Source organism: Sphingopyxis sp. GW821-FHT02C12 (assembly GCF_059421785.1).
Genome location: NZ_JBWKVQ010000001.1, coordinates 1477839 through 1533073, shown reverse-complemented (window position 1 = coordinate 1533073; position 55235 = coordinate 1477839). Strand labels below are relative to the sequence as shown.

The window sequence follows — 55235 nt, the reverse complement described above, 5'->3', positions numbered from 1 at the left end:
GCTGATGGAGGGCGCGATCAACAATGGCGTCAACGGCATCGAGGCCGATTGCGGCGGCGTGTGCGCCTGCGCCACCTGCCACATCTATGTGGACGCCGACTGGATAGAGGCGGCGGGGCCCCGCACCGACATCGAGGAAGCGATGCTCGACCTCGCGAACGAGGTTCGCGAGAACAGCCGCTTGTCATGCCAGGTCAAGGTGACCGACGGCATGGATGGCCTGATCCTGTCGATCCCCGAAGAGCAGCGCTAGCCGGCTGTGGAGAGGGTTGGCCACCCGCCCAAGCCCTCCCTCCGCCTCCCTCGCCCGCACGGCCTTCGCGACCGCAGGTTTCGCGCGAAATACATATCGTTATAATTTCTCAATAATCCCAGTTTTCGTGGATTTATTGCAGAATTTCCCGAGATTCCGCTCTTGACAATCGATCCAACCATCTATTTGTATAACACGTCCTCCATTTAGGAGGCGATGCACGCAAGATGCACTGGGAGAGGGAGGATCAATTCATGACGAATCCGTCAAATCTGTCTGGCGCCATGGACAGGGCGTCGAAATGGAAGCTTGGCTGGGGCGCTTCGCTGCTCGCCATCGCAACGCTCTGTCCCGTCGCCGCGCAGGCGCAGGATAGCGAGCCGAAGCCCGCGCCCGCCCAGCGCAGTGCCGCAGGCGACGACGAGATCATCGTCACCGCGCGCCGGACGCAGGAACGGCTAATCGACGTCCCCGTCGCGGCCGCCACGCTGTCGAGCGAGGCGCTGCAGCGCTATGCGACCAGCGACCTTTCCGAAATCGCCAATCAGGTGGTCGGCGTCCAGCTGACCCGCACCCCCTCGTCGTCGAGCGGCGGCAGCTTTTCGATCCGCGGCGTCGGCAACCTCGCCAACGACCTTGGCAACGAACAGCCGGTGGCGATGAACTTCGACGGCGTCCAGCTGACGCGCGGCCGCGTCGTCACCATGGCGCAGTTCGACCTCGAACGGATCGAAGTGCTGAAGGGGCCGCAAGCGCTGTTCTTCGGCCGCAACAGCCCGGCGGGGGTCGTGTCGATTCTCAGTGCGACGCCCAAGCTGGGCGGCGAGATCGAGGGTTATGCAACCGCGCAATATCAGTTCAAGACCAATACGCCGTCGATCGAAGGCGCGCTCACGCTGCCCGTCGGCGACAATTTCGCGGTGCGCGTCGCAGGGCGCGTCAGCCGGATGCAGGACGGCTATCTGCGCTATGTCGGCGAACCGATCGCCGATCCGTTCCCCGCCGAAGCGGGCCTGATCCTGCCGGGGTCGGGATATGAATGGGGCCCCGGCACCAAGTCGAGCGCGGTGCGCGGAACAGCGCTGTGGAAGCCCTCCGATAATTTCACCGTCACGCTGCGGTCGCTCTATTCGACCGAACGCAACCGTGGCGGATCGGGCACGCGCGAGGTCGTCCACTGCGGCGGCACGGCGCCGACCTCCTATGGCATCCGCGATCCGTTCGGAGACTGCGTCGCCAACAATGTGACGTCGAACGGACTGCCGCCACTGCAGGTGACGCGCAACCTCTACAACGGCCCCGAGGACGGAAAGCCGTTCAGCAAGACGCGCGTGTCGCTGTCGTCGCTGACGCTCGACCTCGCGGTCGGCGCGATCGACCTCACCTCGGTGACCGGCTATTATGACTATAAGAACAGCGCGTTCGACAATTTCGATTATACGGTCTTTGGCCAGGCGACGAACACGCAGCGCGACAAGGGCTGGCAGTTCTCGCAGGAATTCCGTGCGGTCTCCAACTATGACGGACCGATCAATTTTTCGGCGGGTCTCTTTTACCAGAACGAACGGCGGCAATATGTCGCAGGCACCAAGATCGCGGCGCTGGGCCCGTTCACCGGCCCCGGCGAGTTCAACGGCATCTACGACACGCTGATCTCGACCGGCCAGAGCCGCGGCAAGACCTATTCGGCCTTTGCCCAGCTCCGCTGGTCGATCCTCGACAACCTCGAGCTTGCGGGCGGCGCCCGCTGGACGCGCGAAGAAAAGTCGACGAATATCGGCAACATCTTCAACCGCCTGCCGTCCTTCTCGCCCGTCGGCTTCCGCTACAAGCCCGAGTTCGAGGGCGAGAATGTGTCGCCCGAAGCGACGCTGACCTGGAAGGTGACCCCCGACGTCACCATCTATGGCGCCTACAAGACCGGCTATCTGTCAGGCGGCGCATCGAACCCGTCGACCGTCGCCAATTATTCGACGCTCCCCGACCCGAACCGTCCGTTCCTGTTCGACGAGGAAACCGTCGAGGGCGGCGAAGTCGGGATCAAGGCGTCGCTGCTGGGCGGAAAGCTGACCGGCGACCTCACGGCCTATCGCTACAATTATGACGGGCTGCAGGTGCAGACCTTCGATGCGACAACGACGTCCTTCTTCACCCAGAATGCCGGCGGGTCGCGCAACCAGGGAATCGAGGGCCAGATCCGCTTCCGCGCGTCGCAGGACCTGACGCTGCGTCTCGCGGCCTCCTATGCCGACCTCAAGTTCACCGATTTCGACGGCGCGCAATGCTACGCCGGACAGACGGTGCTTCCGGTCGCGGCGCCCGGAACGACGAAGACCCCCGGCGCCTGCTATTCGACCGGGGTCGGCACCGGCAAGGCGCGCTACATGACGGGCCTGCGCTATGGCCCCGCGCCGTTCCAGGCGATCGTCGGGGTCAGCTATGAAACCCCGATCAGCAGCGACTGGGCGGTCGGTTTTACCGTAGACGGCTATATCTACAACAAGACCCCCGCTTGGCAGATTCCCTATTCGCCGGGTCAGGAATCGCACGAGATCGTCAATGCGTCGCTGCGCCTCAGCCGGCTCGACGACAGCTGGCAGTTCGCACTGATCGCGACCAACCTGTTCGACAGCAATTGGCATCCGCCGGCGACGACCGACAAGCCGCTCGGCACCGCCGGCGACATCATGGCGGACTCGCCGGTCCCGCGGCTCGTGACGCTGCAAGCGACCTTCCGCTTCTGACAGAAACCCCGGGCAACTCTCTAGGGCAAACTCGGCGCCTCCTTCGGGAGGCGCCTTTTTCTTTGCCCGGCGCGGCGGCGAGGCGCCGGTCGGCGCGGCCCGCGTATCGGCACACGCCCACCCCGCCCCCGGGCAAGGCTCCGGCCATTGTCGAAAGCTTAAGTGACTATTGCCCGAGCGACGGCGACACAGCCTGCGCCGGCACGCCCTTCTTCAGCATCAGCCGCGTTTCGCCGGTCGCCCCGCTGGCGAGCAGATCGAGCACCTCGATCGCCACGTCCTGCGGCGTGAGGCTGTCGGGCGTGTGCAGTTGCGGCGGGAACAGATCGCTCGTAAAGCCGCCGGGGCAGATGGCGTTGATGCGCACGGGCCCTGACGGATGCGCCGCGCCCAGGCTGCGCACCAGCCCGACCAACGCATGTTTGGTCAGCGAATAGATCGGGTCGAAGGGGATCGGCGCCAGACCGCCCATCGAACTGGTGATCGTGATCGCCCCGCCGCCGTGCCGCGCCATGCCGGGCAGCAGCGCCTGCAACCCGAACACCACGCCGTCGATATTGACGCGGCGCAGCGCCTCGTAGCGCCCGAGCGCGAAATCCTCGATCGGCGGCACCGACAGCGCCACGTCGAGCGGGCGGGTCATGATGCCGGCGTTCAGATGCGCAAAGCCGATCGGCCCCAGCTCGGCGGTCACCGCCGCGACCGCCGCCGTCCATTCGTCGGCGGAACCCACATCGACGTGCCAGAAGCGTCCACCCGTCGCGCGCGCGACGGCTAGGCCGTCGGCTTCGTTGACGTCGAAGATCGCGACGCGCGCACCGGCCTCGGCCGCGAGGGTCGCCGTCGCCGCGCCCAGCCCGGTCGCACCGCCGGAAACCAGCACGACCTGCCCCTCAAAAGCCGCCATTGCCGTTCCTCCCGTCCGCGATGACTCTCAGGCAGCCGCGATCAGCCCCAACCGCTGCGCCAGCCCGCGCGCCGCAGCGTCGGGGAAAAGTTCGTCGACCCCGCCCTTCGCCAACGCGTCGAGCACCGCCCCGGTCAGCACGCTTGGCGGATTGAGCTGCGTCTTGTCGGTGGTTTCGAGATGCATCCCGGTGTCGTAGCCGCCGGCATAGACCGCCATGACCGCGACCCCCTCTCCGGCGAAATCGACGCGCAGCCCTTGCGTCATCGAACGCGCCGCCGCCTTCGACGCATTATAGCTACCGACAAGCGGCATATAGGTGAGCGCGGCGATCGACAGGATGTTGACGATCGTGCCCTTCGACCGGATCAGCGCGGGTGCGAACGCGCGCGCCATCGCGAGCGGGCCGAAATAATTGACCTCCATCTCGTGCCGCGCCTGGTCGAGGTCGGGCGCGCTCAGGAAGCCGGCATAATGGAGAACGCCCGCATTGTTCACCAACACGGTGACGTCGCCGGCCTCGCGCGCCGCCTGCTCGACCTGCTCGGGCCGGGTCGTATCGACGACCACGGGGTGGACGCGCGGGTCGATCGCGGCGACGGCCGCCGCCGCTTCCGCGTTCCGAACGCCGGCGTAAAGTTTCGGCACGCCCGCATCGAGAAATGCATCGACAAAGGCGCGTCCGATACCGCGCGACGAGCCGGTGACCAGTGGCCGGCATTGCTCGAAATTCATGCGTCTCTCCCGACATGCTCGGCTGCCGCGGACAGCGCGGCGACCGCGTGCCCCGCCAGCCCGGCCCGCATATTTGCGACGCCTTCCGACAAAAGTAGTGTATGATATATTTTTTTCGGGCATGCAAGCCGTCCGCTGCGCAAAGCGGAAGCGGCCAGGCGCCGACCGGCGGCGCGCTTACCCGCGGATTGTACGTTCAATCTGCGATTTTTCCTGCATTTTTCCGAAAGCTGCTTCCGCGCCGCGGGTCGGGAAAGCGCCATGCGCCGCCTTGACAAGAATGAAGCGCGTGATAGTTTTGACGGGCGCAAAGACGCGATGTGCGAAGGCGGAAACCTTCGGCAAAGGGAGAGCGAGCATAATGAGCGAGGCGAGAACCTGTCCGGTCGACGGCGTCGTCGAAGTCGACATGAATTCGGAGGCGTTCGCCGAGAATTTCAAGGACATCTATACCCAGATGCACGCGAGCGGATGCCCCTATGCGCATTCCTCGGCCGGCGATTTCTACGCGATCGGCAAGCATCAGGACATCGTCAAAGCCTGCACCAACACCAAGCTGTGGAGCAGCAAGCTCGGCCCCGCGCTGCAATATCAGTCGCCCGAGACCCCCGGGGTCCTCGTCAGCGTCGACCCGCCCGAACATACGTTCGAGGCGCGGCTGGTCGGCAAGGCCTTTTCGAAGGTCTATTTCGAATCCTTTATCCCCGGCATCAAGGCGTTCCTCAACGAGCGCATCGACAGCTTCATCGCCAACGGCCGCTGCGACATTCACAAGGAAATTTCGGAGCCACTGCCGCTTTGGGTGATTTTCGCCATGTTCGGCAAGGCGATCGACGATGAGGGGATCGACGCCTATCGCGAGGGCTTCGTCGGCTCGATCGGCCAGATGCTGGCGCCCAATCCGGTGCGCCCGCCGTCGCGCAACGCCTTTGCCGACAGCTTCCTGTCGGACCATCTGGCCGATGTGAAGCGCAAGCTGGCGTCGGGCGAAGCGCAGGCGGACGACAATCTGCTCACCCGCTTCATCACCACCGAAATCGAAGGCCGCCGGCTCACCGACGACAAGATTCTCGCCTTCTGCAACTTCCTGCTCGCCGCGGGCAGCGGCACGACGACGATCCTGCTGTCGGGCCTGCTCTATCAGCTGCTGAGCTCGCCTGAGCAGTTCGCGAAGCTGAAGGCGAATCCCGATCTCGTCCCGCTCGCGATCGAAGAGTCGCTGCGCGTCGAATCACCGCTCCACGGGCTGTTCCGTACCAATAATGAGGAAGTCACCGTCGGACCGCTGACCATCCAGCCCGACACCAAGGTGATGATGATGTGGGCGGCCGCCAACCTCGACCCGACAGTGTTCCCCAACCCCGAAAAATTCGACCTCGACCGCGATCTCGCCGACGTCCGCAAGCATCTCGCCTTCGGCTATGGCATCCACATCTGCCGCGGCGCGCCGCTGTCGCGGATCGAGGCGCGGCTGTTCCTCGAAACCATCCTCGAACGGCTGCCAAATTTGCGCTTCGACGGCCCGATGAAGAAGGATCACCGCATCCCGATCTTCAACGGCATCGGCGAGCTGCCGGTCGCCTGGGACGTCTGACGCCGCACAAGGCAATCGGCGCTGCGCCCCCTGGCGCGGGCCATCCAATATCGATCGGGATGATATGATGAACGAAAAGGCGCGGATGGTTGTTCTGGCCCGGCGGCCGGGAGCGGATATTTCGGTCGACGATTTCGCGGTCGAGGAACGCCCACTGCCCGAACCGGGCGAAGGCCAGGTACAGGTTCGCAATCGCTATATCAGTGTCGACCCCTATATGCGCCTCGCGCTCAGCGACCGGAACGGCGTCAGCGCCGCCAAGCCGGTCGGCGACGCGATGACCGGCGGCGCCGTCGGCATCGTCGAGGCCTCACGCGCTCCCGCGCTGCCCGTCGGGACGATGGTGACCAGCCAGTTCGGCTGGCGCGACCGCTTCGTCGCCGATGCCGCTGCGGTCCAGCCGGTCGCGGCGGACGTCGGGCGCCCGAGTTGGTATCTCGGCCTGTTGGGGCTGACAGGGCTCACCGCCTATGCGGGGATCGAATATATATTGGAGCCCAAGGCCGGCGAGACCGTCTTCGTTTCTGGCGCCGCGGGCGCGGTCGGCTCGGTCGCGGCGCAGCTTGCCAAACGGCGCGGCTGCCGCGTAATCGCCACCGCCGGCACCGACGAAAAGGTTGCCTGGCTCAAGGACGTGCTGCACCTTGATGCGGTGGCCAATTATGCCACCACCGACCTTACGGCGTTTCTGGCGAAGCAATGTCCCGCCGGAATCGACCATTATTTCGACAATGTCGGCGGCCCGACGCTCGATGCTGCGATCACCGCGATGAAGCCCAAGGGGCGCATCGTCGTGTGCGGCGCCATCTCGCAATATAACACCCCCAATTATTGCGCGGGTCCAGGCGAGTTCTTCAAAATCTCCGAAAAGGGGATCACGATCGTCGGGCTCAACGTCGGCATGTGGTTCGACCGCGGCAAGGAGGCCTTTGGCGATCTCGCGCGGCACCTCGCGGCGGGCGAGCTGGTGTGGGAGGAAACGGTGGTCGACGGACTCGACAATGCCCCGCACGCCTTCGTGTCGCTCTTCGCGGGCCAGAACAAAGGGAAGATGATCGTCGCCATCGACCCGGCATCCTGATCGAACGGAGCGGAAAAGCCATGGCCCTCACGCATATTATGACGCCGATCCGCATCGGCACGGTCGAGATCAAGAACCGCGTCTTTCGCTCCGCGCACACCACCGCCATCGGCGGCGGCACGCTGAGCGACGACCTGGTCGCCTATCACGAGGCGCGCGCGCGCGGCGGGGTCGGCTTGAGCGTGATCGAGGCGATGTCGGTGCATCCTTCGTCGCTCGCGGCGCTCAACATGATCGACCCGTCGCTCGCCGAAAAATATCCGCGCATGATGGACCGGCTGCGCCCGAACGGCATGCGCGTGTTCCAGCAGTTGTTCCACGCCGGCCAGCATGGCCGCACGCTCGACGGATCGCCGCCTTGGGCGCCGTGCGACCAGCCGGGCGTGACCAGCGGCGTTGCCCCCGTGCCGATGACCAAGACGATGATCGACTCTATGGTCGGCGCCTATGCGGCGGCATCGGCGAAGCTCGAACAATGGGGCTGCGAGGGGGTCGAATTCCATTGCGGCCACGGTTTCCTGCCGCAGCAATTCCTGTCGACCTATGCCAATGACCGCACCGACGATTATGGCGGATCGCTCGAAAATCGCGCGCGCTTCACGATGGAGGCGCTCGCCGCGATCCGCGCCAGCGTCGGCGCCGGTTTCGTTGTCGGCATCCGCCTGTCGCCCGACATGCTGGAGGGCGGGGTCGGCGTCGAGGATAATCTGGCGCTCGCGCAAATGGCCGAGACTGCGGGCCTCGTCGATTATGTCAGCATCTCGTCGGGCACCTTCCAGACGATGGACAAGACGATCGGCGGGATGCACGAACCCATGGGGTTCGAGATGCCCGTCACCACCCCGATCACCTCGCAGCTCAATGTGCCGACGATGGTCGTCGGGCGATACCGCACGCTCGAGGAGGCCGATCAGGCGATCCGCGCCGGCGACGGCGACATGGTCGCGATGGTCCGCGCGACGATCGCCGACCCGGATCTCGTCGAAAAGACGCTCGCCGGCCATCCCGAGCAGGTCCGCCCGTGCATTGGGTGCAACCAGGGCTGCATCGGCCAGTTGCAGGCGCCCCCGAACCGCATGGGCTGTGTCGTCAATCCGGCGGTGGGCTATGAGCTCAAGATGGGCGACGACCGGCTAGCGCCGGCCGACCAGCCGGCGAAGATCCTGATCATCGGCGGCGGCCCCGCCGGGATGGAGGCCGCCCGCGTTGCGGCGCTGCGCGGACATCAGGTCGTGCTCGCCGAAGCCGAGTCCGACCTCGGCGGTAGCGCCAAGCTCGCCGCCATCGCCCGGACTCGTGCCGGCATCCGCGACATCCTCGTCTGGCTGCAGGACGAGGTCTATCGCCTTGGCGTCGACGTCCGCACCAGCAGCTATCTCGATATCGACGACATTCTCGCCGAGGCGCCCGACAAGGTCATCCTCGCCACGGGTTCGATGCCGCGCATGGACGGCATCCAGCTGTCCAATCCGGGCGAGCCGATTACGGGCTTCGCGCAGCCGCATGTGCTGTCGTCGAACGACCTGTTCCTGTCGCCCAACCGCGCCCCCGGAAAGTCGGCGGTCGTGATCGACGACAGCGGCCATTATGAAGCGATCGCCTGCGCCGAATATCTCGCCGAACGCGGCGCCGAGGTCACCTTTATCACGCGGCATATTTCCTTCGCCCCGCTGGTCGAAAGCGCCTTGATGACCGAGCCCGCGCTGCGCCGGCTGCACGAAGGCAAGTTCACGCTCCACACGCGGATGCGCGCGCTGTCGATCGGCCCCGATCATGTCGTGATCGCGCCGACCTTCCTGCCCGCGAACAGCAACGCGACGCTCAGCGTGCCGGCCGACACGGTCGTCTTCGTCTCGCGCAACCGGCCGAGCCGCGATCTTGCCGAGGCGCTGCAGGAGAGCGGCGTCGCGGTATCGCTGGTGGGTGATGCCAACGCGCCGCGCTTTCTGCTCGCCGCCATCCGCGAAGGCAATCTCGCGGGCGCCGCAGCCTGAATCAACGCCCGCCGGGCATCGCATCCATTTTGTTGCAAATGTATTGCGCGTTATATAAATGATTCGTCCGCACAGGTAATCAGGCCCGGCGCAACGAGAATGGGTGGGGATATGGACAACGCGCAGGGGCTTTCCCCGATCGCCGCAGGATTGTGGGACGACGGCCCGCCACCGCGCCTGATCGGCGGCCGGAAGGCCAATGGCGAAATCGTCTTTCCCTTGCCCGACGAGCCGCTGGAGCCGCTCGAACGCGTCGCGCTTGCGACCAGCGGAACCCTCTGGTCGTGGACCAGCCAGGAGTTTCAGCCCAAGTCGCCCTTTGCCGGTCCCGAGCCGTTCGAGCCCTTTCTGCTCGGCTATATAGAGTTGGCGAATGAAGTGATCGTCGAGAGCCGCATCGTCGAAACGTCGATCGACCGGCTGGAGCTCGGGATGCCGATGCAGCTCGTGATCGTCCCCTTCGACGACCATCGCAGCACCTTTGCCTTTCGTCCGGAGCAGCGCGCATGAGCGAGAACGTCCATATCATCGGCGCGGGCATCCATGCCTTTGGCCGGACCGAGGGGCGGTCGGGGCGCGCGCAGGGCGTCTTTGCGCTGCGTCAGGCGCTTGCCGACGCGGGGATCGAATGGGCCGACATCGGCTTCGCCAGCGGCGGCTCGATCGCCGCCGGGTCGGCCGACATCATGGTCAACGACCTCGGGCTGACCAGCCTGCCCTTCATCAACGTCGCCAACGGCTGCGCGACCGGAGGCAGCGCGCTGACCGCGGCGCATAATGCTATCGCGTCGGGAATGTGCGACGTCGCGGTTGCGGTCGGCTTCGACAAGCATGAACGCGGCGCCTTCAACGCCAAGCCGTCGAACTACGGCCTTCCCGCATGGTATGGCGAGACCGGCATGATGCTGACGACGCAGTTCTTCGCGCTCAAGATCCAGCGCTACATGAAGCTGCACGGCATCAGCCGTGAGACGCTCGGCCGGGTCGCCGAAAAGGCGTTCCGCAACGGCGCGCTGTGCGACCATGCCTGGCGGCGTTCGCCGGTCGACATCGAGACGATCCTCAATGCGCCGATGGTCAACGATCCGCTGACCAAATATATGTTCTGCTCGCCCGCCGAGGGCGGGGTCGCGCTCGTCCTCGCCAGCGAAAAGAAGCTGCGCGAGCTCGGAAGCGACGGCGTGCGGATCGACAGCATCGCCTTTCGCACCCGCCCCGAAGGTTCGTTCGAGGTCTTCGCGCCGTCGATCCGCACGCCGCCCGGCGGTAAGCCCACCGTGCTCGCCAGCCAGGCCGCGTTCGAACAGGCGGGCATCGGTCCCGGTGACGTCGATGTCGCGCAGTTGCAGGACACCGAAAGCGGCGCCGAGATCATGCACATGGCCGAGAACGGCTTCTGCGCCGACGGCGAGCAGGAGGAGTGGTTCGCCAACGGCTGGAGCGAGATCGGCGGCAAGCTGCCGATCAACACCGACGGCGGCTGCCTTGCCTGCGGCGAGCCGGTCGGCGCGTCGGGGCTCCGCCAGGTCTATGAAAATGTCCAGCAACTGCGTGGCCGCGCGGGCGCACGCCAGGTGCCGCGCGATCCCAAGGTCGGATACAGCCATGTCTATGGCGCGCCGGGCCTGTCGGCGGTCGCGATCGTCACGCGCTAACGCCCAAACCGCCTTTGCGCGCTGAAGGAGCCAGAATTGCAGCAACAGGACCAGAGGGCCACCGCGCCCGGGACGCCGAACCTGCGCTACAGCTATTATGTCGTGCTGCTGCTGATGCTGACCTATATCCTGTCCTTCCTCGACCGGGTGCTCATCAGTCTGCTTGCCGAACCGATCCGCGCGGAATTCGATCTTGGCGATACCGAAATCGGCCTGCTCGTCGGCTTCGGCTTCGTGCTCTTCTATACCGTGCTGGGCCTGCCCTTTGGCGCAGCCGCCGACCGCTTCAACCGGCGCAACCTGATCGTCCTCGGCCTTATCGGCTGGAGCTTGGCCACCGCTGGGAGCGGACTGATCGGCGGCTTCGGGGGCCTGCTGGTCATGCGCGCGCTCGTCGGGGTCGGCGAGGCGACGCTGTCGCCCGCCGCGCTCTCGACGATCGCCGACCGCTTCCCGCCCGAGCGGCTCGCCTTCGCTATCGCGCTCTATTCGTCGGGGGTCGTGCTCGGCGGCGGGCTGGCGATGGGTTTCGGCGGCATGCTCGCCGATTGGGCCGCAGAGACGAGCGTCTCGCTCGGCGCGCTGGGAACGGTCAGCGACTGGCGGCTCGCGATGCTCGCCGTCGGGCTGCTTGGCCTGCCGCTCGCGCTGCTACTGCTCACGACGATGCGCGAAGCGCCGCGGACGGCGGCGCGGGCCGAGGTTCCGGGCTTCGGCGTGCTGCTCGCGACGATCCGGACGAACGCCCGGGCCTTTGCGACGGTCTTCCTCGGCTTCGGCTCGATCGTCATCGCCGGCTATATCCCGATGCTGTGGGGACCGGCGCTGCTCGCGCGCGAACATGGCATGGCGGCGCCCGACATCGGCCTCTCGCTCGGGGTGATCGTCGGGCTATGCGGCTTTGTCGGCGTCCTCAGCGGCGGCCTCCTCTCCGACCGGATGACGCGGCGCGGGATCGTGCATGCCCCGATCCTGCTCGTACTCGCGACCCTGCCGCCGCAGGCGCTGGCGTTCGGGGCGGCCTATATGCTGCCCCACACGCCGACGGTGCTCGTCCTGCTCGGGATCGGCGCCTTCCTCTCCTCGATGCTCGGCGGACTCCAGGCGACGACGGTGCAGCTGCTGGCGCCGGCGACGATGCGCGGGCGGGCCATGGCGCTGTATCTGCTCGTCGTGACAGTGCTGGGGATGGGGTTCGGGCCACTCGTCATCGGGCTACTTAGCGACCATGTCTTCGCGTCGCTATCGGCGTCACTGGCCACGGTATCCACGGCGGCGCTCGCCGCCGCCTCGGCCATTCTGCTGGCAGGACGGAACGCCGTTCGCGACGCATTGCTGACGACGAACAATATAGACCGATAGCGACGTCCGAATGCCAGGCGGGATCAAAACCGCGTACCGTTCAGCCCTATTCTATAGCATGCATTTCCCAGAGATCCGCGCGGAAGTTCGGCACCTGTGCGCCGCGGCTCCCTGGAAACAATAGACGAACGACGGCTTTGCAGATTAGCTGTGGAACTGCCGAACGCCCGACATCGAGGCGCAAAGCAGACCCTCTGGTACAAGGGTGCGCCGAATCATTTTGCAGCCAACGCAGCGGTCCAAGTCGATTTTGCGATCCACCTGTTTGGCGCATGTATCGCAGATGTGGAAGGAGACGCACGGAGGAAGGAGCTTCTCCAGCATTTCAATAGTTTATTGAAGCTCTGGATGCCCCGCGAGGATTCGAACCTCGATAGGCGGTATCAGAAACCGCAGTCTTACCATTAGACGACAGGGCAGCAGAGGCGGGCGCATTATGATTCCGCATGCCCGCTGTCAAGGCCGTTGCGGCCTGTCGATCGCTGCCCCTTGCTCTGTCGCAAATCGCCGCTAGCATCGCCGCATAACAAGACAAGGGGGCCGCTGACCCATGCGGACACCCCGAAGGAGTGGGCTGAATGCGTCATGTCGCGATCGTCGGTTCGGGTCCGGCCGGCTATTACACCGCCGAAACCTTGCAGAAAGCCGAGGACATCGCCGTCGACGTCATCGACCGCCTGCCCGTCCCCTATGGCCTGATCCGCACCGGGGTCGCGCCCGACCACCAGTCGATCAAGGCAGTGTCGCGCCGTTACGAAGGCGTCGCGCTCGCCGACAATGTCCGCTTCGTCGGCCATGTCTCGGTCGGCACCGACGTGACGATCGACGAGCTGGTCGGGCTTTACGACGCGGTCGTGCTCGCGACCGGGGCACCGAACGACCGGCCGCTCGACATTCCGGGTGCCGATTTGCCCGGGGTGATCGGCAGCGCGGCCTTCGTCGGCTGGTACAATGGCCACCCCGATTTCGCAGGCCTCGACCCGCAGCTGACCGCCGCCGGGGTCGCGGTGATCGGCAACGGCAATGTCGCATTGGACGTCGCGCGCATCCTCGCCAAGACGCCGGGTGAATTCGCCGGCAGCGACATCGTCGCGCACGCGCGCGAGACGCTGGCGGGCAGCGCGGTGCGCCATATCCATATTCTCGGCCGCCGCGGGCCGCACCAGATCGCGATGACGCCCAAGGAACTCGGCGAACTCGGGCATCTCGAACGCGCCAGCCCGCGCGTCGACCCCGCCGACCTGCCGCCCGAGGGCGACGATGCGCTGCTCGAACCCGGGATGCGCAAGTCGGTGACGCATTTGCGCAGTTTCAGCGCCAACCCCGTCGCCAAGCCGGTGACGATCGATTTCGATTTCTTCGCGATGCCGGTGGCGATCGAGGGGGACGGCAAGGTCCAGCGTGTCGTCATCGAACGCACCAAACTCGACGCCGAACTGCGCTCGGTCGCGACCGGCGAAACCTACACGATCGAAGCAGGGCTGGTGGTGAGCTGCATCGGGTACCAGACCCCGCCGATCCCGGGCGTGCCCTATGAGCATGGTCGCGGACGCTTCGCCAACACCGACGGGCGGATCCTGCCGGGCCTTTATTGCGTCGGCTGGGCGCGGCGCGGGCCGTCGGGGACGATCGGCACCAACAAGCCCGACGGTATCCGCATCGCCGAAATGGTGATCGAGGATGTCGGACGCGGCGGCGGCAAGGCGGGACGCGCGGGACTCGACGCCTTGCTCGCGAGCCGCGATGTCGTGCCGGTGACCTTTCGCGACTGGCGCAAGATCGAAGCCGCCGAAGTCGCCGCCGCGCTAGACGGCAACCCGCGCGAAAAATTCACCAGCGTCGAAGCGATGCTGGCGGCGATCGGACGGTAGGGTCGGCTTCTCTTTCCGCTCGTGTCGAGCGAAGTCGAGACACGCGACCGCATAAGCCGCCAAACGTATCTCGACTTCGCTCGATACGAACGGGGGTGGGGAACCTAGGGCGCTTCCGCCAGCAGCGGGTCGAGCGCCGCCTTGAACTCGCGGTCGGTGTAAGCACCCTTCTTCGCGTGGCGGACGATGCCCTTGCGGTCGATGATATAGGTCGAGGGCACAGCATTATCGATCGACCCATAATTGCCGGTCATTCGGTTCGACAGCGGATAGGAGAGCACGTCGCTGACCTTCTTCAGCTGCGCCTTGGGAACGCTGTCCTCGGTCGTCACCCCGAACATCTCGAGCCCGCGCGCCTGATTGGCTTTGAAATAGCGGTGCATCATCGGCATTTCGGCCTTGCACGGCGCGCACCAGGTCGCCCAATAGTTGATCACGACGACCTTGCCCTTCATCTCGGCCAGCGTCACCTTGCGCTTGTCGAAGGTGGTGAGGGTGAAGGCCGGGGCGGCAAAGCCCGGGGTCGGCGTCTTGCCCGGCGAGGCGCCGAGCAGCAGCAGGGCAGCGAGCGGCGCGAACAGCAGGCGGGCAGGAATGATCTTCATGGCACGACTAGACGAAAAAACATGAGTCCAGGCAAGCCCGAAAGCCCGGTCCGCACCGCGCTGCGCTGGCTGCTCGCGCTCGCTTATGCCTATGCGGGCTATCGCCACCTCGCGACCCCCGCGCCTTTTCTGGCGATCACCCCGTCCTGGGTGCCCTTTCCCGCCGACGTCGTCGCCGCGACCGGCGTCGCCGAACTCGCCGGTGCGGCGGGGCTGATGATCCCGCAGGTGCGCAAGGCGGCGGGCTGGGGCCTCGCTCTCTATGCGCTGTGCGTCTGGCCCGCGAATTTCCACCACGCGTTCGCCCATGTCGCGATCGGCGGCGAGACGCTGAGCTGGTGGTACCATGGCCCGCGTCTCGCGCTGCAGCCGGTGATCATCTGGTGGGCGCTGTGGGCGGGCGGGGTGACCGACTGGCCGTTCGCCAAGAAATGACAGTCGCCCGGGGCCGCTGTCGGTTTACGCAGCGGTGCAAGACCAAGCCGATAGCGGCCCCCGCCTGCGCGGGGGCGACGGGGCGTTATTTCGCGACGGGCGTCTCGATCGGCGGCTGGCCCTTCTGGCTTGCGGCATAGGCCTCGACCGCCTTCAGCACGCGCAGCATGTTGCCGCTCGAAATCTTCTCGAGCTCGGCCTGCGTATAGCCGCGCCGCGCGAGTTCGGCGAACAGGCGCGGATAGCCGGTGACATCCTCCAGCCCGACCGGGGTCGCGTCCATCCCGTCATAATCGCCGCCGATGCCGATATGATCGACGCCGATCGTCTTCTTCAGATGGTCGATATGGTCGGCCGCGATGCCGATCGGCGTCTGCGGCGGCGGGTTCGCCGCGTCCCACGCCTTGAGCGCCGCGGCGGCGCCATCGGGGTTGCCGACATATTGCGCATCGAGCCGCGCCTTTTGGGCGGTGCGCGACAGGCCATGTTCGCGTAATTTGGGATCGAGGAAGGCCGCATAGAGCACGACCATCACGACGCCGCCGTTCGCCTTCACCGCGGGCAGCACCGAGTCGGGGACGTTGCGGGGGTGGTCGTTGACCGCGCGCACCCCCGAATGGCTGAACATCACCGGCGCCTTCGACACCTCGAGCGCGTCCTTCATCGTCGCTTCGCTGACATGGCTGAGGTCGACGATCATGCCGATGCGGTTCATTTCGCGCACGACCTGCTTGCCGAAATCGGTGAGTCCGTCGTGCTGCGGCGCGTCGGTCGCGCTGTCGGCCCAGGGCGTGGTCTTGCCGTGGGTCAGCGTCATATAGCGCACGCCCATGCCGTAAAGCTGGCGCAGCACCGCGAGCGACGAGCCGATCGACTGGCCGCCCTCCGCCCCGAGCATGCCCGCGACCTTGCCCGCCTTCATCTGGCTTTCGAGTTCGGCCGAGGTCTGGGCGAAGCCGAGGTCGTTCGGGTAGCGCGCGATCAGCCGTTTCGCGACATCGATCTGCTCGATCGTCTGCTGCACCGCCTGCTGCTCGTTCGTATTCGACGGCACATAGACCGACCAGAATTGCGCCCCGACATGCCCCTTGCGCAGCCGCTGGATGTCGGTGTGCATCACACTTCCGTCGGGCTTGGGCCTGGTGGTGTCGTTGAAGTCGAAATCGTTGATGACGTTGCCGACGCTGCCCCGCAGCTCCCACGGCACGTCATTATGCCCGTCGAAGACCGGCGCCTTCTTGAGCGCCGCCTCGGCGATCGCCTCGGGGGTCTTCTGGGCCAGGGCGGGGGTGGAGATCAGGGCGAAGGCGGCGAGGCCGGCGAGCAGGTGCGACTTGTTCATGGCGCGACCCTAATGGGTTGATGGCGCGGTGCAAGCCCGAGACGGCTCGTATAACGGGAAGGCATATGCTATGCAGTTTCGCGGTCAGGGAAACGTCGCTTGACGTTTACGTAAGCCCCGCGCAGCATCGCGCCATGACAGCTTTCGACGACTGGCGCGCACGTTCGCCCTATTATGACGAAACCCATGAGGCGCTGGCGCAGAGCGTGCGGCGGTTCGTCGAGCGCGAGATCGCACCGCATATCGACCGCTGGGAGGCCGAGGGCGAATTGCCGCGCGAGCTGCACAAAAAGGCCGCCGAGGCGGGCATATTGGGGCTGCGCTATCCCGAGCAATATGGTGGCCATTCGGAAGGCTTCGACAATTTTCACGGGCTGGTGCTGACCGAGGAGCTCGCCGCGGTCGGCGCGGGCGGGCTCGGCGCGTCGCTGATGACGCATGGTATCGGCCTGCCGCCGATCCTCGCGCTCGGCTCGGAGGAATTGAAGCAACGCGTCGCGCCGCCGGTGCTCGCGGGCGACAAGATCATCGCGCTCGGTATCACCGAGGCGGGCGGCGGCAGCGACGTCGCGAACCTCAAGACCACGGCCGTGCGCGACGGCGATCACTATGTGGTCAACGGCGGCAAGATGTTCATCACCAGCGGCATGCGCGCCGACTGGCTGACCTGCGCGGTGCGTACCGGCGGCCCGGGTGCTGTGGGCATCTCGCTGCTGCTGATCGAGATGGATGCGCCCGGCGTCGAGCGCACAAGGCTCGACAAGATGGGCTGGCGCTGCAGCGACACCGCCGCGATTCACTTCAGCGACGTCCGCGTCCCCGCCGAAAATCTGATCGGGCCCGAGAATGGCGGCTTCATCGGCATCATGCGCAATTTCAACAGCGAGCGGCTCGGCATGGCCATGGGCTGCTGCGCCTATGCGCGCGTCGCTCTCGCCGAAGCGGCCGAGTGGGCACAGCAACGCGAAACCTTCGGCAAGCCGCTCGTCGGCCACCAGTCGATCCGCATCAAGCTCGCCGACATGGAGCGCCAGATCGAGGCGACGCAGGCGTGGGTCGACCTCGCCGCCTGGCAGGTCAAGAACGGCAAGGACCGACCCGCCGACTTCGCGATGCTCAAGGTGCAGGCGACGCGGATGCTGGAGTCCGTCGCGCGCGAGGCGGCGCAGGTGCTTGGCGGCGCGAGTTACATCACCGGCAGTAAAGTCGAGCGCATCTACCGCGAGGTCCGCGTCAACGCGATCGGCGGCGGCAGCGAGGAGATCATGCTCGACCTGGCGGGGCGGCAATTGTTCGGCGGCAGGCGTTAGGCGCCATGGACGACAAGAAAATGTCGAAGTCGCTTTCCTATTGGCTGCGACACCGGCCCGACGCGGGCGGGATCGCCATCGACCCGGCGGGCTGGGCCGAGGTCGACGCGGTAATCGAGGCGCTGGCGCGCGCGGAGTTGCCGCACGCCGCAGAAGACCTGCAACGCGTCGTCGCCGAGAGCGACAAGAGCCGCTTCGAAATCTCGCCCGACGGCCAGTTGATCCGCGCACGGCAGGGGCATTCGATCCCGATCGACCTCGGCTGGCCGGTGACCGCGCCGCCCGAATTTCTGTTCCACGGCACGGTCGAGAAATATCTGCCCGCGATCATGGCCGAGGGCTTGCAGCCGATGGCGCGGCACCATGTCCATCTGTCGCCCGACGAACGCACGGCCTTGATCGTCGGCGCGCGGCGCGGGAAGCCGATCCTGTTAAGGATTTCGGCCGCCGCACTCGCCGCCGCGGGCGCCGAGTTTCGCGTTTCGAGCAACGGCGTCTGGCTGGTCGATCATGTCCCGCCGGCGTTCATCGAACGCGCAGACTGAGCGAGCCCTTCAAAGCATGTCGGCGCAGCGTTGGAACCATAGCTTGGCCTCGCGCTTCACCGTCGCTTCGATGTCGGTGAAGGATGCGCCTTCGTCGAAGTCGAAATTGAACATCACCCGCGCCATGACGCCATAGCCCTTGGCCTGCTCCCGCGCGACGAACGCGACCTCGCCGTTGAGCGGGTGTCCCACTTCCGGCTTGCCCACCGACAAGGTCGACAGTTTCAGTTCGGTCGTCATCATGCGTCCCTTCTGTGCGCTACACCGCCGCCGGCAGGCGGGGCGTCGGGTTTGACCATCGCCAGCCACGCCAGCAGCGGCGCGGTGACGGCATCGACCGCGGGTGCGTGCGCCGTGCCATGCGCCAGCGACGCCAGGGCGGCGATCAGCGCTTCCCAATGAACGACGCGGCAGCGCCACAGGTCGAGCAGCGCCTCCGGCACCGGATTGCCCTGATCGAGATAGGCCGCCTGCAAATTGCCGAGCTCGGCGCGCGCTTCGGCGGCGGCATCGCGCGACAAGGTCATGATCGTGCCGAACAGCGCGAGCGGATCGACCATATCAGAGGTTGCCACGATCGCCCCCCGGCTTGCGCCCCTTGATCGCGCCGAGGATGCCGTCGCGGATCGCGTCCACCGCATTGCGGTGCGTGACAAGCGCATAGCGATCGGCAGCATCAGCGGCACGATGCTTGGCATCGAAGCTGTCGAGCGCATCCTGCGACACTTCGTCGGGGTTTTTGCGTTGCCATTCGGCGCCGATGACGATCGAGGCCATCACCTCGTCGAACAGCGCGGCGACCGCCCCGCGCGCGTCGGGCACGCAGCGGAAGCCCGATATATATTCGACCTGCCAGGTGTCGCCGGGGTTGCCGCCGCCGAAAACGACGAGTTGGATCTGGCCGACGAAGCGCCCGTCGATCGACGCAAAGCCGGCGTCGCAGGCATCGATGTAGCCCGGAAAGACCCCGGCATCGGCGGCGCCCTTGCGCGTGTCGTCGAGCAGTTTCTGATGCGGCACGACATGGGTCAGCACGAGGTCGCCGAAGCGCCGCGTCGCGAGATGCTGCGCCATCTGCGGCGCCGTCGCGAGCGGCGCCGGGAGCAGCCATTGCGCGGTCGGCCCGTCGCCGAACTTGGTGCGCCGCCCCGGCTGGAGCATCCCGTGCCACGGTGCGGGAACGAGATAGCGCTGCGGCAGGTCGGGATGCCCGCAAAAGATCAACGCATCGTCGGGCCCGGTGGCGTCGAGGATGACATAGCGGTTCGCGGGCGGTTCGACCTGGATCGCCCCCGTCGCCTGCCACCCCTCGGGCACGAGGAAGCTCAGTTCGCCGTCCTTGGTGCGGAACGGCTGGGGTCCGGCGGACGGCGGCGGCGGGCCGCGCGGAGTGAACAGGGGGTTGGCCATCGCCTTGCCGCCTAGTCGCGGTTCATGTCGACGCTGATCGCGCTGTTGCCGGCAAAGAAGGAATGCCCGTGCCGCGCATGCGTGCTGTTGCCCCCGATATATTGGCCATAAGCCCAATAATGGCCGTCCTTCTGCAGATTGAAGTTCGCGCTCGTGACTCCCGGCGCCTCCTGATTTCCGCCCGGACCCTCGACGAAAATCTTGTAGTTTCCGGATCCATGAACATAGTTCGACAGATAGACATTGACGCTGATTAATTCGGTCATGATCTCGACTCCGCATAGAGGATCAGGCATCTATTGGCCGGAACCGGGCGATGAATACCCCCCGGATTCGAGAGTTGCCGGACGATGCGCGACGATGGAAAACCGTCCATTGCGCGATTGAGCGGCACTATTCGCGGAGAACGCGATGATTACGGCCGAGATACTGGACATCGTCGACCCATGGCAGGACAGATCTCCGGCCGAGGCCAGCGACATCTTTTTCGCCGCCGCCGCGCCGCTCGGCGTGACCTATCTGCAGACCCGCGTCTATCGCCGGCCGACGACCCGCCTCACCGCGAAGAGCCACTGGGCCGCAGGCGGCGTCGTCCGCCGCATCGCGCCCGAAAATTGGCCCGGCAGCCCCGCCTTCAACTATGTCTGTTTCGACTGCAATCCGTTGCTGCGACCGATCATGGAGGGACGGACGCGCTACGCCTTTGGCGATTTCGCGCCGCATGGCGATCCGCGCTTCGGCGCCTATTGGGACGCCCTCGCCGAGGCGGATGTGAGCGAGGCGCTGTGCGCGACATCCTATGGGCCGCAGGGCGCGATCGCGTCGGCGCATATCGGCTTTTCCGATCGCGACGCCGACCCCGCCCGGCGCTCGGTGCAACTCGCTGGGCTGCTCCTCACCGAATATCTCCTGGAAGCGACCGTCCTCGCCGACGATCCCGACCCCGTGCTCACCGAACGCGAGCGCGACTGCCTCGCCTTCGTTGCCGAGGGCAAGACCGACTGGGAGATTTCGGTGATCCTGGGACTCGCCGAATCGACCGTGCGCTTCCATGTCGACAATGCGCGCCGCAAGCTCGACGCGGTCAATCGGGCGCAAGCGGCGGCAAAGCTGGTCCTGATGCGGCTGGTCTAGGCAGCGACACCCCCGTCGGTGGTCGTGGCTAGTCGCCCGCCGCTTCGCCCTTCTGCTGCTCGGCCAGCGCGCGCGATTCGGCCTTCAGCGGACGCGAAACAGGGCAAACTTCCTGAACATAGCCGTTGAGCACATTGGTCAGCGCATCGGGCACGAGCCGATAGAAGACGAACTGGCCGCGCTTCTCGCTGACGATCAGCCCGGCGTTTTCGAGCACCGAGAGGTGCTGCGACACGGCGGGCTTGCTCATGTCGAAGCGCGCCGCGATGTCACCCGCGCTGAGTTCGGCATGCGCGAGATAGGCGAGAATCCGCCGCCGCGGCGTCGACGCCAATGCCTGAAAAACCCGTTCCATTGCCTCAAAATGGGCAAGCCGATCGCCCTTGACAAGCAATAATTTATTTAAGTAATTACTTATATTCTTTGCATGAGAGGAGTCGGGCGATGCGCAGCGAACAGGACCCCCATGCGGTGAACTTCCTGATCGACGAGTCCGGCCCCGACCCGCGTGCCGGCACCGTCCGCGCCGACCTGCCGAGCATCGTCTGGAACGGCGGCATGGCGCTGGTCGCGCTCGCCGCCGGTCCCTTCTTCCTCACCCCTTCGGCGATCCTGCTCTTCTTCGCCACCACCGGCGCCGCGCTGCTGCTGGGGCACAGCGTCGGGTACCACCGGATGATGATCCACGGCAGCTTCGCCGCGCCGCGCTGGCTGACCCGCACCCTCGTCTGGTTCGGCGCCTTCGTCGGCATGGCAGGCCCCTATGGCATCGTCCGCGCCCACGACACGCGCGACTGGGCGCAGCGGCAGGCCGATTGCCACCCCTTCCTGCGCCATGGCACAAACATCGTCCGCGATGCCTGGTGGCAGATTTACTGCCGCCTCGACCTCGACGACCCGCCGCGCTTCGATTTCGGCGAACTCGACCGAGACCCTTTTTACGGCTGGCTGGAAAAGACGTGGCGCTGGCAGCACTTGCCTGTCGCGCTGCTATTCTTCGCGATCGGCGGCTGGGGCTGGGTAATCTGGGGCGTCGCCGCGCGGGTCGCGGTCGCCAATCACGGCCATTGGCTCGTCGGCCATCTCGCGCACAACCGCGGGCCGCAGCACTGGACCGTCGACGCGCATGGCGTGCAGGCGTTTGATGTGCCCTGGGCGGCGATCCCGACGATGGGCGAGGCGTGGCACAATAATCATCACGCCTATCCAGGATCGGCGCGGATCGGGCTGCATCCCGGGCAGAGCGACTGGGGTTACGCCTTCATCCGCCTGGGCGAGCGGCTCGGGCTGATGTGGGACGTCCAGACCCCCGCGACGCTTGGCGCGCGCTGTGGGCTGAGCGTCGTGGCGCCCGGCGCAGCGCCTGCCGCCACGCTCGCGGGGGCCGGCGGGCGATGAAAAACCTGCTGCACCGCCTGCTCGCCGAACTGCCCGATGCCATTCATTATGCGCTGGCCGCCGCAGCGCTGATCCTGTCGCAACACGGCCTCGTCGCGCTTGCCTTTTACGGCCACGCCGCCCCGCTGGCGTTCGACCGGATGTTCTGGCTCTTTCCGATCCGCCAGCTCGCCATGCTGCCCGGGATTTCGCCGCTCGTCGCGATCGGCGGCTTCGCCTTCTGCCTCGCGATATCGACGGCGCTCGTTTTCCTGTCGCTGCGCCGCGCCGACCGGCTCGGGCGCGGAGGAGGGCTGGCGCTGCTGACGATGGTGCCGACGATCCAGATCTTCGCGGCATTCGTCCTGACCCTGTTATGGCGCCGCCGCGCGGGAGCGCCCGCGCCCGAGCGTGTCGGCAACCCCGCCACGCCGCATCAGCTGGCGCGCGGAACCGTCGCGGGAATGGCGCTGATCGTCCTCGCGGTCGCGGTGTCCGGGGCGACCATGGGCGCCTATGGCTGGGGCCTGTTCGTGCTCACGCCCTTTCTGGTCGGGGTCATCACCGGCTATATCGTCAACCGCGGCACGTTGCGCAGCCGCGGCGAAACCCTCGTCGCGGTGGCGCTGGCGGGGCTGCTCGGCACGCTCGCCTTGCTGATGCTCGCGCTCGAAGGCCTGCTCTGCATCCTGCTGATCGCGCCGCTCGCGGCGGGACTCGCGATCGTCGGCGGCCTCATCGGACGCGGCGTCGCGAAGCCGCTTGGACCGCAGGCTCCGCTTTACAGCGTCGCGGCCCTGCCCTTGGTCTTCCTGGTCGACGCCGCGATGCCGCCCGAGCTGCCGATCGTCACCCGCACCAGCATCACCATCGCCGCGCCGCCCGGGGCGGTGTGGGCCAGCCTGACCGCCGACCGCCCGGTCGCCGAAAGTCCCGGGCTCGTCGGCCTCGCGGGCCTCGCCTATCCCGTCGCGAGCCGCATCGCCGGCGAAGGCGAAGGCGCGCACCGAATCGGCACCTTTTCCACCGGCACCGCCGACGAGCGCGTCACCGTCTGGAAACCCGGCCGCACGCTGGCATTCCGCGTCGTCCGCCAGCCCCCCGCAATGGAGGAAATGAGCCCGTACAGGAAACTCCACACCCCGCATCTGTTCGGCTATTTCGACACCGGCGAGACGCGCTTCGACCTAGTGCCGCTTCCCGGCGGTCGCACCCGGCTGACCGCGCGCGCCGACCATGTCCTGCGCATCGACCCCGGCCTCTATTGGGAACCGATCGCGCGCTGGGCGATCAAGCAGAATGTGACGCGGGTCCTCACCGATGTACGACGCGACTCCGAGGCTCGACAGGAGGCACGCGCAGCGGCACACTCGCCACATGGACAATCCAACGCACAGCTGGCCGACTGAGGCCGACACCATCCTTCCCGACCTCGTCGACCTGCGCCGCGCGATCCACCGCGAACCCGAGCTCGGCCTGCAGAATCCCAAGACGCTGGCGAAGATCAAGGATGCGCTCGCCGGGCTGCCGCTCGAATTTCGCGAGGGGCCGTCGACGACCGGGCTGGTCGCGATCCTGCGCGGTCCCGCGAACGGCCGCACCGTGTTGCTGCGCGGCGACATGGATGCGTTGCCGCTGGTCGAGGACACCGGACTCGACTTCACCTCCGAAACCAGCGGCGCGATGCATGCCTGCGGGCACGACACCCATGTCGCGATGCTCGTCGGTGCGGCGAAACTGCTGTGCGCCGCGCGCGACCGCCTGTCCGGCACCGTGATGTTCATGTTCCAGCCGGGCGAGGAAGGGCATCATGGCGCGCGTTTCATGCTCGACGACGGGCTGATCGATCCGCTGCCCGACGCGGCCTTCGCGCTGCACATCATGCCCAATGCGCCGCACGGCGTGTTCGCGGGGCGTGCCGGAGCGCTGCTTGCCTCGTCCGACGTGCTGTCGATCATCGTCAAGGGCGCCGGCGGCCATGCCTCGATGCCGCACGACGCGATCGACCCCATTCCTGTGGCCTGCTCGATCGTCACCGCGATCCAGACGATGGTCACCCGCCGCGTGTCGGTTTTCGACCCCGCCGTGGTGACGATCGCCAAGATCAGCGCGGGCACGACCAACAATATCATTCCCGAAACCGCCGAGCTGCTCGGCACGATCCGCACGCTCTCTCCTCACCGCCGCGCCGCGGTCGCCGCCGAGTTGAAGCGCCTCGCCCCCGCGATCGCCGAGGCGCATGGCTGCAGCGCCGAAGTGGAGATCGTCGAGGGTTTCCCCGTCACCGTCTGCGACAGCCGCGCCGCCGCCTTCGGCCAGCGCGTCGTCGAGGAGACATTCGGCGAGGCGGCGTGGATGACGATGGACCATCCGGTAATGGGCGCCGAGGATTTCGCCTATGTGCTCGAAAAGGTGCCCGGCGCGATGTTCTGGCTTGGCGCGAGCGAGCAGGGCAGCGACTGGCGGAGCTGCTGCGGCCTGCACTCGAACCGCATGGTCCTCGACGAAAAGGTCATGGCACGCGGCGCGGCGCTGCACGCGGCGCTGGCGGAGCGGTTTCTGGAAGGAGGGTTCGAGGCATGATCAACATCATCGGCGCCATCATCACCGGCCTGCTGATCGGCGCTCTGGCGCGGTTCTTTTACCCCGGCGCGGTCGAGATGGGATGGATCGCGACGATCCTGCTCGGCATCGGCGGCTCCTTGCTCGCGGGACTCGTCACCTCACGCGGCCAGCGCGAATTCCATGGCGCGGGGTGTTTCGCTTCGGTGGTCGGGGCGATCGTGCTGATTTTTGTTGGGCGGTTGCTGGGGATCGGCGGCTGACGCCTATTCGATCATCGCCTCGACCGTCTCGTGAGGATACCGGATGAACTCGTTGTAAAGGCGGTAATGCGCGGTCTCTTCCAGCGTCGTCGGCTGGACGGAGAAGCGATCGATCTGCCACAAATCGGCATCGGGCAGCGCCATCAGGATCGGCGAATGCGTCGCCATGATGACCTGGGCATTGCCGGCGCGCTGAATTCGGCGAAGTAACTTCAGGAAATCGAACTGCCGGGATGGCGAAAGCGCCGATTCGGGTTCGTCGAATATATAGATGCCTCGGCGATCAGCGCGTTCGTCGAAGAAATTCAGAAAGCCTTCGCCGTGCGACCAGGACAGATAATCGGGCGGGGCCGCGCCGACATCATGCGCCGCCTCGTCGACGTAGCGGGCCAGCGAAAAGAAGGTTTCGGCGCGGAAAAAGAAACCCTGGCTCACCTTGGGCAGCCAGCCGCCGCGAAGAGCGTCCGCCAAGGCGCCGCCGTCGCCGCCCGAGATGCTCGAGGCGCCCACGGCCCTATGGCCATAGCCCCCAACGCCCTCGCTGAAGCCCGCCAGAACCGCGATCGCTTCGAGCAAGGTGGATTTGCCGGACCCATTCTCGCCGACCAGGATGGTCACCGGCCGCTCGAACGTCATTTCGAAAGCCGGGTCGGCGAACAGCGGAATGTTGAAAGGATAATGATCCGGGTCGATCTGCGACGCATCCGGGTCCGCTTGAGCGTCGCGCCGCGACACGCGCCGCAGATAGGGCGGCGGCAGTCTTGAAGGGGACGCCGCCCTAGCCATCGCTCACGGCACCAACACCGTATCCACCGCCTGCGGCAGCATGTCCGGATAATCGAGCGTATAATGCAACCCGCGGCTTTCCTTGCGGTGGAGCGCGCTCTTCACGATCAGTTCGGCGCATTGGAGCAGGTTGCGCAGTTCGATCAGGTCGGTGGTGACGCGGAAATGGCCGTAATAATCCTCGACCTCGTGGGTCATCATGTTGATGCGGTGCTGCGCACGTTCCAGCCTTTTGGTGGTGCGCACGATGCCGACATAGTTCCACATGAAGCGGCGGATTTCCGTCCAGTTCTGCTTGATGATCACCTCTTCGTCCGAATCGGTGACGCGGCTTTCATCCCATGGCCGGATCGGCGGCGGGGTGTCGAGCTGGTCCCAGCGCGCGACGATGTCCTTCGCCGCCGCCTCGCCGAAGACGAAACATTCGAGCAGACTGTTCGACGCGAGGCGGTTGGCGCCGTGCAGCCCGCTTTCGGTGCATTCGCCCGCCGCATACAGCCCCGGCAGGTCGGTGCGCCCGTCGAGGTCGATCAGCACCCCGCCGCAGGTATAATGTTGCGCGGGCACCACCGGGATCGGCCCCTTCGTCATGTCGATGCCGAGCGTCAGCAGCTTTTCATAGATGTTCGGGAAATGCCCCGCGACGAAATCGGGGTCGAGGTGGCTGATGTCGAGATGGACATAGTCGAGCCCCGATCGCTTGATCTGGTCGTCATTGGCGCGCGCCACGACGTCGCGCGGCGCGAGTTCGGCGCGCGCGTCATAATCGGGCATGTAGCGGTGGCCGGTGACCGGGTGCTTGAGGATGCCGCCCTCGCCGCGCACCGCCTCGGTGATCAGGAAATTCTTGACCTCGAGATTGTAGAGGCAGGTCGGGTGGAACTGCATCATTTCCATGTTCGAGACGCGCGCGCCCGCGCGCCAGGCCATCGCGATGCCGTCGCCGGTCGCGCCTCGGGGGGCGGTCGAGAATTGGTAGACACGCCCCGCGCCGCCGCTGGCAAGGATCGTCGCGCGGCCGACATGCGCATGGACCTCACCGCTCTTTTCATCGAGCGCATAAACGCCCCAGACGCGGCCCGATCCTGAGTAACGTTCCTCGTGGCGGCCGGTAATCAGGTCGATGCACGCCTGTCCGGGCAGCAGCGTGATGTTCGGATGCGCCTCGGCGGTCTTGAGCAAGGCAGCCTGCACCGCCCAGCCGGTCGCGTCGTCGACATGGACGATGCGGCGGTGCGAATGGCCACCCTCGCGCGTCAGGTGCAGCGCGTCGCTGTCCTTGTTGAAGGGCACCCCCATCTCGACGAGCCGCTCGATGGCGTGCGGCGCATTCTCTACGACGAACTCGACCGTCTCGCGCCGGTTGAGCCCGGCGCCCGCGACCATCGTGTCCTCGATATGATTTTCGAAGGTGTCGCCCGCATCGAGCACCGCGGCGATCCCGCCCTGCGCCCAAGCGGTCGAGCCGCCGGTGAGTTCGCCCTTGGCGAGCACGAGCACGCGGCAATGATCGGCGAGCGCGATCGCCGCGGTGAGCCCCGCGGCGCCGGAGCCGACGATGATGACGTCGTGGGGGGGGGTGTCGGTCATCCCCATGGTCCTTTTTTCTTGAGAGGACGAACAACAATCCCGCCAAAACGCGCTTCGTCAGCGCGACAGGCAATGCCGTCGATATAGCAGGTCTGCGACATATAGGGCGAGCCATCCGCATAAGTTGCGGTGAGGCTCTCGATCAGATTGGGATAGCCCGGAGACGCATTTTGATATTTGACCGGCCGACCGGCGTCATCGGCAATACGCTCATAGCAATCGCCGCAGACATAATCCGGGTAGCGGGGATTTTCCTTCACGGAAGCCCCGCAGATCGGACAAGCCTGCAGGCCGTCCTCACCCATTCGCCGCGCGGGTCAGGTTGAGGAACACGTCCTCCAGATCGGCTTCGCGGGTCGAGACGTCGACGATTCCGTGGCCCATCGCGTTGACTGCGGCGAGCACCTCGCCGGCGTTCATGCGATCCTTGTTGTAGCTGATCGCCAGCCCGCGTGTCCCCTCGCGCTCGATCTTGTCGAACGCCGGGTGCGTCGGCAGCACCGTGATATCCTGGTCGAGCGTCACGACGACGATCTTCTCGCGCGCCATGTCGACCAGTTCGCGGGTCGGCTTGTTGGCGATCAGCCGTCCGTGGTTAATGATCGCGATGCGGTCGCACAGCTCTTCGGCTTCTTCAAGATAGTGCGTCGTCAGCACCACGGTGACGCCGCGATCGTTCAAGGACTTCACATAGGACCAGAGCTGTTGCCGCAGTTCGATATCGACCCCGGCGGTCGGTTCGTCGAGGACGATAATCGGCGGCGAATGGACCATCGCCTTGGCGACGAGCAGGCGGCGCTTCATGCCGCCCGACAGCGTCCGCGCATAGGCGTCGCGCTTGTCGCTCAGGTGGACCGCGTCGAGCAGTTCGTCCGAAATGCGCTTCGCCTTGGGCACACCATAGAGCCCGGCCTGATTCTCCAGCGTCTCGAACGGCGTGAAAAACGGGTCGAAAACGATTTCCTGCGGCACGATGCCGATCGAATATTTGGCGTTTCTGGGATCGGCGTCGATGTCGAAGCCCCAGATGCTGGCCGACCCGGCGGTCTTGTTGACCAGCCCGGCGAGGATGTTGATGAGCGTCGACTTGCCCGCGCCGTTCGGCCCGAGCAGCCCGAAAATCTGCCCGCGCGGCACGTCGAAACTGACATTGTCGAGCGCCTGCTTGCCGCCGGCATAGAGTTTGGAGACGGCGTCGATGCGGATGGCGGCTTCGGTCATGGCCGCTTCCATAGCCGCGCCGCGCGGCTCGCGAAAGCCCGTGTTCCGGCAAGGAAATCTTTACCATGGCGGGTAAGCATATTTTGTCACATCGCCCTTATGAGGGGTGATGTGAGGACCAGACACATCATCTGCCCGCCGCTTCGCCGGCGCGGCCTAGCCGCCCTGACGCTCGCTTTTGTGCCGTTCGCCGCTCCGTCGGCGCACGCGCAGAACAACGCGCAGGGCGAAGCCGAAGCCATCGTGCTGCGGCCCCTTTCCTTCTTCAAGGTTAACGACCTCGATTTCGGCGACATCATCGCGTCGAACGCGGCGGGGACGGTGCGCATCCTGCCCGACGGCTCCCGGACGCGGACCGGTGGCGCGACGCTGGCCGGGAATGACGGCGAACCCGCGCGTTTCGCCGGGCTCGGCTCGTACAACCGCGAGGTCAATATCTCGCTCGGCGCGAACCAGATATTCATCACCGGCCCCGGGCAGCAGATGCGCGTGCGCAATTTCGAGATCGGCAGCACGCCCACCGCGATCCTGTCGACCACCCCGACGCGCTTTCGCATCGCCTCGACGCTCGGCAACTATAATTTCCCGGTCGGCGCGACGCTCGACGTCAACGCCAATCAGGCGCCGGGCGATTACAGCGGGACCTTCACCATCACCTTGAACTATCTCTGATCGCCGTATGTGGGGCGACGGCACCGGGGGACCACTGGCGCGTTTCGGGGGGAGCGCGCTTGCCGGTGCCGTCATGGCGGCGCTCTGGACGATGCCGGCGGCCGCGCAGCAGACGCAGGGCCAGGCGAGCGCGCTGGTGCTCGAACCCATGTCGCTGACCAATATCGAACAGCTCGACTTCGGATCGATCATTCCGTCGGCGACGATCGGCACTGTCACCGTCGCCCCGTCCGGCGCGGTCACGACCTCGGGCGGGGTGATCGCGGCGTCGGGCGATGCGCGCCCGGCGCGCTTCGCGGGTCAGGGCAGCGCCAATCGCGTCGTCATCAAGACCGGATCGAACCAGATCGCCCTGACCGGCCCGGGCGAGGCTATGCGCGTCGACGATTTCGAGATCGGCGCGCTCACCGGCCTGTCGCAGATCGGCAACGGCAACAATTTTCGCATCACCGGCACCAATGGCATCGTCGGCTTTGCGGTCGGCGGCCGGCTGCGCGTCAACGCCAACCAGGCCGAGGGCGACTATAGCGGCAGCTTTTCAGTCACCTTCAACTATCAATAGCCCGCGCAGACCCGATTGCGGCGCTGGCGCGCGCTTGCTATGGGCGCCGTCGATGACCCAGAACACGCCCGAAACCATCCGCACGCCCAAGACCCGCGTCGCCTGCGACGGCACCGGCGACGGCCTCGCCAACGCCGCGCTCGGCCATCCGCGCGTCTGGCTCGAGATCGACACCGATGAGGGCTTTGCCGACTGCGGCTATTGCGACCGGCGCTTCGTGCTGATCGGCGGGATCGCCGATAAAGGGTAAGCGTCGGCGGGATCGCCGATAAGGGTTGACCCTTGGCGGCGGCGCAAGGCGTAAACGCCGCCTTTACCAAGCCAAAGCATCATCGGTTCACACCCCGCTGGCATAGTCTGTGCCAGACAGGAGCAGAATCGTGGGGATTCCAGGGACCAGCCATCGTCGGGCCGCCGCGCGCGTCCCGGCCATCGCCGCAGCGCTGATCGCGCTGGCGGCGCCTGCGCACGCCGCCGACATGCCCGGGACGACGACCGCGACGGTCGTCCGGCCGAACAGCCTCGTCAAGACCGACGATCTCGATTTCGGGACGATCATCAGCGGCGCCACAGGCGGCACCGTCAGCGTCAACGCCCTCACCGGCGCGCGCACGACCAGCGGCGGCGCCACCGCGGTCGGCAACGACGCGCAGCGCGCGCAGTTCCAGGGCACCGGCGGCATATTGCTGATCACCGTGTCGGGCAGCACGTCGGTGACGCTGACACGGGCCGGCGGCGGCGCGACGCCTATGACCGCCACTTTGGTCCGCGCCGCGAGCACCAGCGGCGGCGGCATCGCGCTGCTCGGCGCGACCCTGCTGCCGAGCGGGGTGCAGACCTATTATATCGGCGGCACGCTCACCGTCCCGGCGAACCAGCCCGAGGGCGATTACAGCGGGACGTTTACGCTGACGGTCAATTATCTCTGAGCCTCCCGTCATTGCGAGCGCAGCGAAGCAATCTCCAGCCATCGATATCGCGCAAGGCGGATAGCTGGAGATTGCTTCGCTGCGCTCGCAATGACCATGAGCATTTGCGGACCGTCGGACGCGCGCCTATATCGGCCTCATGACAAGCCCCACCGATCCCCGCCGCTTCCTCTATCGCGCCGATGCGCTCGATCCCGATCTTGCGCAGAAGCTCGCGAAGGAAGCGCTCGCCAAGGCCGATGACGGTGAGCTTTACCTGCAATATCGCGCGACCGAGAGCTTCGGCTTCGACGACGGGCGGCTCAAGACGGCGGATTATTCGACCGATGCGGGCTTCGGGCTGCGCGCGGTATCGGGCGAGATGACGGGGTTCGCGCACGCGAGCGACATCAGCGCCCCGGCGATCCGCCGCGCCGCCGAGACGCTCGCGCTGCTCGACCCCGCGAACCAGCCGCACGCCGCCGCCCCCGCGCGGACCAACCGCCATCTTTATGGCGAGGCCAATCCGCTCGACCTGATCCCCTTCGCCAAGAAGGTCGCGCTGTGCCAGCAGATCGACGCCGCCGCCCGCGCGCGCGATCCGCGCATCGCGCAGGTCTCGGTCGCGCTCGCCGGCAGCTGGTCGGTGGTCGAGATCGTCCGCGCCGACGGCTTCCTCGCGACCGACATCCGCCCGCTCGTCCGCCTCAACGTGTCGATCGTGGTCGAGGAGAATGGTCGGCGCGAGAGCGGCTATTTCGGTCTCGGCGGTCGTTACATGTACGACCATCTGTTCGAGGAAGCGCAGTGGAACCGCGCGATCGACGAGGCGCTGGCGCAGGCGCTCGTCAATCTCGAGGCGGTCGACGCCCCGGCGGGCGAGATGACCGTGCTGCTCGGTCCCGGCTGGCCCGGCGTGCTGCTCCATGAAGCGATCGGCCACGGGCTCGAGGGCGATTTCAACCGCAAGGGCACCAGCGCCTTTTCGGGACGCATCGGTGAGCGCGTCGCGGCGGCAGGCGTCACCGTCGTCGACGACGGCAGCCTCGCCGAACGGCGCGGTTCGCTGAGCATCGACGACGAGGGCACCCCGACCAGCGAGACGGTGCTGATCGAGGATGGCATGCTCAAGGGCTATATGCAGGACCGGCTCAACGCGCGGCTGATGGGCATGGCGCCGACCGGCAACGGGCGCCGCGAAAGCTTTGCCCATGCGCCGATGCCGCGGATGACCAACACCTTCATGAAAGGCGGAAACGACGATCCCGCCGAACTGCTGAGCCGCGTCAAGAACGGCATTTTTGCCAAAAGCATGGGCGGCGGGCAGGTCGACATCGTGTCGGGCAAATTCGTGTTCAGCTGCACCGAGGCGTATAAGATCGAAAATGGCAAGCTCGGCGCCCCGATCAAGGGCGCGACGCTGATCGGCGACGGGCCGAGCGTGCTCACGAAGGTCACCGGAATCGGCAACGACATGGCGCTCGACGAGGGCATCGGTGTGTGCGGCAAGGGCGGCCAGAGCGTCCCCGCGGGCGTCGGCCAGCCGACCCTGCTGGTGAGCGGGCTGACGGTGGGCGGGACGGCTTAACGCCCCTCTCTCCGTCATTGCGAGCGAAGCGAAGCAATCCAGAGTAGGCGTACACCGCTCTGGATTGCTTCGCTTCGCTCGCAATGACGGGATTCTGTGACGCGCATCACTTGGCCTTCGCCAATCTCGCGCCTATACGCCTCTCAAACATAAAGCAGAAATTGGGTCGCATGAGCTTTTCCCCGGGGGCAGAACCTCCGGTCGCAGGGAGGAATTATGCGCAAGACTTTCCAATTCACCTCGCTCGCGGTCATCGCCGCGATGCTGACCGCGCCCGTCGCGGCGCAGCAGAAGACCACCGGTCCCAAGGAACGCTATGAGATGGACGCCGCGACGATGTCGGGCTTTGCCGCGATGGGCGGCGGCAAGGGCGGCATGGGCGGCGCGATGAGCATGATGTTCGGCGGCGGCCCCGACAGCGCGTTGGCGCGCCAGCTGGTCCTGCGCCTCGGCTCGAACGAGTTGCCGACCGCGCCGCCGCCGAAGGGCGATCATTTTTTTCTGCCGCAGGCCAAGCTCGGCAAATCGGTGCCGCTGATCGCGCCCGAGCGCAAGGACGGCACCTACCCGACCGAATTCGAACGGCCGAAGGGGCGCCTGCTGCTCTATTGGGGCTGCGGCGCCAAGGCGGGGCCGGGGCAGCCGGTGATCATCGATTTCGCCAAGGTCGCGGCGGGACAGGTGCCGCCGAACCTCTTCTCGACCGCCGTGCCGATCGTCCGCGAAGTGTCGCCGTCGAACAGCAAATCCTATATGGAATGGCCGAACGGCAAATCGACCAAGATGCCGTCCAAGGACAGCAGCCTGCTCGGCGCGCACCGCGTCGCGAGCAATGTCGGCAACGACATCAATTTCACCCTCGCGCAGGATTATATGCCCGCGCTGCAGGCCTCGACCGCCGACCAGGCCGACGGGTCGGTGACGATCCGCTGGAACCCGGTGCAGAACGCCACCGGTTATGCCGCCTGGACGATCGGCGGCATGGGTAACGGAAGCGGCAAGAACGACGTGGGCGATATCGTCTGGTGGACGAGCAGCGCGACCAAGGAATTCGGCGGCGGGCTGTGGGACTGGCTGCCGCCCTCGGTGGTCGCCAACCTGATCACCAAGAAGATCGTGATGCCGCCATCGCAGACGACGTGCCAGATCCCCGCCGAGGTCAAGAAATCGTCGGGCGAGTTCATGATGGGCAACCTCAACGCCTTCGGCCCCGAGGCGAACTTCTCCTATCCGCCCAAGCCCGCGACGGGGGTGTGGAACATCGACTGGACCGCGAAGGTGCGCTTCCGCTCGTACACGATGCTGATGGTCGGCGCCGATTTCGGCGGCATGAGCGGCGGCGGCGCGTCGAGCGGGAGCAGCAGCGGCGAGGCCGCACCGCCCGCCAAGAAAAAGAAATGCAAGGGCCCGCTGGGCATTCCGCTGCCCGACGGCGCCTGCTGAGCGCACGCGCGTGACCTGGCCGGTCCCTCCCGCAGGCGCGAGGGACCGGCCAGGTCACCATGCCTGAGTCAGTTGTCGTTCAGACGAGATGCCCTATATCGGCGGCAGAGGGTGTGTGTTGAATGACAGGAGTCGAACCATGCGTCCGTTTATCGCCACTATCATCGCCGCCGCCGCGGTGGCCGCCGCGCCCGCCGCATCGGCGAAGGAAAAGCTGACCGGCGAGCAGCAGCTCGAAAAATTGCTCGACGGCCGCGTCGCGGGCGAACCGCAAAACTGCATCCAGCTGACCGGATCGAACAGCACCACGATCATCGACCGCACCGCGATCGTCTATCGCATCGGTAGCACCCTTTGGGTCAACCGGCCGAAGGGCGGCGCCGAATCGCTCGACGACGACGATATTCTCGTCACCAAATTGACCGGCAGCCAGCTGTGCAGCATCGACACCGTCCAGCTGCGCGACCGCACCAGCCAGATGTACAGCGGCTTCGTGTCGCTCGGCGAGTTCGTGCCGTACCGCCGTCCCAAGGCCGAATAGCGCCAAAAAGCCCCGTCATTGCGAGGAACCGAAGGCGACGAAGCAATCCAGGGTTGCGTAAACGGCTCTGGATTGCTTCGCTTCGCTCGCAATGACGGATGAAATGAAAGCCCCCGCCCCGCCCGCCGACTGGCCGGCGCAACTCCTGACCTTCTGGTTCGACGCGCATGGCATGGACGACTGGTATGGCGGCGGGCCGGATTTCGACACCGACATCCGCGCGCTGGCCGGCGACTGGCACGAAGCGCTGCGCGCGCTGCCCGCCGCCAGCTTCCTGACCGACCCCGACACCGCGCTGGCCGCGGCGATCCTGTTCGATCAGGTGCCGCGCAATATCTTTCGCGGATCCGCCGATGCCTTTGCCACCGACGATCTCGCCCGCGCGATCGCGCGCGGCATCGTCGCGCACGGCTGGGACAAGGCCTGGCCCGACGCGCGGCGCCAGTTCGCCTATCTCCCCTATCAGCACAGCGAGGACCTCGCCGACCAGCGCGAATCCTTGCGCCTGTTCGGCCAGCTCGCAGATCCGATGTTCCAGGACTATGCGCAGAAGCATTTCGACATCGTCGACCGCTTCGGCCGCTTCCCGCATCGCAACGCGGTGCTCGGCCGCACGACACGCCCCGAGGAGCAGGCGGCGGTGGAGGAAGGCAAAAATTGGTGATAAGCCCGCCACACCGATCTTGCGGAGCCCCGACATGGCCGATTTCACCGACAGCCTGACCGACAAGCATATCGCTTTCATCGAGAAGCAACCGGTCTTCTTCACCGCGACCGCCGCCGCCGATGCGCGGATCAACCTGTCGCCCAAGGGCTATGCCGACACGTTTCGGGTGCTGTCCGAAAACCGGGTCGCCTATCTCGATTTCGGCGGATCGGGCAACGAGACGCACGCGCATCTCGCCGCCGACGGGCGCATCACCATCATGTTCTGCGCCTTCGACCGCAGCGCGCTGATCCTGCGCATCTATGGCCGCGGCCGCGCGGTGCTGCCGCAGGACGATGAATGGGAGACGATCGCCAGTTCTTTCACCCTGATCCCCGGCACCCGCCAGATCTTCGTGATCGACGTCGACAGCGTGCAGACCAGTTGCGGCTGGGGCGTGCCGATGATGGAATTGCAGCACGAACGCGACACGCTGCAGAAATATCACCGTCAGGCCGACCCGGTGCTGTGGGTCGAGAAATTCCAGGAACGCACCAGGAGCATCGACGGCCTGCCGACCCGCCCGACGGACCGTTTCATCACCGGCGACCCGGCCTGATGGCGCTCGTCGAGCTGGTACGCCTGCCGAACGGGGTCGAGGCCGAATTGCTGCGTGGCCGGCTCGAAAGCGCCGGCGTCCATGCCGTGTGTTTCGACGCCGGCATGAATATCGCCGAAAGCGTCGGCCTGCTCATCCCGGTGCGGGTGATGGTGCTCGACGACGATCTGGTCGAGGCGCAGGCCTTGATGGCGGAGTTCGGCGCCGGTTGAACGCAACCTAAGCCTTGCTCAGACGTCCATAATCCTGTGAAAATGCCCGCCATGATCAAGGTCGCCAGTTACAATATGCGTAAGGGCATCGGTCTCGACCGGCGCCGCGATCCGGGGCGGGTGCTGTCGGTGCTGCGCGAACTCGACGCCGATATCGTCGCACTGCAGGAGGCCGACCGCCGCTTCGGGACCCGCGCCAGCGCGATCCCGCCGCATATGTTCGAAGAGCATAGCGACTATGTGCCGGTCGACCTGCTCGGCGGGCGTCCCTATGCCATCGGCTGGCACGGCAATGCGCTGCTGGTGCGCAAGGGCGCCGAAGTCGAGGAGAGCCACGCACTCCATCTGCCGACGCTCGAACCGCGCGGCGCGGTCGCGGCGACGGTGCGCATCGGCGACACGCGGCTGCGCGTCGTCGGCATGCATCTCGACATTTCGGGGCTGCGGCGGCGGCAACAGGCGCGCGCGATCCTCCATCACCTCGCGGCGGGCGAGGACCTGCCGACGATCCTGATGGGCGACTGCAACGAATGGCGCAACCAGGGCGGCTGCCTCCATGATTTCGGCGAACGCCATCGGCTCGTCGACACCGGCCACAGCTTCCACAGCCGTCGCCCGGTGGCGAAACTCGACCGCATCTTCGCCTCGCCCGACCTGCAGGCGGTCGACGCCGGGGTGCATCGCAGCGCGCTCGCGGCGCGCGCGTCGGACCATCTGCCGATCTGGGCGCGCTTCGAGCGGGCGGGTTAGCCTGGAAAAGCCCCTCCCCTAAGGGCGGGCGGGTTACGTCCCTGCCCATAATTTAGGCATCGCGCTGCCTCGCCTGCCCATTCCACTGACTCAATCGGTCGCCTGCGCGCACCAATTCGTCACAAAATGTTAACTCAACCCCCGCCCGCGCAATTTGGCACGGCTGTTGCAGTGCAACATCTGCCAATAATCACAAGGGGGCGTCATGAAGCTGATCCTGGCTATCATCAAACCGTTCAAGCTCGACGAGGTGCGCGAAGCCCTCACCGGCTTGGGCATTGCCGGAATGACCGTGACCGAAGTCAAAGGCTTCGGTCGTCAGAAAGGCCAGACCGAAATCTACCGCGGCGCGGAATATGCCACCAACATGGTGCCGAAGGTGAAGATCGAGCTCGTCTGCGACGACGCGCTCGCACCGCGGGTCGTCGAAACGCTGCAGCAAAGCGCCGGAACCGGGTCGATCGGCGACGGCAAGATTTTCGTCCTCGACGTCGGTCAGGCCGTGCGCATCCGCACCGGCGAGACCGGCGAGGCGGCTCTGTAATGATAAAGGGGGAAGCAATGACGTTCGCAAACAAATTTGCGGCGACCGCCGGGGCTGCGGGCCTCGCACTGTTCGCCGCGCTGCCCGTGTGGGCGCAGGAAGCGGCAGCCGCCGCCGCGGCTCCCGCCGCCGAAGCGGCACCCGCAGTCGCCAACCCGGGCAATAACGCCTGGATGATGACCGCCACCGTCCTCGTCCTGCTGATGATCCTGCCGGGCCTCGCGCTCTTCTACGGCGGCCTGACGCGCACCAAGAACATGCTGTCGACGATGACGCAGGTCGGCGCCGCCGCCTGCCTCGCGATGCTGATCTGGGTCAGCTACGGCTATGGCCTCGCCTTCGGACCCGAGGGCAACGCCTTTATCAGCTGGGGCAAATTCTTCCTGTCGGGCGTCACCGCCGAGTCGACCGGCGCGACCTTCACCGACGAAGTGATCAGCGAATATGTGTTCATCTCGTTCCAGATGACCTTCGCCGCGATCACCCTCGCGCTGGTCCTCGGCTCGGTCGTCGAGCGCCTCAAATTCTCGGCCATGCTCGTGTTCGGCGCGATCTGGCTGACCATCGTCTATTTCCCGATCGCACACATGGTGTGGGCGGGCGGCGGCCTGTTCTTCGAAGGCGGCATGTTCGGCACCGACACGCCGGCCGCGCTCGACTTCGCCGGCGGCACCGTGGTCCACATCAACGCCGGCGTCTCGGCGCTGGTCGCCGCGATCATCCTCGGCAAGCGCATCGGCTACCAGAAGGAAATCATGGCGCCGCACTCGCTGACCATGACGATGATCGGCACCGGCCTGCTGTGGGTGGGCTGGTTCGGCTTCAACGCCGGCTCGGCACTCGAAGCCAATGGCTCGGCGGGCCTCGCGATGATCAACACGATGGTCGCCACCGCCGCCGCCGCGCTCGTCTGGATGCTCGCCGAAAAGGTCAGCGGCCACAAGCCTTCGGCGCTCGGCTTCTGCTCGGGCGTCATCGCCGGCCTCGTCGCGATCACCCCGGCCGCCGGCAACGCCGGTCCGTTCGGTGCGATCCTGCTCGGCGCGGTCGCCTCGGTCGTCTGCTACTTCGCGGTGACCAAGCTCAAGGCCAAGCTCGGCTATGACGACTCGCTCGACGCCTTCGGCATCCACGGCATCGGCGGCATGGTCGGCGCGATCGGTACCGCCTTCACCATGCTGGTCGCGCTCGGCGGCCCGGCGGGCGAAGACTATGCCCTCGGCCCGCAGATCACGACGCAGGTCATGGCGGTCGTCACCACCATCATCTGGTCGACCATCGGCACCGCGATCGCGATCTATATCGCCAAGGCGCTGACCGGCCTGCGCGTCAGCGAAGAGGTGGAGCGCGAAGGCCTCGACCTCGGCGAACATGGTGAGCGTGCCTATAATTATTGACGAGACTGGACACCCGCCGCCGCTCTCTCCCCTCCAAAAAGGCGGCGGGGTCCAACCCAGGTTCCTCCTGCGAACCACTGGCCGGGGCTTGTCCCCGGCCTTTTTTTGTCGAGGTGGCCGGGGCGGCCACGGGCCCGGACCAGGTCTCCGGCCTTTTTTTGCTTGCGGCCCAGCGGCCTAGAGGCGACGCACCCAGGCGGCTTGGCGGGTCGGCATGTGGCAGCAATGCAACAGCGCGCCGACATTTTGTTACGCGCGATTCGGACCCCATTGCGCATTTGTGACAAGAGGCGCACTCCTCTCGCCGCGACGGGACAAGATAGTCCCGCGCTGCTCAGAGAGGAAAACATCATGCATGCTCGCACTATGCTGCTGGCCGGGCTTTCGACGCTCGCGCTGGCCAATTTCGTTACGCCCGCCGCCGCGCAGGACGCCGCCGCCGAGGAAGACGACAGCAACATCATCATCGTCACCGCGACCAAGCGCGACGCCAATCTTCAGGACATCCCCTTTTCGATCAACGCGCAGACCGCCGCCGACATCCAGAGGTCGGGGGCGGTGACGCTCGAGGATCTGTCGCGCAACGTCGCCGGCCTGTCGGTGCAAAACCTCGGCCCCGGCCAGAGCCAGGTGTCGGTCCGCGGCGTGTCGGCGGGACAGGTCGTGCGCGACCAGCCCGGCGTCAAGGAACAGGTCGGCGTCTATCTCGACGAAAGCGTCATCTCGCTCTCGCTCTTCACCCCCGACATCGACCTTTTCGACCTCAACCGCGTCGAAACGCTGCGCGGGCCGCAGGGCACGCTGTTCGGGTCGGGATCGGTCGGCGGCACGATCCGCTACATCACCAACCAGCCCAAGCTCGGCGTGACCGAAGGCAGCGTCGAGGCGAACCTCAACCTCGTCGACGGCGACGATATCGGCGGTCATCTGAAAGGCGCGATCAACGTCCCGCTCGGCGACAAGGCGGCGGTGCGCGCGGTCGGCTATTACACGCGCTACGGCGGCTTCATCAACGCGGTCGGCCCCGCGGGCGGCAACGACGTCAACAGCGGCGAACGTTATGGCGGGCGCCTCGCGGTGACCTTCGAACCCGTCGACGACGTCACCATCACCCCACGCATCGTCTATCAAAAGGTGACCGCCGACGGCTTCAACCGCCAGGATATCTATAATCTCTATGGCAACCGCTTCACCACCACGCGCCCGCAGGTGACCTATGACGAGCGCGAGCAATATCTGCTGCTGCGCGAAGCGTTCGAGGACAAGACGCTGATCGCCGACCTGGTGATGAACGCCAAGCTCGACGGCGTTTCGGTCACCTCGGTGACCAGCTACACCAACCGCGACATCCTCGTCAGCCGCGACGCGAGCGCGCTGACCGGTTCGGTCTCGGTCGACCTCGGTTTCCCGACCGCCGGGGTATTGCTGCCATCGGCCCTCGTCGACACCACCGACCTTAAGACCTTCACGCAGGAAGTCCGCCTCGCATCGGATTATGACAGCGCCTTCCAATGGGTGTTCGGCGGTTTCTATTCGAGCACCGACCGCTTCTATCGCCAGCGTCTGCCCACCCCCGGTTATGACGCCTTCACCGATGCGACGCTCGGCGCGGGCACCTCGGCGGCGGTCGCCAACGGTTTCCCCGCCAACTCGCCGTACAACGCCGACCTGCCCTATAAGATCAAGCAGCTCGCGATCTTCGGCGAAGGCACCTATTCGATCACCGACGCCTTCGACGTCACGGTCGGCGGCCGCTATTACGACTTCGTCGAGACGCGGCGCTTCGTCACCGGCGGATTGTTCGCGAACGGCGACCGCCGCCGCGACAAGACGCGCTCGAACGGCATCAGTCCGCGCGTGCTGCTGAGCTACGACGTCGCCGACAATGTCAGCGTCAATGCGCAGGCGTCGAAGGGTTTCCGCCTCGGCGGGGTCAACGATCCGCTCAACCTGCCGCTCTGCTCGCCGAGCGACGCGGCGCTGTTCGGCGGCTTCCAGGATTACGACGACGAGACCTTGTGGAACTATGAAGTCGGCGTGAAGTCGAAGGGCCGCGGCTTCACCTTGAACACCGCCGCCTTCTACAACGACATCCGCAACCTCCAGGTCACGCTCGACGCCGGCAGCTGCTCGTCGCGCATCGTCTTCAACGTCCCCAAGGCGCATTCGATGGGGGTCGAGGTCGAGCTCGGGGTGAACCCGATCGACGGACTCGACCTCAACCTGTCGGGCAGCCTGATCGAGGCCGAGTTCGACACCACCCTGCCCGGCGTACTCGCCACCGCGACGGGCATCCGCGAAGGCAACCGCCTGCCCTCGGTCCCGAAGTTCCAGCTGTCGGCATCGGGCAGCTATGAATTCCCGGTCTCGGACAGCGCGTCGGCCTATCTCGCGGCGTCGTTCCAGCATGTCGGCGCGCGCTACACCCAGCCCGCGGATCAGGAAAACAACCCGCGCACCTTCGTCCACGGCCTGCCTTTCGGCGGCGCCCCGGCGAACGCCGCGACGACGGTCGACCTCGAACTGCCCGATTACCAGCTGGTCAATCTCAGCGCCGGGGTCGATTTCGAAAGCGGCCTGTCGCTCAGCGTCTATGTCAACAATCTGCTCGACGAAAACGCCCTGCTCTCGTTCGACCGCGAACGCGGCGGCCGGGCGCGTCTCGGCTATACCGTCGGCCAGCCGCGCACCTTTGGCGTCACTGCGCGCCAGAGTTTCTAACCGATCGGGGCGGGTTGCCGTTCGCGGCGGCCCGCCTTCGCAGGCGCACAATAAATAGGCAGTGGTGATGCAAATTTAGGCCTTTCCATCATGACATTAATATGGCATTCAACCATCAAGAGTTTCAGGAGGGGAGAGCCTGAAAGGCTGGGCCGGGACGCAAGTCCCGGCCCTCTTTTTTTGTGCGCAGCATAAGCCATCGCGCAAAAGCCCGGAAAAGCGCGGCGCGGAATTTTTCTGCGCCGCAGCCGGCGCACGGGGCGGCTGCGAAAGCCCCCGATTCGCCGCGGCGGAATCCTCCCGAATAACCAGCACCCGCGTACCTATCGCCGCACGCGTCGCGTTGCGGATTTCTGCTCGGACGAAAGAATGAGCGAGTCGGGTCCGGGCTTGAAGACGGGCCCATCGCAACCCCCGCCGCAGCAATGCGGCGGGTGTTGCTCTATCGGGCGTTCAGCCCGCGCCCGCCTCGGACTGCGAGAACATGAAGGCGTTGCCGTCGGGATCGTAGAAGGTGAGCAGCTTCACCAGCCCCGGGATATGCTGGATATCGCCGTCCTGCCGCACCCCTTCGGCGTCGAGATGCGCCTTGGCCGCGACGATATCCTCGACCTCGAAGACGTTGGTCGCGCCGCCGCCCTGCACCACCGTCTCGACCTCGCTCAGCCCGATGCTCACGCCCGCCATCGGCGATTTGAGCTCGCACCAGCCGATCTCGTCGGCGCGGTAGAGCAATTCGCACAGCATCACCCGTTCGTACCAGGCGATCGACGCGGTCATGTCCTTGACCCCCATCGAACAGGTGAGTTCGGACCCGATCTTCAACGCCATTGTCATTTCTCCCTATCTGGCCAGGACTTCGTCATTGCGAGCGAAGCGAAGCAATCCAGGGCGACTGACGCCCGCTCTGGATTGCCGCGTCGCCTGCGGCTCCTCGCAATGACGGTGCTTATGAATTGGAACCCAAGCCCCAATCCGCTTGCTTCAATAGTCTGGTTTGTATAGTTACTAGCCAATGCCGTCAAGCGTTCCCGATCCCCTGCTCGCGCAGCTGACCCGCCACCGCTGGCTGGTCCCGCTGCTCGCCGATCTCGCCGCGCACCGGGGCGCGCGGTTCGTCGAACTGGTGAAGCGGCTCGCGCTCGCGCGCGATAGCCTGACGCGCACGCTCGAGGCGGCGGCGGCGATCGGCTGGGTGCAGCGCAATCCCGGCCACGGCCACCCGCTGCGCCCCGAATATATCCTCACCGAAAGCGGGGCCGCCGCCGCACTGCGCGCCGCGACGATCGCGGAGGCGCAGGCGGCAATCGGCCTGCCGCCCGGCGCGGCGACGCGCTGGGGGCTGCCGCTGGTCGCCGGCATCGACGCCGGGCACGCCCGCTTCAACGCGCTGTCGCGGCTGCTCTCCCCCGCAACCCCGCGCGCGCTGTCGCAGGGGCTGACGGCGCTCGGCAAGCATGGGCTGGTCGTGCGCGATGTGGTCGACGGACGGCCGCCGAGCAGTCTCTATGGGCTGACGGAGACGGGGCGGGTGCTGGCGGAGGCTTGCGCTTAGCGCTCCGGTTCCCCGGCGAAAGCCGGGGTCCATGCGACGCCGCGCCAGCTCTCCGGGTCCCGGCTTTCGCCGGGGAACGTCAGGCCAAAGCCGCCTTCACGAAATCCGCCGCGCGTTCGCCGATCATGATGCTCGGCGCATTGGTGTTGCCGCTGACCAGCCGCGGCATGATGCTCGCATCGGCGACCCACAGCGCGTCGAGGCCCTTCGCCTTCAGCGTCGGGTCGACCACCGAAGCATCGTCGCTGCCCATGCGGCACGTCCCGACCGGATGATAGACGGTGTCGGCTCGGCTGCGGATCAGCGCGTCGAGCGCGGCATCGTCGGCGAGGTCCACCGGATGCCGGTCGGCGCCGGCATAGTCCGACAGCGGCGGCGCGGCGGCGATGCGGTGCATCATCCGCACCCCGGCGCGGAGCGTCGCCATGTCACGGTCATCGGTCAGGAAGCCCGGATCGATCGCGGGCGCGGCGGCGGCGTCCGGTGATGCGAGGCGCACCGTGCCGCGGCTCTCCGGGCGGAGCACGCAGGCGTGGATCGAAAAGCCATGCCCCTTGACCTTGGTCCGGCCATGGTCCTCGAGCATCGCGGGCACGAAATGATATTGGATATCGGGCGCGGGCAGGTCGGGGTGCGATTTCCAGAAGCCGCCCGCTTCGGCGAAGCAGGTCGTCATGATGCCGGTGCGTTTCAGCCGGTGCTCGACAATCGCCTTGAGCATCCGCCAGCTGCCACCGAGGCTGTCGCCGAAGGGATCGGTCGAGCGCGTCTCCCAACTCGACACATAATCGATATGATCCTGCAAATCGGCGCCCACCGCGGCGCGGTCGGCGACCACATCGATGCCCTGCTCCTGCAGATGCGCGCCGGGACCGATCCCCGACAGCATCAGGATCTGCGGGCTGTTGAAGGCCCCCGCCGACAGGATGACCCCGCCCCGCGCGCGCAGCGTCTCCCGGCTACCACCGCGCCGGATCACGACCCCGGTCGCGCGCCCGTCCTCGACGAGGATCTTCTCGACCAGCGCCTTGGTGCGAATGTCGAGATTGGCGCGCCCGCGCAGCGGTTCGACATAGGCGCGCGCCGCCGACCAGCGCTCGCCCGCCTTTTGCGTCGTCTGATAGAGGCCAAAGCCTTCGTTATTCGGTCCGTTGAAATCGGCGGTGCGCGGCAGTTGCAGCGCCGCCGCGCTTTCGACGAAGCGCCGGCTCGTCACATTGGGCCAGCGCTGGTCCATGACATTGAGCGGGCCGTCACTCCCGTGGAAATCGTCCGCCCCGCGCTCATTGCCCTCGCTGCGTTTGAAATATGGCAGCACGTCGGCATAGCTCCAGCCGCTCGCGCCAAGTGCCTGCCACTGGTCGTAATCGAACTGGTGGCCGCGAATATAGACCATCGCGTTGATCGCGCTCGACCCGCCGAGGCCGCGCCCGCGCGGCTGATATCCGATGCGGCCATTCAGCCCCTTTTGCGGGACGGTGTCGTAGCGATAGTTCGACGCCTCGGGGATGAAGGGCATGAAGCCCGGGGTCTTGACGCGGACGATATCGTTCGTCCCACCCGCCTCGACCAGGCACACCGTCCGCTTGCCGTCCTCGGCCAGCCGGCCCGCCGCCGCGCTCCCCGCGCTGCCGCCGCCGATGACGATGATGTCGAACTGATCCATATGCCGCTCCCCTCGCGCCGCCTGCGGGCGGTCGTCGGGTGCTTACATGAATGTCATTAGCGGGCGAAGCAAGACCCTAGTCGTCGCCCCGCGAAGGCGGGGGCCGCTGGAAGTTTACGCCTTCGCCGATGACCAAGGCCGACAACGGCCCCCGCCTTCGCGGGGGCGAGGATGCCTACTCCGCCGGCTCTTCCACCGGCCGCCCCGCCGCCCAGCGTTCCTTGATCATCGCACTCGTCGCGCGGCTGCCGTCGTGGCTCCAGCCGGGCTCGCGCCACATATAGTCGAGCTTGTGCTTCCACGGCGCATGCCAGACGTCCTTGGCGATGCCGACCCATTCATGGACCGCGGCCCATAATATGTTGAAGCTGCCGAGCTGCTTGACGATGCCATAGCGCACCGGTTCGTCGTCGCGCTCGGCGACGAAGCTGCCGAACATCTTGTCCCAGATGATGAAGACCCCGGCATAATTGGCGTCGAGGTAGCGCGGGTTGACGCCGTGATGGACGCGGTGGTGCGACGGGGTGTTCATCACTGCCTCGAACCATTTCGGCATCCGCCCGATCGCCTCGGTATGGATCCAGAACTGGTAGATCAGGTTCAGCCCCGCGCAGAAGAACACCATCGCGGGCGGAAAGCCGATCAGAAACAAAGGCAGCCGGAAGAGGAAGGTCAGGCTGAAAAAGCCCGTCCATGTCTGCCTGAGCGCGGTCGAGAGATTATAATGCTGCGAGCTGTGGTGGATGACATGGCTCGCCCAGAACCAGCGGACGCGGTGCGCGCTGCGGTGGAAGGCATAATAAGCCAGATCGTCGAGGAAGAAGCAGAGAATCCACGCCCACCACCAGCTCCGGAAATCGATGCCGATGTCGAACAGGTGGAACTGATAGACCCACACCGACATGCCGACCACCGCCGCACCGACGAGCGCACCGGCGACCTGGCTGACCGTGCCGAGCATCAGCGAGGTCAGCGTGTCGCGCGCCTCGTAGCGACTTTTGTCGCGGCGCAGCGAAACGATCATCTCGGCGATCAGCAGCAGGATGAAGGCGGGCACCGCATAGACGACGGGATCGGGAAGCTTATCCACGGGCGATCTCGCGCATCCGGCTGGCCCACATCCCCGCGTCCTTCCCCAATTGCAGCGTCACCGTGCCGAAGGTGCGTTCGGGCATGGTCAGGATCAGAAAGTCCTTGTCGAGCCGACCGGTCACGCTGGCGTCGATCGGGCGCGCCGCGAAATGATTGCCATGCGCGCGGACCAGCATCTGGCGCCCCCCGGCATCGCGGACGATCGCCGCGAAACCCGCCCGGTCGCGCGCGACCTCGACGCCCCTGAACCCCGCCTCGGCCTCTTCGGCGAGGCGGATCGCATGCGCCTCGTCCGCGATGCGCGGATCGGCGCCCAGTCCCATGGCCTTGACCAGCCAGGCGACGAACAGCACCGCGACCAGCGAAGCGCCCAATTGGATGAGGTCCGTCAGCGTCATTTGTCGCCCGCGAGCGCGTCCATCATCGGCCGCAGCCCGCTCAGGTCATACCCCGCATTCGCCGCTGCCTCGACGATGGCATCGACGTCGTCGCCGGCGCGCGCGCGGGTCAGCGCCCACAGATGCGTCGAGCGCGTGCCCGACCGGCAATACGCGAGGATCGGCCCCGTCGCATCGCCGAGCAAGGTGTCGAGCGCGTCGAGCTGCGGATGGCTGAAGCCAGCATGGCCGACCGGGATCGCGGCATAGGCCAGTCCCTCGGCCGCCGCGGCATGCGCTATATCGTCGCCCTGCGGTGCCGAGGGTTCCTCGCCGTCGGGCCGGTTGTTGACGATCATCGCGAAGCCCGCGGCCTTGGCCTCGGCCACGTCCTCGAGTGTAATCTGGGGGGCGACGCTATAGTCGGCGGACAGGGTTCGAAAATCGCTCATGGCGCCGATCTACTCCCGCCGCCCGCTCGCTGACAAGCGGGAAGCTGCGTTGCCGCTTTCCTTGCCCGGCGCTTTACCTATGGTCGATGCCATGGACGATCATTTCACATGGGCCTTCGGCTATTGCGCGGCGCGCGGCTATGGCCATCCAGTTGCCGCGACCACCCCTCCGGCGCTGTGGTTCGATGTCGGCAAGCCCGATCAGGCCGGCCGCTTCATTCTGGGGAATGTGTCGGGGGAGGCGGCCGCCGATGCGTTCGCCGCTGTCGCGGCGTCCCATATCTATGTCGACATTGCCGCGCCGCGCGACGCCATTCTCCCCCATATTCCGCCGCGCTGGCAGCCGCGCGACGCGATGTGGCTGATGGCGACCGACGCCATCACGCCGGCGGCGCGGCCCACGCCCGGCTTTGCGATCGAAGTCGATGAAAGCGCCGACCGTTTTGAGGCGGTGGCCAGGCATGGCGACGGGTCGCTCGCCGCGCGCGGCGTTCTCGGCATCCATGGCGGCACCGCCGTCTATGACCAGATCGTCACCGAAGCGGCGTTCGCTCGCCGCGGGCTCGGCTCGGCGATCATGGCCGAACTCGGTCGCCGCGCCGTTGCGCGGGGCGTCACCACATGCCTGCTGGTCGCCACCGCCGACGGCAAGGCGCTTTACGAACGGCTCGGCTGGACACTGCGCAGCGACATCGTCTCGGTCATCTCGCCGCCGGAGCGCCCCCGCCGATAAACCGAAAGGCGCGAAAGCCTGGGGGCGCGAGCCGCGCCCCCAGGCTCCGTGAGGCGGGACGCCCTTGCGCGGCGCCCCACTGCCTTCTCCCCGAACCCCTCGCCCGGGAAGGCGGTTTCGGTTCAGGCGGCCACCGCTGTTGCGCCTGAGTCGGCGGGTTTCGCGCCCACCGCCCGGTCGCCGGCCACCACCTCGGCAAAACGCTCGGCGTAACGCGGATGCTCGGTCCCCATCATCTTGTCCCACCAGGTGAAATAGAGCCCGTAATTCTTGTTGAAGCCGCCATTGTGGTGGAGGTCGTGGTGCGTCGTCGTGTTGATCCAGCGCGTCCACGGCGTCGACAGCCACCAGCGCGGGTGGAGCTCGAACCCCGCATGCCCCATCGCGTTGCGCAGGATCTGGAACAATATCCAGCTCAGCATCACCCAGCCCGGGGTCGGCACGAAGAAGAGCCAGATCGGCACGAAGGCGATCATCACGAACGCCTCGGGAATCGCGAAACTGTACGCCGCCCAGGGCGTCGGGGTGATCGAGCGGTGATGCGCGCGGTGGAAGATCCTGAACAATTTCGGGTGGTGCATCGCGCGGTGCACCCAATAGAAATAGGCGTCGTGGGCGACGATGATCGCGGCGAGCAGCGCGAGGTCGCCGACCCAGCCATAGCTGCCCTCGAACCGGTGCAGCACCCCGGCATCGACGCCCCAGATGATGAACGCCGACACGACCGTATAGACCGCGACGGTCTGCACCGATTGCGCGAATTCGCGGCGCCTGTCGGCCATCGTCGCCTCGCGCGCCTGGATCTTGCGAGTCCTGAGGCTGGTCCGCCGCAATCCCCAGACGATCGCCGCGACCAGCGCGGCGGCGACCAGGTAGCGACCGAAGTCGAAGGCGAAGACGACCGGCCCTTTGTGGACCAGATTGGCGAGCGGCGGAAAGGCGTCGAGCATCGGGGCATCCTGTCTGGATTGGATGCCCGCCTTTCAGCACGGCAGCAGATGCCCCGCTCCCCGATGTCGGAAAACGGCTAGCCGATTCTGGAATCGGCGAGTCGGACGCTGCGATATTCGCTCGGCGTCATCGCCTCGGCGTCGCGGAACGCGCGGTTGAACGGCCCGAGCGAGCCGAAACCCGCGTCGAGCGCGATCGTCAGGATCGGCACCTCGCGCTGCGCCGGGTCGGCGAGCGCGGCGCGGACCTCGTCGAGCCGGAAGCCGTTCAGGAAGGCGGTGAAGTTGCGATAGCCCATCTCGCCGTTGATCGCGCGCCGCACGCGGTACTCCGGCTCGCCGAGCCGTGCCGCGAGCATCGCGATCGAAAAGCCCTCGGCGCGATAGGCGCGCTCATCGGCCATCACCGCGCGCAACCGCTGCGCCAGCGGCGAGGGCGCGGTGGGCGACGCCACCGCATCGGGTTCCGTCGACGCTCCCGGCGCCGCGAACAATTCGGCTGCGCGAAACCGGTACAGCCCGACCGAGACGATGAAGGTCGCGACGAAGATCGCCACGAGCGTCACCGACCGGCCAAGGTCCCGGCTCATGTCGCGGTTGTGAAACATCTCGACAAAGGTGACGAGCAGGATGAAGCCGCCGATCGCCCCGACGACGCCGAGCCGGAATCCGCGCCGTGCCTCGATCAGGTCGTTGGCGCGCCCGCGCCAGGCGATCCACATGCCCGCAACCGCAAAGGCGAACATGCCGATCCGCACCACCCCCCAAATCTCCCAGCTGAAGCGCCCGGTCGCCGCGATCAGCGCAACCTGGATCAGCGGCAACGCGCCGAACGCCAGCACCAGCAACCAACTGCGCCGGCCGATCCGCTGCCGGTCGTCGAACCACAGCCGCGCGAACAGCCAGAACAGGGCCGGCACCATCACCGACAAGGCATCGCTCAGCACATAGGGGAAAAGCGCCGCGCCATGCGGTCGGAACAGCCGCGCCAGCAGATAGGCGATGATTGCGACGTTCATCGCGATCGCGACCCGCGCCGACAGGGCGGCGCGATGGTCGCGCACCAAAATTGCGATCCACAGCGCGAACAGTGCAATCGCGCCGCCGCGAATCATCGGGTCGATTATGTCCAGCGCCGCCATTGCCGTCTGCTAGCTCACGGCGCGCGGCGGCGCCATCGTGCCTAGCCGTCGGGATATTGGTCGATGCAGGTCTGCATTTCGGCCCACAGCCCGCCCGCGGCGGCAAGCTGGACCACCCCCATTTCCTTGCCGAGCACCTTGACCTGCATCGTCCGGCCGGCCTTCAGAGTCGGCCAATAATATTCCTGCAGCGCCCCCAGCTTGTAATCGGTCGCGCCGTCCTCGGTCGCGCCATAGATGAAGCGCGCGGCCACCGCGCCATCGACGAAGATCGCGGTGCCCGGGAAATTGGCGTAGGCGACGCCGGGATCGAACCGATCGCGCGGATTGCCTTCGGCATCCTCGCCGGCACTCGCGCCCTTCTCGTGCTGCGCCGACAGCGCCTCGGATTTGCCTTCGTCGATGCGTGGCAGCGCCTTGCCGCTCAGCCAGATATTGCCATCGTTGAAATTGGTGAAGCGCAGCGCGAGCGTCAGATCCTTCGCCAGCGGCCGCGTCGCGATGCAGCTGTTGCCGCGCGACTGAAAGGTCCAGCCGTCGCCGAAGCTCAAATCCTTGCGCGGGATCGGCGGCGGTTCCCTGCCCTGCCGTTCCAGCGCGGCGCCGTCCGCGAATTTTTCGGGTGCCGCGAGCGCGAGCAGTTCGGCCATGTCGCGATAGGCGTCGAGATGGGCGCGGCGCAGCTTGTCGCACGCGGTCATGCGGCCGATCAGGTGATCGGCCCGCGCGCTGCCTTCGGCGGGCTGCGCGACCACGGCTTCGCCCTCTTCCTTGTGCACCGTATCGAAGGCGGCGGTCTGCTCGGCGTCGCTCAACCCCGATCGGTCGCTGGCGAGCGCGAACCAGGTCAGCGCCATCGCCTCGCGCGTCCGCACCGCTTCGGTATCGCCCTCGACGAGCACCCCCATCAGGCTGTTGAGCACCCCGCAACGCGCCGCGTCGCCATAGACGACCGGGGTTTCTTCGGCAGCGGCGGGAACAGCAAGCAACAGGGCGGGAAATATCGGCAGGGCATAGCGCAGCATGGCAGGCTCCATCGGCCGCGACCCTGCGCGCCTGATGCGGCGGTCGCGGGTCCCTGTCAATCGCGATGGGATCGGGCCGAGAGGCCGGTTTCGATTTGCCTGGCGCGCCGCGCGCGGATCAAAACTGCCGGATAACCGCCAGAAACGCATCGCCCCACGCCTCGAGCTTTTTTGCGCCGACCCCCGGGATCGCCCCCATCGCGTGCAGCGAGCCGGGCTTTTCGGTCGCCATCGCGCGCAGCACCGCGTCGTGGAACACGACATAGGGCGGCACCCCCGCCTCGGCCGCGAGTTCGCGCCGGACGCTGCGCAGCGCGTCGAACAGCGGGTCGCCGACCGGGTTCGGCGCCCCGCCCGCGCCGCCGCGCTCGCGCCGCGTGCGTTTCACCGGCGGTTCGGCCATCAGCACCTCGGCCTCGCCCTTCAGCACCGGGCGCGCCGCTGGGCCGAGCATCAGCCCGCCATGTTCGGTCGTGGCGAGCGCCTCGCGCGCCATCAGGCTGCGCACCAGCGGCTTGATCAGCCGCGCCTCCTCGCCCGCGACGATGCCGAACACCGACAATTTGTCGTGGCCGCGGCTGACGATGCGCTCGTCGCTGCGCCCCGTCAGCACCGCCTCGACATGGCCGATGCCGAAGCTCTGCCCGGTGCGATACACCGCCGAGAGCAGTTTGCGCGCCAGCTCGGTCGCGTCGATCCGGCTCGGCGGTTCGAGGCAATTGTCGCAATTCCCACAGCGCTCGGGCGGGTCCTCGCCGAAATGGCGGAGCAGCAGGGCGCGGCGGCACGCCGGTGTCTCGACCAGCGCACCGAGCGCATTCAGGCGCGCGCGCTCGCCGGCGACGCGCGCCTCGGGCAGTTCGTCCAATCGCGACCGCGCCATCGCGAAGTCGGTCGCCCCCCACAGCATCAGCGCCTCGGCGGGGTCGCCGTCGCGGCCGGCGCGGCCGGTTTCCTGATAATAGGCCTCGATCGATTTCGGCAGCCCGGCGTGCGCGACGAAGCGCACGTCGGGCTTGTCGATCCCCATGCCGAAGGCGACCGTCGCGGTGACGATGCCGTCCTCCGACGCGACGAAATCATGCTGCACCCGCGCCCGGATTTCGGGATCGAGCCCGGCATGATAGGCCGCGACCTTGCGCCCGGTAGCGGCAGCGAGCTGGCTCGCGAGCTTCTCGGTCCCGCTGCGCGTCGGGCAATAGACGATGCCGGGACCCGGATTGGCGGTGATGAAATCGGTGAGCTGGCGCGCCGGGGTGACGCGCCCGCGCATCGCATAGCGGATGTTCGGCCGGTCGAACCCCGCGAGGATCAGTCCGCCCGCGGGGATGCCGAGCTGGACGAGGATATCCTCGCGCGTATGCTTGTCGGCTGTCGCGGTCAGCGCGAGCCGCGGCACCGCCGGGAAAGCGTCGAGCAAGGGCCGCAGCAGACGGTAGTCGGGGCGGAAATCATGCCCCCATTCGCTGACGCAATGCGCCTCGTCGATCGCGAACAGCGCCGGACTGCGCGCCTCGAGCAGCGCGCGAAACCCCTCGCCGGTCGCGCGTTCGGGCGCCACATAAAGCAGGTCGAGGTCGCCGTCGCGATAGCGCTGGCGCGTCTCGGCGAAATCGGCATCGACGCTGGTCAGCGCCGCCGCGCGGATTCCCGCCGCCCGCGCCCCGCGCAGCTGGTCGTGCATCAGCGCGATCAGCGGCGACACGACGACGACGCAGCCGGGCAGCGCGACCGCGGGCAGCTGATAGGTCAGCGACTTGCCCGCGCCGGTCGGCATCACCGCGAGCGTGCGCTCGCCCGCCATGACGCGGTCGACGACTTCGCCCTGACGGCCACGGAAATGGTCGAAGCCGAAGGTCGATTTCAGGAGGGGGAGCAGCGCGTCGGCGGTCATGCCGGGGCGATAGGAAGTTTGGGGGAGTGGGGGAAGCCCCGACCTCCTCAATATCGGGATCGATCCTCAAATATCGTCATCCCCGCGAAAGCGGGGACCCAGTGCGTAAGTCGACTTACCCCTCACTGGGTCCCCGCTTTCGCGGGGATGACAAAGGTAGGATGAGACGCGAAGCTAAGCCCGCGCCAGCATCGCCCGTTCGGCCATCCGCGACGCGGTCTCGCGTTCGGCCATCACGACATGGTCGGCGCCGCGCCGCACCAGGTCGGTCACCTCCTCGTCCGAATGCGCGCGCGCGACGATCAGCAGCTTGGGATTGATCGCCCGCGCGCGGCGCACAATCGCCCCCGCCTCGACCCCCTCGGGGATCGCGATCAGCAGGGTCGAGGCGTCCTCGATCCCCGCCTGCCGCAGGACGCTTTCCTTGGTTGCGTCGCCGACGATCACCGTCGCGCCGGCCTGCTTCGCCGCCGCCGCCATGTCCTTCTGGTCCTCGATCACCGTCAGCCCCTCACCGCGGCCGCAGATCAGCGAGCCGATATGGCTGCCGACGCGGCCATATCCGATCAGCACCACCCCGGCGTTGCACGGCGCGGGCGCCGCTTCGGCCTCGACCGGCTCCTCCGCCGCATCGGGCTGCTCGGCGCGGATCCGCCGCACCGCGAGGCTAAACAGGATCGGATTGAACAGGATCGACAGCAGCGCCCCCGCCAATATCAGGTCGCGCCCGGTTTCGGGCAGCACCTCGAGCCCGACCCCCAGTCCCGCGAGGATGAAGGAGAATTCGCCGATCTGCGCCAGGCTGACCGATACGGTCAGCGCGGTTCGCGAATCATGGCCGAAGGCGCGGACGAGCGCATAGGCGGCGACCGATTTGCCGATGACGATGATCGCGACCGTCGCGATCACCGGCCCCGGCTGCTCGATCAGCACCTTGGGGTCAAAGAGCATGCCGACCGATACGAAGAACAGCACCGCAAACGCGTCGCGCAGCGGCAGCGTTTCCTCGGCGGCGCGGCGCGACAGCTGCGTCTCGCCGAGGATCATGCCGGCAAAGAAGGCGCCGAGCGCAAAGCTCACGTCGAAAATCACCGCCGCGCCGAACGCGACCCCTAGCGCGATCGCCAGCACCGCGAGCCGGAACAGCTCGCGCGATCCCGAATGCGCGACCCAGTGCAGCACCCAGGGCAGCACCCGCCGCGCGATCACGAACATGAAGGCGGCGAAACCGACGACCTTGACCAGCACGATCGCCGCCGATTGCAGCAGCCCCGCGCTCGTTCCCTCGTCGCCGCGCGCCCCGAACATCGCGGGCAGCAGCACCAGCGCGAGCACCATGACGAGGTCCTCGACGATCAGCCAGCCGACCGCGATCCGTCCCTTTTCGGTCTCGACCATGTCGCGCGCCTGCAACGCGCGCAGCAGCACCACCGTCGAGGCGACCGACAGCGCGAGGCCGAAGACCACGCTGCCCTCGATCGACCAGCCGAGCCACAGCCCGAGCATCATCCCCAGCGCGGTCGCCACCGCGATCTGCAGCACCGCCCCCGGCACCGCGATCTTGCGCACCGACAACAGGTCTTTCAGCGAAAAATGCAGGCCGACCCCGAACATCAGCAGGATCACGCCGATCTCGGCGAGCTGCATCGCAAGCCCGGTGTCGGCAACGAAACCCGGGGTGAACGGCCCGACCATCACCCCGGCGAGCAGATAGCCCGCGATCGGCGAAATGCGCAGCCGGTGCGCCAGCGCGCCCATCAAAAAGGCGACCCCCAAGCCCGCGACCACGGTTCCGATCAAAGAAGTGTCGTGCGGCATGCTCCTTGCGTACGGGGCGCGGGCACGGCGGGTCAAGTTGTGCGGCGCAAAAAACGTGACGGGCGACCCGTCAGGCGGCCTGTGCGCCCACGCCTCCGCCCGCATCTGCCAGCGCGACCCCGCGGCCCGGGCGGCCGATCAGGAAACCCTGCGCCTCGTCGCAGCCCTCGCGGCGCAGCACCTCGAGCTGTTCGCGCGTCTCGATCCCCTCCGCCAGGATCGGGATCGACAGGCTTTTGCCCAGCGCCAGCACCGCTCGCAAAATCGCCGTCGACTGGATATTGCCTTCCAGCTCGGCGGCGAAGAAGCGGTCGAGCTTGATCTTGTCGAACGGAAAGGCGCGCAGCGTTTCGAGCGACGAATAGCCGGTGCCGAAATCGTCGAGCGCGACCCCGATGCCCAGCGCCTTGATCTGGCGCAGCACGTGCAGCGCGCGGTCGCGGTCGGCGATGATCGCGGTCTCGGTCAGCTCGATCTCCAGCCGCCGCGGCGGCAGGCGGGTGTCGAGCAATATCTGGTGGAACAGGCGCGGCAGGTCGGCGTGCGCGAGCTGGAGCGGCGACACATTGACCGCGACCTTCGACTGGTGCGGCCAGGCCGCCGCATCGGCGCAGGCGCGGCGCAGCACCCATTCGCCGAGCGCGAGGATGAAGCCGTTCGATTCGGCGATCGGAATGAACACCGCGGGCGGGATCGCGCCGCGTTGCGGATGGGTCCAGCGCAGCAGCGCCTCATAGCCGGTGACCGCCCCGCTCGTGACCGATGTCTGGACCTGGTAATGGACGTCGAGTTCGTCGCGGTCGATCGCGCGGCGCAGGTCGGCGGCGAGTTCGCGCTGGTCGCGGATCGCCTCGTCGAGCTGCGAATCATAATGGCACGGCACCGGCGCGGCGTCGGCCTTGGCGCGGTACATCGCGAGGTCGGCATTGTTCGCCAGCACCTCGGCGGTCGCGGCATCGTCGGGGAAGACCGCGATGCCGATGCTCGCGCCCAGCCGCGCCTCGAAATCCGCCAGAATCAGCGGGGCCTTCAGCTCGGCATCGAGCCGCGCCGCGAACGCCGTCAGCTGCGCGCGATCGGTGAAACGCGTCAGCGCGACGAACTCGTCGCCGCCCAGCCGCGCGACAAATTCATTATGGCCGAGCGCATCGC

At 66.6% G+C, this 55235-nt stretch carries 57 protein-coding genes and 1 tRNA gene (2 of these 58 cut by a window edge); 33 read left to right on the top strand and 25 right to left on the bottom strand.

Annotated features, from left to right (window positions below; genetic code table 11):
• On the top strand, positions 1-253 hold the 3' portion of the coding sequence (locus AC07U1_RS07255; RefSeq protein ID WP_187141228.1) for a 2Fe-2S iron-sulfur cluster-binding protein. The gene continues 68 nt to the left of window position 1, outside the view; 253 of the gene's 321 nt are visible here — the last part of the coding sequence; its start codon lies beyond the left edge, outside the window; its stop codon occupies positions 251-253.
• A gap of 254 nt (positions 254-507) precedes the next feature.
• A complete protein-coding gene (locus AC07U1_RS07250) occupies positions 508-2997 on the top strand; it encodes a TonB-dependent receptor (protein WP_056342676.1) in 2490 nt (829 codons plus the stop codon).
• A 166-nt stretch (positions 2998-3163) separates the two neighbouring features.
• Here the strand turns inward: AC07U1_RS07250 and AC07U1_RS07245 are convergent, their stop codons facing one another.
• Both AC07U1_RS07245 and AC07U1_RS07240 read right to left on the bottom strand, forming a co-directional pair.
• Positions 3164-3904 (bottom strand): SDR family NAD(P)-dependent oxidoreductase, encoded by a 741-nt coding sequence (locus AC07U1_RS07245; RefSeq protein WP_495176993.1) that lies wholly within the window; start codon positions 3902-3904, stop codon positions 3164-3166.
• Between the two features lie 27 nt (positions 3905-3931).
• Positions 3932-4639 carry an SDR family NAD(P)-dependent oxidoreductase gene (locus AC07U1_RS07240; RefSeq protein ID WP_495176994.1) on the bottom strand — a complete coding sequence of 236 codons (708 nt, stop codon included), beginning with the start codon at positions 4637-4639 and terminating at the stop codon, positions 3932-3934.
• 361 nt (positions 4640-5000) lie between these two features.
• Here AC07U1_RS07240 and AC07U1_RS07235 point away from each other — a divergent pair, with 361 nt between their 5' ends.
• The 6 genes from AC07U1_RS07235 to AC07U1_RS07210 all read left to right on the top strand — a co-directional run bounded on the left by AC07U1_RS07235 (position 5001) and on the right by AC07U1_RS07210 (position 12325).
• Positions 5001-6233, top strand: a complete 1233-nt coding sequence (locus tag AC07U1_RS07235) for a cytochrome P450 (protein ID WP_495176995.1) — start codon at positions 5001-5003, stop codon at positions 6231-6233.
• 67 nt (positions 6234-6300) lie between these two features.
• The gene (locus AC07U1_RS07230; RefSeq protein ID WP_495197672.1) at positions 6301-7314 is read left to right on the top strand and encodes a zinc-binding dehydrogenase; all 1014 of its coding nucleotides are present in this window, start codon (positions 6301-6303) and stop codon (positions 7312-7314) included.
• A 20-nt stretch (positions 7315-7334) separates the two neighbouring features.
• On the top strand, positions 7335-9308 hold the full coding sequence (locus AC07U1_RS07225; RefSeq protein WP_495176997.1) for an oxidoreductase: 1974 nt from the start codon (positions 7335-7337) through the stop codon (positions 9306-9308).
• Between the two features lie 111 nt (positions 9309-9419).
• Complete coding sequence (locus AC07U1_RS07220) at positions 9420-9818, top strand: Zn-ribbon domain-containing OB-fold protein (RefSeq protein WP_056342656.1); 399 nt, start codon at positions 9420-9422, stop codon at positions 9816-9818.
• Entirely contained in the window at positions 9815-10963 is a 1149-nt protein-coding gene (locus tag AC07U1_RS07215; RefSeq protein ID WP_495176998.1) for a thiolase family protein, read from the top strand. The genes AC07U1_RS07220 and AC07U1_RS07215 overlap by 4 nt, the downstream gene beginning before the upstream one ends.
• A gap of 36 nt (positions 10964-10999) precedes the next feature.
• Positions 11000-12325, top strand: a complete 1326-nt coding sequence (locus AC07U1_RS07210) for an MFS transporter (RefSeq protein ID WP_495176999.1) — start codon at positions 11000-11002, stop codon at positions 12323-12325.
• Positions 12326-12670: 345 nt separating this feature from the next.
• On the opposite strand, the gene AC07U1_RS07205 is transcribed toward AC07U1_RS07210, so the two are convergent.
• Positions 12671-12744, bottom strand: a tRNA-Gln gene (locus tag AC07U1_RS07205).
• A gap of 159 nt (positions 12745-12903) precedes the next feature.
• Between AC07U1_RS07205 and AC07U1_RS07200 the strand changes: the two genes are divergently transcribed.
• A complete protein-coding gene (locus AC07U1_RS07200) occupies positions 12904-14196 on the top strand; it encodes an FAD-dependent oxidoreductase (protein WP_495177000.1) in 1293 nt (430 codons plus the stop codon).
• A 104-nt stretch (positions 14197-14300) separates the two neighbouring features.
• Here AC07U1_RS07200 and AC07U1_RS07195 read toward each other — a convergent pair whose 3' ends face one another.
• Complete coding sequence (locus AC07U1_RS07195; protein ID WP_187139585.1) at positions 14301-14801, bottom strand: TlpA family protein disulfide reductase; 501 nt, start codon at positions 14799-14801, stop codon at positions 14301-14303.
• A 21-nt stretch (positions 14802-14822) separates the two neighbouring features.
• Between AC07U1_RS07195 and AC07U1_RS07190 the strand changes: the two genes are divergently transcribed.
• On the top strand, positions 14823-15236 hold the full coding sequence (locus tag AC07U1_RS07190) for a DoxX family protein (RefSeq protein WP_187139586.1): 414 nt from the start codon (positions 14823-14825) through the stop codon (positions 15234-15236).
• An 85-nt stretch (positions 15237-15321) separates the two neighbouring features.
• Here AC07U1_RS07190 and AC07U1_RS07185 read toward each other — a convergent pair whose 3' ends face one another.
• Positions 15322-16578 (bottom strand): dipeptidase, encoded by a 1257-nt coding sequence (locus AC07U1_RS07185; protein ID WP_495177001.1) that lies wholly within the window; start codon positions 16576-16578, stop codon positions 15322-15324.
• A 134-nt stretch (positions 16579-16712) separates the two neighbouring features.
• Here AC07U1_RS07185 and AC07U1_RS07180 point away from each other — a divergent pair, with 134 nt between their 5' ends.
• Together AC07U1_RS07180 and AC07U1_RS07175 are read left to right on the top strand one after the other, a co-directional pair.
• A complete protein-coding gene (locus AC07U1_RS07180; RefSeq protein WP_495177002.1) occupies positions 16713-17888 on the top strand; it encodes an acyl-CoA dehydrogenase family protein in 1176 nt (391 codons plus the stop codon).
• 5 nt (positions 17889-17893) lie between these two features.
• Positions 17894-18433 carry an RNA 2'-phosphotransferase gene (locus tag AC07U1_RS07175; RefSeq protein WP_495177003.1) on the top strand — a complete coding sequence of 180 codons (540 nt, stop codon included), beginning with the start codon at positions 17894-17896 and terminating at the stop codon, positions 18431-18433.
• Positions 18434-18442: 9 nt separating this feature from the next.
• Here AC07U1_RS07175 and AC07U1_RS07170 read toward each other — a convergent pair whose 3' ends face one another.
• Genes AC07U1_RS07170 through AC07U1_RS07155 form a run of 4 tightly spaced genes read right to left on the bottom strand, consistent with a single transcriptional unit; the run spans position 18443 to position 20109 of the window.
• Entirely contained in the window at positions 18443-18673 is a 231-nt protein-coding gene (locus AC07U1_RS07170; RefSeq protein WP_056342637.1) for a hypothetical protein, read from the bottom strand.
• Positions 18673-19008 carry a hypothetical protein gene (locus AC07U1_RS07165; protein ID WP_495177004.1) on the bottom strand — a complete coding sequence of 112 codons (336 nt, stop codon included), beginning with the start codon at positions 19006-19008 and terminating at the stop codon, positions 18673-18675. The genes AC07U1_RS07170 and AC07U1_RS07165 overlap by 1 nt, the downstream gene beginning before the upstream one ends.
• Positions 18995-19843, bottom strand: a complete 849-nt coding sequence (locus tag AC07U1_RS07160) for a hypothetical protein (RefSeq protein WP_495177005.1) — start codon at positions 19841-19843, stop codon at positions 18995-18997. The genes AC07U1_RS07165 and AC07U1_RS07160 overlap by 14 nt, the downstream gene beginning before the upstream one ends.
• Before the next feature lie 11 nt (positions 19844-19854).
• A complete protein-coding gene (locus tag AC07U1_RS07155) occupies positions 19855-20109 on the bottom strand; it encodes a hypothetical protein (protein ID WP_495177006.1) in 255 nt (84 codons plus the stop codon).
• 145 nt (positions 20110-20254) lie between these two features.
• Here AC07U1_RS07155 and AC07U1_RS07150 point away from each other — a divergent pair, with 145 nt between their 5' ends.
• Entirely contained in the window at positions 20255-20977 is a 723-nt protein-coding gene (locus AC07U1_RS07150; RefSeq protein ID WP_495177007.1) for a helix-turn-helix domain-containing protein, read from the top strand.
• 28 nt (positions 20978-21005) lie between these two features.
• On the opposite strand, the gene AC07U1_RS07145 is transcribed toward AC07U1_RS07150, so the two are convergent.
• On the bottom strand, positions 21006-21332 hold the full coding sequence (locus tag AC07U1_RS07145; protein ID WP_495177008.1) for a metalloregulator ArsR/SmtB family transcription factor: 327 nt from the start codon (positions 21330-21332) through the stop codon (positions 21006-21008).
• An 89-nt stretch (positions 21333-21421) separates the two neighbouring features.
• Here AC07U1_RS07145 and AC07U1_RS07140 point away from each other — a divergent pair, with 89 nt between their 5' ends.
• From AC07U1_RS07140 to AC07U1_RS07125, 4 genes are read left to right on the top strand one after another with little or no spacing between them, the layout of a single operon-like run.
• Entirely contained in the window at positions 21422-22375 is a 954-nt protein-coding gene (locus tag AC07U1_RS07140; protein WP_495177009.1) for an acyl-CoA desaturase, read from the top strand.
• Positions 22372-23763, top strand: coding sequence for an SRPBCC family protein (locus AC07U1_RS07135; protein ID WP_495177010.1), 1392 nt, complete (start codon positions 22372-22374; stop codon positions 23761-23763). Before AC07U1_RS07140 ends, AC07U1_RS07135 begins: the two co-directional genes overlap by 4 nt.
• Positions 23732-24937 (top strand): M20 metallopeptidase family protein, encoded by a 1206-nt coding sequence (locus tag AC07U1_RS07130; protein WP_495177011.1) that lies wholly within the window; start codon positions 23732-23734, stop codon positions 24935-24937. The genes AC07U1_RS07135 and AC07U1_RS07130 overlap by 32 nt, the downstream gene beginning before the upstream one ends.
• Positions 24934-25179 (top strand): GlsB/YeaQ/YmgE family stress response membrane protein, encoded by a 246-nt coding sequence (locus AC07U1_RS07125; protein ID WP_187139599.1) that lies wholly within the window; start codon positions 24934-24936, stop codon positions 25177-25179. The genes AC07U1_RS07130 and AC07U1_RS07125 overlap by 4 nt, the downstream gene beginning before the upstream one ends.
• 3 nt (positions 25180-25182) lie before the next feature.
• Here the strand turns inward: AC07U1_RS07125 and AC07U1_RS07120 are convergent, their stop codons facing one another.
• The 4 genes from AC07U1_RS07120 to AC07U1_RS07105 form a co-directional block, all read right to left on the bottom strand.
• Complete coding sequence (locus AC07U1_RS07120; protein ID WP_495197671.1) at positions 25183-25815, bottom strand: AAA family ATPase; 633 nt, start codon at positions 25813-25815, stop codon at positions 25183-25185.
• 153 nt (positions 25816-25968) lie between these two features.
• Positions 25969-27555 (bottom strand): L-aspartate oxidase, encoded by a 1587-nt coding sequence (nadB, locus tag AC07U1_RS07115; RefSeq protein ID WP_495177013.1) that lies wholly within the window; start codon positions 27553-27555, stop codon positions 25969-25971.
• On the bottom strand, positions 27552-27860 hold the full coding sequence (locus AC07U1_RS07110; RefSeq protein ID WP_495177014.1) for a hypothetical protein: 309 nt from the start codon (positions 27858-27860) through the stop codon (positions 27552-27554). Before AC07U1_RS07110 ends, nadB begins: the two co-directional genes overlap by 4 nt.
• Positions 27853-28776: an ABC transporter ATP-binding protein gene (locus tag AC07U1_RS07105; protein ID WP_495177015.1), complete on the bottom strand. Its 924-nt coding sequence runs from the start codon at positions 28774-28776 to the stop codon at positions 27853-27855. The genes AC07U1_RS07110 and AC07U1_RS07105 overlap by 8 nt, the downstream gene beginning before the upstream one ends.
• Positions 28777-28887: 111 nt before the next feature.
• Between AC07U1_RS07105 and AC07U1_RS07100 the strand changes: the two genes are divergently transcribed.
• From AC07U1_RS07100 to AC07U1_RS07035, 14 genes are all read left to right on the top strand, one after another.
• Complete coding sequence (locus AC07U1_RS07100; RefSeq protein WP_495177016.1) at positions 28888-29448, top strand: DUF4402 domain-containing protein; 561 nt, start codon at positions 28888-28890, stop codon at positions 29446-29448.
• A 73-nt stretch (positions 29449-29521) separates the two neighbouring features.
• Positions 29522-30010: a DUF4402 domain-containing protein gene (locus AC07U1_RS07095; protein ID WP_495177017.1), complete on the top strand. Its 489-nt coding sequence runs from the start codon at positions 29522-29524 to the stop codon at positions 30008-30010.
• A 52-nt stretch (positions 30011-30062) separates the two neighbouring features.
• Entirely contained in the window at positions 30063-30260 is a 198-nt protein-coding gene (locus AC07U1_RS07090; protein WP_056342597.1) for a zinc-finger domain-containing protein, read from the top strand.
• A 130-nt stretch (positions 30261-30390) separates the two neighbouring features.
• On the top strand, positions 30391-30939 hold the full coding sequence (locus AC07U1_RS07085) for a DUF4402 domain-containing protein (RefSeq protein ID WP_495177018.1): 549 nt from the start codon (positions 30391-30393) through the stop codon (positions 30937-30939).
• A gap of 139 nt (positions 30940-31078) precedes the next feature.
• On the top strand, positions 31079-32506 hold the full coding sequence (gene tldD, locus AC07U1_RS07080) for a metalloprotease TldD (protein ID WP_187139607.1): 1428 nt from the start codon (positions 31079-31081) through the stop codon (positions 32504-32506).
• 216 nt (positions 32507-32722) lie between these two features.
• Positions 32723-33949: a hypothetical protein gene (locus AC07U1_RS07075; RefSeq protein ID WP_492737613.1), complete on the top strand. Its 1227-nt coding sequence runs from the start codon at positions 32723-32725 to the stop codon at positions 33947-33949.
• A gap of 139 nt (positions 33950-34088) precedes the next feature.
• Entirely contained in the window at positions 34089-34490 is a 402-nt protein-coding gene (locus AC07U1_RS07070; RefSeq protein WP_495177019.1) for a hypothetical protein, read from the top strand.
• A 103-nt stretch (positions 34491-34593) separates the two neighbouring features.
• Positions 34594-35154 (top strand): DUF924 family protein, encoded by a 561-nt coding sequence (locus AC07U1_RS07065; RefSeq protein WP_495177020.1) that lies wholly within the window; start codon positions 34594-34596, stop codon positions 35152-35154.
• Between the two features lie 34 nt (positions 35155-35188).
• The gene (locus AC07U1_RS07060) at positions 35189-35755 is read left to right on the top strand and encodes a pyridoxamine 5'-phosphate oxidase family protein (protein WP_495177021.1); all 567 of its coding nucleotides are present in this window, start codon (positions 35189-35191) and stop codon (positions 35753-35755) included.
• Positions 35755-35967, top strand: a complete 213-nt coding sequence (locus tag AC07U1_RS07055) for a putative signal transducing protein (protein WP_187139612.1) — start codon at positions 35755-35757, stop codon at positions 35965-35967. Before AC07U1_RS07060 ends, AC07U1_RS07055 begins: the two co-directional genes overlap by 1 nt.
• 51 nt (positions 35968-36018) lie before the next feature.
• Positions 36019-36717: an endonuclease/exonuclease/phosphatase family protein gene (locus AC07U1_RS07050; RefSeq protein ID WP_056342578.1), complete on the top strand. Its 699-nt coding sequence runs from the start codon at positions 36019-36021 to the stop codon at positions 36715-36717.
• Between the two features lie 205 nt (positions 36718-36922).
• Entirely contained in the window at positions 36923-37261 is a 339-nt protein-coding gene (locus AC07U1_RS07045; protein WP_003043080.1) for a P-II family nitrogen regulator, read from the top strand.
• 17 nt (positions 37262-37278) lie between these two features.
• On the top strand, positions 37279-38658 hold the full coding sequence (locus AC07U1_RS07040) for an ammonium transporter (RefSeq protein WP_495177022.1): 1380 nt from the start codon (positions 37279-37281) through the stop codon (positions 38656-38658).
• Positions 38659-39009: 351 nt separating this feature from the next.
• Entirely contained in the window at positions 39010-41379 is a 2370-nt protein-coding gene (locus AC07U1_RS07035; protein WP_056342572.1) for a TonB-dependent receptor, read from the top strand.
• A gap of 453 nt (positions 41380-41832) precedes the next feature.
• Here AC07U1_RS07035 and AC07U1_RS07030 read toward each other — a convergent pair whose 3' ends face one another.
• Positions 41833-42210 carry a VOC family protein gene (locus tag AC07U1_RS07030; RefSeq protein ID WP_495177023.1) on the bottom strand — a complete coding sequence of 126 codons (378 nt, stop codon included), beginning with the start codon at positions 42208-42210 and terminating at the stop codon, positions 41833-41835.
• A 184-nt stretch (positions 42211-42394) separates the two neighbouring features.
• Here AC07U1_RS07030 and AC07U1_RS07025 point away from each other — a divergent pair, with 184 nt between their 5' ends.
• Positions 42395-42934: a winged helix-turn-helix transcriptional regulator gene (locus AC07U1_RS07025; RefSeq protein ID WP_495177024.1), complete on the top strand. Its 540-nt coding sequence runs from the start codon at positions 42395-42397 to the stop codon at positions 42932-42934.
• A 79-nt stretch (positions 42935-43013) separates the two neighbouring features.
• On the opposite strand, the gene AC07U1_RS07020 is transcribed toward AC07U1_RS07025, so the two are convergent.
• From AC07U1_RS07020 to AC07U1_RS07005, 4 genes are all read right to left on the bottom strand, one after another.
• On the bottom strand, positions 43014-44600 hold the full coding sequence (locus AC07U1_RS07020) for a GMC family oxidoreductase (protein ID WP_495177025.1): 1587 nt from the start codon (positions 44598-44600) through the stop codon (positions 43014-43016).
• 175 nt (positions 44601-44775) lie between these two features.
• Positions 44776-45690 (bottom strand): sterol desaturase family protein, encoded by a 915-nt coding sequence (locus AC07U1_RS07015; RefSeq protein ID WP_187139617.1) that lies wholly within the window; start codon positions 45688-45690, stop codon positions 44776-44778.
• The gene (locus AC07U1_RS07010) at positions 45683-46090 is read right to left on the bottom strand and encodes a hypothetical protein (protein ID WP_056342553.1); all 408 of its coding nucleotides are present in this window, start codon (positions 46088-46090) and stop codon (positions 45683-45685) included. The genes AC07U1_RS07015 and AC07U1_RS07010 overlap by 8 nt, the downstream gene beginning before the upstream one ends.
• On the bottom strand, positions 46087-46521 hold the full coding sequence (locus AC07U1_RS07005) for a TIGR01244 family sulfur transferase (protein ID WP_056342550.1): 435 nt from the start codon (positions 46519-46521) through the stop codon (positions 46087-46089). Before AC07U1_RS07005 ends, AC07U1_RS07010 begins: the two co-directional genes overlap by 4 nt.
• Before the next feature lie 91 nt (positions 46522-46612).
• Here AC07U1_RS07005 and AC07U1_RS07000 point away from each other — a divergent pair, with 91 nt between their 5' ends.
• Positions 46613-47254, top strand: coding sequence for a GNAT family N-acetyltransferase (locus AC07U1_RS07000; protein ID WP_495177026.1), 642 nt, complete (start codon positions 46613-46615; stop codon positions 47252-47254).
• A gap of 122 nt (positions 47255-47376) precedes the next feature.
• Here AC07U1_RS07000 and AC07U1_RS06995 read toward each other — a convergent pair whose 3' ends face one another.
• The 6 genes from AC07U1_RS06995 to AC07U1_RS06970 form a co-directional block, all read right to left on the bottom strand.
• Positions 47377-48204 carry a sterol desaturase family protein gene (locus AC07U1_RS06995; protein WP_187139621.1) on the bottom strand — a complete coding sequence of 276 codons (828 nt, stop codon included), beginning with the start codon at positions 48202-48204 and terminating at the stop codon, positions 47377-47379.
• 77 nt (positions 48205-48281) lie between these two features.
• Positions 48282-49346, bottom strand: a complete 1065-nt coding sequence (locus AC07U1_RS06990; RefSeq protein ID WP_495177027.1) for an AraC family transcriptional regulator — start codon at positions 49344-49346, stop codon at positions 48282-48284.
• Positions 49347-49387: 41 nt separating this feature from the next.
• Positions 49388-50371 carry a hypothetical protein gene (locus AC07U1_RS06985; protein WP_495177028.1) on the bottom strand — a complete coding sequence of 328 codons (984 nt, stop codon included), beginning with the start codon at positions 50369-50371 and terminating at the stop codon, positions 49388-49390.
• A gap of 118 nt (positions 50372-50489) precedes the next feature.
• Positions 50490-52265 carry a DNA helicase RecQ gene (recQ, locus tag AC07U1_RS06980; protein ID WP_495177029.1) on the bottom strand — a complete coding sequence of 592 codons (1776 nt, stop codon included), beginning with the start codon at positions 52263-52265 and terminating at the stop codon, positions 50490-50492.
• A 174-nt stretch (positions 52266-52439) separates the two neighbouring features.
• Entirely contained in the window at positions 52440-54083 is a 1644-nt protein-coding gene (locus AC07U1_RS06975; RefSeq protein WP_495177030.1) for a cation:proton antiporter domain-containing protein, read from the bottom strand.
• A gap of 70 nt (positions 54084-54153) precedes the next feature.
• On the bottom strand, positions 54154-55235 hold the 3' portion of the coding sequence (locus tag AC07U1_RS06970) for a putative bifunctional diguanylate cyclase/phosphodiesterase (RefSeq protein WP_495197670.1). The gene runs 943 nt beyond the window's last position; the window shows 1082 of its 2025 coding nt (coding positions 944-2025); its start codon lies beyond the right edge, outside the window — the gene reads right to left on this strand; the stop codon is at positions 54154-54156.

Coding starts and splice junctions, on each gene's coding strand:
- AC07U1_RS07250 (WP_056342676.1), top strand. CDS start 508: ATGACGAATCCGTCAAATCTGTCTGGCGCCATGGACAGGGCGTCGAAA.
- AC07U1_RS07245 (WP_495176993.1), bottom strand. CDS start 3,904: ATGGCGGCTTTTGAGGGGCAGGTCGTGCTGGTTTCCGGCGGTGCGACC.
- AC07U1_RS07240 (WP_495176994.1), bottom strand. CDS start 4,639: ATGAATTTCGAGCAATGCCGGCCACTGGTCACCGGCTCGTCGCGCGGT.
- AC07U1_RS07235 (WP_495176995.1), top strand. CDS start 5,001: ATGAGCGAGGCGAGAACCTGTCCGGTCGACGGCGTCGTCGAAGTCGAC.
- AC07U1_RS07230 (WP_495197672.1), top strand. CDS start 6,301: ATGAACGAAAAGGCGCGGATGGTTGTTCTGGCCCGGCGGCCGGGAGCG.
- AC07U1_RS07225 (WP_495176997.1), top strand. CDS start 7,335: ATGGCCCTCACGCATATTATGACGCCGATCCGCATCGGCACGGTCGAG.
- AC07U1_RS07220 (WP_056342656.1), top strand. CDS start 9,420: ATGGACAACGCGCAGGGGCTTTCCCCGATCGCCGCAGGATTGTGGGAC.
- AC07U1_RS07215 (WP_495176998.1), top strand. CDS start 9,815: ATGAGCGAGAACGTCCATATCATCGGCGCGGGCATCCATGCCTTTGGC.
- AC07U1_RS07200 (WP_495177000.1), top strand. CDS start 12,904: ATGCGTCATGTCGCGATCGTCGGTTCGGGTCCGGCCGGCTATTACACC.
- AC07U1_RS07195 (WP_187139585.1), bottom strand. CDS start 14,801: ATGAAGATCATTCCTGCCCGCCTGCTGTTCGCGCCGCTCGCTGCCCTG.
- AC07U1_RS07190 (WP_187139586.1), top strand. CDS start 14,823: ATGAGTCCAGGCAAGCCCGAAAGCCCGGTCCGCACCGCGCTGCGCTGG.
- AC07U1_RS07185 (WP_495177001.1), bottom strand. CDS start 16,578: ATGAACAAGTCGCACCTGCTCGCCGGCCTCGCCGCCTTCGCCCTGATC.
- AC07U1_RS07180 (WP_495177002.1), top strand. CDS start 16,713: ATGACAGCTTTCGACGACTGGCGCGCACGTTCGCCCTATTATGACGAA.
- AC07U1_RS07175 (WP_495177003.1), top strand. CDS start 17,894: ATGGACGACAAGAAAATGTCGAAGTCGCTTTCCTATTGGCTGCGACAC.
- AC07U1_RS07170 (WP_056342637.1), bottom strand. CDS start 18,673: ATGACGACCGAACTGAAACTGTCGACCTTGTCGGTGGGCAAGCCGGAA.
- AC07U1_RS07160 (WP_495177005.1), bottom strand. CDS start 19,843: ATGGCCAACCCCCTGTTCACTCCGCGCGGCCCGCCGCCGCCGTCCGCC.
- AC07U1_RS07155 (WP_495177006.1), bottom strand. CDS start 20,109: ATGACCGAATTAATCAGCGTCAATGTCTATCTGTCGAACTATGTTCAT.
- AC07U1_RS07150 (WP_495177007.1), top strand. CDS start 20,255: ATGATTACGGCCGAGATACTGGACATCGTCGACCCATGGCAGGACAGA.
- AC07U1_RS07145 (WP_495177008.1), bottom strand. CDS start 21,332: ATGGAACGGGTTTTTCAGGCATTGGCGTCGACGCCGCGGCGGCGGATT.
- AC07U1_RS07140 (WP_495177009.1), top strand. CDS start 21,422: ATGCGCAGCGAACAGGACCCCCATGCGGTGAACTTCCTGATCGACGAG.
- AC07U1_RS07135 (WP_495177010.1), top strand. CDS start 22,372: ATGAAAAACCTGCTGCACCGCCTGCTCGCCGAACTGCCCGATGCCATT.
- AC07U1_RS07130 (WP_495177011.1), top strand. CDS start 23,732: ATGGACAATCCAACGCACAGCTGGCCGACTGAGGCCGACACCATCCTT.
- AC07U1_RS07125 (WP_187139599.1), top strand. CDS start 24,934: ATGATCAACATCATCGGCGCCATCATCACCGGCCTGCTGATCGGCGCT.
- AC07U1_RS07120 (WP_495197671.1), bottom strand. CDS start 25,815: ATGACGTTCGAGCGGCCGGTGACCATCCTGGTCGGCGAGAATGGGTCC.
- nadB (WP_495177013.1), bottom strand. CDS start 27,555: ATGACCGACACCCCCCCCCACGACGTCATCATCGTCGGCTCCGGCGCC.
- AC07U1_RS07110 (WP_495177014.1), bottom strand. CDS start 27,860: ATGGGTGAGGACGGCCTGCAGGCTTGTCCGATCTGCGGGGCTTCCGTG.
- AC07U1_RS07105 (WP_495177015.1), bottom strand. CDS start 28,776: ATGACCGAAGCCGCCATCCGCATCGACGCCGTCTCCAAACTCTATGCC.
- AC07U1_RS07095 (WP_495177017.1), top strand. CDS start 29,522: ATGGCGGCGCTCTGGACGATGCCGGCGGCCGCGCAGCAGACGCAGGGC.
- AC07U1_RS07090 (WP_056342597.1), top strand. CDS start 30,063: ATGACCCAGAACACGCCCGAAACCATCCGCACGCCCAAGACCCGCGTC.
- tldD (WP_187139607.1), top strand. CDS start 31,079: ATGACAAGCCCCACCGATCCCCGCCGCTTCCTCTATCGCGCCGATGCG.
- AC07U1_RS07075 (WP_492737613.1), top strand. CDS start 32,723: ATGCGCAAGACTTTCCAATTCACCTCGCTCGCGGTCATCGCCGCGATG.
- AC07U1_RS07070 (WP_495177019.1), top strand. CDS start 34,089: ATGCGTCCGTTTATCGCCACTATCATCGCCGCCGCCGCGGTGGCCGCC.
- AC07U1_RS07065 (WP_495177020.1), top strand. CDS start 34,594: ATGAAAGCCCCCGCCCCGCCCGCCGACTGGCCGGCGCAACTCCTGACC.
- AC07U1_RS07060 (WP_495177021.1), top strand. CDS start 35,189: ATGGCCGATTTCACCGACAGCCTGACCGACAAGCATATCGCTTTCATC.
- AC07U1_RS07055 (WP_187139612.1), top strand. CDS start 35,755: ATGGCGCTCGTCGAGCTGGTACGCCTGCCGAACGGGGTCGAGGCCGAA.
- AC07U1_RS07050 (WP_056342578.1), top strand. CDS start 36,019: ATGATCAAGGTCGCCAGTTACAATATGCGTAAGGGCATCGGTCTCGAC.
- AC07U1_RS07045 (WP_003043080.1), top strand. CDS start 36,923: ATGAAGCTGATCCTGGCTATCATCAAACCGTTCAAGCTCGACGAGGTG.
- AC07U1_RS07040 (WP_495177022.1), top strand. CDS start 37,279: ATGACGTTCGCAAACAAATTTGCGGCGACCGCCGGGGCTGCGGGCCTC.
- AC07U1_RS07035 (WP_056342572.1), top strand. CDS start 39,010: ATGCATGCTCGCACTATGCTGCTGGCCGGGCTTTCGACGCTCGCGCTG.
- AC07U1_RS07030 (WP_495177023.1), bottom strand. CDS start 42,210: ATGGCGTTGAAGATCGGGTCCGAACTCACCTGTTCGATGGGGGTCAAG.
- AC07U1_RS07025 (WP_495177024.1), top strand. CDS start 42,395: ATGCCGTCAAGCGTTCCCGATCCCCTGCTCGCGCAGCTGACCCGCCAC.
- AC07U1_RS07020 (WP_495177025.1), bottom strand. CDS start 44,600: ATGGATCAGTTCGACATCATCGTCATCGGCGGCGGCAGCGCGGGGAGC.
- AC07U1_RS07010 (WP_056342553.1), bottom strand. CDS start 46,090: ATGACGCTGACGGACCTCATCCAATTGGGCGCTTCGCTGGTCGCGGTG.
- AC07U1_RS07005 (WP_056342550.1), bottom strand. CDS start 46,521: ATGAGCGATTTTCGAACCCTGTCCGCCGACTATAGCGTCGCCCCCCAG.
- AC07U1_RS07000 (WP_495177026.1), top strand. CDS start 46,613: ATGGACGATCATTTCACATGGGCCTTCGGCTATTGCGCGGCGCGCGGC.
- AC07U1_RS06995 (WP_187139621.1), bottom strand. CDS start 48,204: ATGCTCGACGCCTTTCCGCCGCTCGCCAATCTGGTCCACAAAGGGCCG.
- AC07U1_RS06990 (WP_495177027.1), bottom strand. CDS start 49,346: ATGGCGGCGCTGGACATAATCGACCCGATGATTCGCGGCGGCGCGATT.
- AC07U1_RS06985 (WP_495177028.1), bottom strand. CDS start 50,371: ATGCTGCGCTATGCCCTGCCGATATTTCCCGCCCTGTTGCTTGCTGTT.
- recQ (WP_495177029.1), bottom strand. CDS start 52,265: ATGACCGCCGACGCGCTGCTCCCCCTCCTGAAATCGACCTTCGGCTTC.
- AC07U1_RS06975 (WP_495177030.1), bottom strand. CDS start 54,083: ATGCCGCACGACACTTCTTTGATCGGAACCGTGGTCGCGGGCTTGGGG.